The sequence below is a fragment of the Enterobacter sp. BNK-16 genome (assembly GCF_048684955.1).
Classification (GTDB): domain Bacteria; phylum Pseudomonadota; class Gammaproteobacteria; order Enterobacterales; family Enterobacteriaceae; genus Enterobacter; species Enterobacter bugandensis.
Window position 1 is genome coordinate 1,882,403 of the sequence record NZ_JBLQTQ010000001.1, and the last position, 57,671, is coordinate 1,940,073.

Consider the following 57,671-nt stretch of genomic DNA (forward strand, 5'->3'; position numbering starts at 1 on the left):
CCGGTTAATGGCGTTTTCAATTGCGGTTGCTGCGTCACCTGCATCGAGGCTGTAGCGCAGCAGCAGGGCCAGGGAGAGGATCTGCGCAATCGGGTTCGCAATGTTCTTGCCTGCGATATCCGGCGCGGAACCGCCCGCCGGTTCGTACAGGCCAAAGCCTTCTTCATTCAGGCTGGCCGATGGCAGCATGCCCATAGAGCCGGTGATCATCGCGCACTCGTCAGACAAAATATCGCCGAACAGGTTGGAGCAGAGCAGCACGTCAAACTGGGACGGATCCTTAATCAGCTGCATGGTCGCGTTGTCGATGTACATATGCGACAGCTCAACGTCCGGGTACTGCTTAGCGACTTCACTGACGATCTCGCGCCACAAAATGGACGACTGCAGCACGTTCGCTTTATCAATGGAGGTCACCTTATGGCGGCGCTTGCGTGCAGATTCAAAGGCGATATGGGCGATACGTTCAATTTCGAAACGGTGGTACACCTCGGTATCAAACGCTTTCTCATGCTGACCGCTGCCTTCGCGACCTTTTGGCTGACCGAAGTAGATCCCGCCCGTCAGCTCACGCACGCACAGGATGTCGAAACCGTTGGCCGCGATATCCGCGCGCAGCGGACAAAACTCTTCCAGCCCCTGATACAGCTTAGCCGGACGCAGGTTACTGAACAGTTTAAAATGTTTACGCAGCGGCAGCAGCGCGCCGCGCTCTGGCTGCTCTGCTGGCGGCAGGTGTTCCCATTTTGGGCCACCGACGGAGCCAAACAGCACGGCATCGGCATTTTCGCAGCCTTCAACGGTGGCTTTCGGCAATGGCGTTCCGTGGTTATCAATCGCAATACCGCCCACGTCGTAGTGGCTGGTGGTAATTTTCATCGCAAAACGCGAGCGAACGGCTTCCAGTACTTTCAGCGCCTGTGCCATCACTTCCGGACCAATACCGTCACCCGGCAACACAGCAATATGGTAGTTCTTCGACATTACACGGTTTCCTTGTTGTTCTCTTTATTCTGAGCTTTGCGTTGCAACTCTTTTTCGACTTCAGCGGCGCGCCAGATGTTGTTCAGGACGTGCACCATCGCTTTCGCGGAGGATTCGACAATATCCGTCGCCAGGCCCACACCGTGGAAACGGCGGCCATTATAGTTGACGACGATATCCACCTGACCCAGCGCGTCTTTACCGTGCCCTTTCGCCGTCAGGTCGTATTTCACCAGCTCTACGTCGTACTCGGTAACGCGGTTGATCGCCTGATAGATGGCATCCACAGGGCCGTTACCGTTGGCGGCTTCCGCTTTAATTTCATCACCGCAGGCCAGCTTGACCGAGGCGGTAGCGATGTCGCTGGAGCCGGACTGCACGTTGAAGTAGTCCAGACGGAAGTGCTCTGGCTCTTCCTGCTGCTTGTTGATGAAGGCCAGCGCTTCCAGGTCGTAATCGAATACCTGGCCTTTCTTGTCGGCCAGCTTCAGGAACGCGTCGTACAGTTGATCCATGTTGTAATCGCTGTCCTGATAGCCCATCTCTTCCATCCGGTGTTTCACTGCCGCACGACCGGAACGGGAGGTCAGGTTCAGCTGAACCTGGTTCAGGCCGATGGATTCCGGAGTCATGATTTCGTAGTTTTCACGGTTTTTCAGCACGCCGTCCTGGTGAATACCGGAGGAGTGGGCGAACGCGCCGGTTCCAACAATCGCCTTGTTAGCCGGGATCGGCATGTTGCAAATCTGGCTGACGGTCTGGCTGGTGCGCCAGATTTCATTGTGATTGATGCGGGTGTGCACGTTCATGATGTCTTTGCGCACCTTGATCGCCATGATCACTTCTTCCAGTGAACAGTTGCCCGCGCGTTCACCGATACCGTTCATTGCACCTTCTACCTGACGTGCACCGGCGTGCACCGCAGCGATGGCATTGCCTACGGCCAGGCCCAAATCATCATGGGTATGTACTGAGATGATTGCTTTATCAATGTTAGGTACGCGCTCATACAGGCCGGTAATGATGCTGGAGAACTCAAACGGCATGGTATAGCCGACGGTGTCCGGGATGTTGATGGTTTTAGCGCCCGCGTTGATGGCGGCTTCGACTACGCGCGCCAGGTCTTCAATCGGCGTACGGCCCGCATCTTCACAGGAGAATTCAACGTCATCGGTGTAGTTGCGTGCGCGCTTAACCATGTATACCGCGCGTTCAATGACCTCATCCAGCGTGCTGCGCAACTTGGTTGCGATGTGCATTGGTGAGGTTGCAATAAAGGTATGAATACGGAAGGCTTCGGCTGCCTTCAGCGACTCAGCCGCAACGTCGATGTCTTTCTCTACGCAGCGCGCCAGACCGCACACGCGGCTGTTTTTAATGGTGCGGGCGATAGTCTGTACGGATTCAAAATCACCCGGAGAGGAGACGGGGAAACCGACCTCCATCACGTCGACGCCCATACGCTCGAGAGCCAGCGCAATCTGCAGTTTCTCTTTTACACTCAGGCTTGCCTGTAATGCCTGTTCACCGTCACGTAAAGTAGTATCGAAAATAATGACTTGCTGGCTCATGGGTTAGGTCCTTGTCAGTCTTAGGGCGCCTTGCTACGAGCATAAAAAAACCCGCGCAGTGGCGCGGGTTTTTAGTCTTACTGGTGACGATTCAACGCTGAATTTCGCCCGCCAGTCTACCGCGCACAGTGGATGCGTTTAGTAGTAGTAGACCGATGAAACGAATGGTGCGTGTCATGAATCGTGCTCCGTTAAATTCAATATGCTTTTAGTGGTACTGGATACAGCTGTGCATGTCAACCCCTGATGGTAAAAACGGCCCCAGAAGGCTAAACAGAGAGGGTGTGTTGTTTAGCTTATTGTGCTGGGTTTTTGATTTTTAACTTAACTAATTGTCTATTTTTGGACTTAAAAAACATTTGCAGAAACGAATAAACATAACGGGTATTTTTCAGGTGACGCAGTCCTCACAAATGCTATCTCTTTAAACCGTTTTACTATCATCGAGTTATCTTTTTTTGAGAGAGCTTTTTCTCCCTTCAAATAGAATCATTGATAACAGATTGTTAACTTAATTCTGCTCAATGTCGATAACAGTTTAATTATACTTAAGTCATCCTTAACTGGATGGTTATTGTATATTGATTTGGTTTATGGTTTCATTCAAACACTAAAGTTAAGCATATCCTTTGTGCCGTTTTGTATTATAGCATTATTAGATAATCTTTATATATTCCGATTTTTAAACAATTTTCTTTCGCTGGTCGTATCTGCATGGTAAATCATATTTTTCGAAATTATTACAGTGCGTTGGCGAAGGGAGTGTAGCGTGACAGTGGAGTCAGAAGTGCCAGAAAATAATATTAAACAACCACAGATTACTGATGGAATTAAACCACAGTTACGCACGGTGGATCTTAATCTACTGACGGTGTTTGATGCTGTCATGCAGGAGCAGAATATCACGCGTGCGGCACAAGCCCTGGGGATGTCACAGCCTGCCGTAAGTAATGCCGTTGCCAGGCTTAAGGTTATGTTCAACGACGAATTGTTTGTTCGTTATGGAAGAGGGATCCAGCCTACAGCGCGGGCTTTCCAGCTTTTCGGCTCCATCCGCCAGGCGCTGCAGCTGGTGCAAAATGAGCTGCCGGGCTCGGGCTTTGAACCCTTAAGCAGTGAGCGAGTATTCCATCTCTGCGTCTGCAGTCCATTAGATAATTATCTGACATCAATTATTTATAATAAAGTTGAAGAGATCGCACCTAATATTAATCTCGTCTTTAAATCGTCCTTAAATCAAAACACCGAACACCAGTTACGTTACCAGGAAATCGAATTCGTCCTGGGTTATGAAGAATTCCGCCGTCCTGAATTTTCCTGTGTACCGCTGTTTAAAGATGAAATGGTGCTGGTTGCCAGCAAAAAACATCCACGACTGAATGCGCCGTTACGTGAAAGTGACGTTTATAGCGAACAGCATGCCGTTGTTGCGCTCGACAGATATGCCTCCTTTAGCCTGCCCTGGTACGACACTGCAGAGAAACAGGCGAGCGTGGCTTATCAGGGGATGGCCATGGTCAGCGTATTAAACGTCGTTTCCCAGACGCAGCTGGTGGCAATTGCCCCACGCTGGCTGGCAGAAGAGTTCTCTGGCGCGTTAAATCTGCAAATTTTGCCTCTGCCGCTCAAGCTAAATAGCCGCACCTGCTATCTCTCCTGGCATGAAGCTGCTGGACGGGATAAAGGACATCAGTGGATGGAAGAGCTACTTATTAGCATCTGCCGTCGGTAATCGAGTCAGGATAAATTGCATCTTTGCATGTGATTTATCCTGGTTTTGTTTCTTTTATTAATATTTTGTTCTGTTGCGTATTTTATCTGGCGCCTGCCAGGCCCGTAAAAATAGATGATTTTCTACATCGCCGCGCTTTTCAGTGATGATTTATCATCTCGTCCCCTAATTTCAGATGAATTAACCATATCCTCTGACAATGTCTGTTTTTTCTGCTTTCACGGCCTCTTCTCTCTCCTGGTTTGCGAATTGCCTGCCTCATAACGAGCGGTTAAGGTAAGTATCACTCTGCAAAATAGAAGACGGGTTCATCCCGATCGCAAGACGGTGCGGAAATGAATTCGGCGGTCCGTCTATAACAAAATGCCTGGAGGCAAAGCATGGAGATGTTGTCTGGCGCGGAAATGGTCGTCCGGTCGCTGATCGATCAGGGCGTAAAGCAAGTGTTCGGCTATCCTGGCGGCGCGGTCCTCGATATTTATGACGCACTGCATACGGTAGGGGGTATTGACCATGTGCTGGTACGCCATGAGCAGGCGGCGGTACATATGGCCGATGGCCTGGCGCGTGCGACGGGTGAAGTGGGCGTGGTCCTGGTCACGTCGGGGCCCGGTGCGACAAACGCCATTACCGGCATTGCGACCGCGTACATGGACTCTATTCCGCTGGTGATCCTTTCCGGACAGGTCGCGACATCACTGATTGGCTATGATGCGTTTCAGGAGTGCGACATGGTCGGGATTTCGCGTCCCGTCGTGAAGCACAGCTTCCTGGTCAAGCAAACCGAAGACATTCCTGGCATTCTGAAGAAGGCGTTCTGGCTGGCGGCAAGCGGGCGCCCGGGGCCGGTGGTGGTCGATCTCCCTAAAGATATCCTGAACCCGGCAAACAAGCTGCCTTATGTCTGGCCGGAATCGGTGAGCATGCGCTCTTACAACCCAACAACGCAGGGTCACAAAGGTCAGATCAAACGCGCGCTGCAAACGCTGCTGGCCGCTAAAAAACCGGTGGTCTATGTCGGTGGCGGGGCCGTCAATTCAGCGTGTGAGGCACAGCTGCGTGAACTGGTTGAAAAGCTCAATCTTCCTGTTGCGTCATCGCTGATGGGACTCGGAGCGTTTCCCGCCACCCACCGTCAGGCGCTCGGCATGTTGGGTATGCACGGTACCTATGAAGCCAACATGACGATGCATCATTCTGACGTCATCTTTGCCGTCGGCGTGCGTTTTGACGATCGTACGACCAACAACCTGGCGAAGTATTGCCCGAACGCCACCGTGCTGCACATTGATATCGATCCGACGTCAATTTCAAAAACGGTGTCGGCTGATGTACCTATCGTCGGCGACGCGCGACAGGTCCTTGAACAAATGCTGGATCTGCTGGCGCTGGAAAACACAGCGCAACCGCTGGATGAAATCCGTGACTGGTGGCAGCAAATTGAGCAATGGCGCGCGCGGCAGTGTCTGAAATATGACACCCAAAGCGAGCATATTAAGCCGCAGGCGGTCATCGAAACGGTATGGCGACTGACGAAAGGCGACGCGTATGTGACCTCTGACGTGGGCCAGCATCAAATGTTTGCCGCCCTCTATTATCCGTTTGATAAACCGCGTCACTGGATCAACTCGGGAGGTTTAGGCACGATGGGCTTTGGCCTGCCTGCCGCGCTGGGCGTGAAGCTGGCGCTGCCAAATGAAACCGTCGTCTGCGTGACCGGAGACGGCAGTATTCAGATGAACATTCAGGAACTTTCCACCGCGCTGCAATATGAGCTGCCGGTACTGGTGCTCAACCTTAATAACGGCTATCTCGGTATGGTGAAGCAGTGGCAGGATATGATCTACTCGGGCCGCCACTCTCAGTCATATATGAAATCGCTGCCGGATTTTGTTCGTCTTGCTGAAGCTTACGGTCATATAGGGATGCGGGTGACCGATCCGGCTGAGCTGGAAACGAAGCTCGCCGAAGCGCTTGAGCACGTTAAAAACAACCGCCTCGTCTTTATGGATGTCATCGTTGATGGAACCGAGCACGTTTATCCGATGCATATTCGCGGCGGCGGTATGGACGAGATGTGGTTAAGCAAAACGGAGAGAACCTGATATGCGCCGGATATTATCGGTATTACTGGAAAACGAGTCTGGCGCACTGTCGCGCGTCATTGGGCTTTTTGCGCAGCGTGGCTATAACATTGAAAGCCTGACCGTGGCGCCAACGGACGATCCGACGCTGTCGCGTATGACGATTCAGACCGTTGGCGATGCCAAGGTAATTGAGCAGATCGAGAAACAGCTGCATAAGCTGGTCGATGTGCTGCGCGTAAGCGAGCTGGGGCAGGGCGCTTACGTTGAGCGTGAGGTCATGCTGGTAAAAATACAGGCCAGCGGTTACGGGCGCGAAGAGGTCAAACGCAATGCGGATATCTTCCGCGGGCAGATCATCGACGTCACGCCTTCTCTTTATACGGTTCAACTGGTCGGAACCAGTGACAAGCTGGATGCTTTCCTGGCATCCGTGCGGGATGTAGCAAAAATTGTTGAGGTGGCGAGATCGGGGATCGTTGGTCTGTCACGCGGCGAGAAAATCATGCGGTAGTTGTTAAAAAGGTTCGCCTCTTTCAGCCCGGTCACCAAAGCCGGGCTTTTTTTTGCGTAATCAGCCGACAACGCAGATAAAAGCGGTTGCCGCGAAGGCTTTTCTGCGTTTAGATGTTAAAAGATTTAACCATAACCTTGACAGGGCCATGGACTCTTTTCTTTTTTTAAGGGGCAATTGTGAAACTGGATGAAATCGCCCGGCTAGCCGGCGTGTCACGAACAACGGCCAGCTATGTGATTAACGGCAAAGCAAAGCAGTACCGCGTCAGCGATAAGACCGTTGAAAAAGTTATGGCGGTGGTTCGTGAGCATAACTACCATCCGAATGCTGTCGCTGCCGGCCTGCGTGCCGGGCGCACCCGCTCTATTGGTCTGGTGATCCCGGATCTGGAAAACACCAGCTATACCCGTATCGCCAACTATCTTGAACGTCAGGCCCGCCAGCGCGGTTACCAGCTGCTGATAGCCTGTTCTGAAGACCAGCCCGATAACGAGATGCGCTGCATTGAACATCTGCTCCAGCGTCAGGTCGATGCCATCATCGTCTCGACCTCCTTACCGCCGGAGCATCCGTTTTACCAGCGCTGGGCGAACGATCCGTTCCCCATCGTGGCGCTGGACCGCGCGCTCGATCGTGAGCATTTCACAAGCGTAGTGGGTGCCGATCAGGATGACGCGGAAATGCTGGCCGCTGAGCTGAGAACCTTCCCCGCTAAAACGGTGCTGTATCTTGGCGCGCTGCCCGAGCTTTCCGTAAGCTTCCTGCGTGAGCAAGGGTTCAGAACCGCCTGGAAAGACGATCCGCGTGAAGTCCACTATCTCTATGCCAACAGCTATGAACGCGAAGCCGCTGCGCAGCTGTTCGAAAAATGGCTGGAGACGCACCCGATGCCCCAGGCGCTGTTCACCACGTCATTTGCCCTTCTGCAGGGGGTAATGGATGTCACCTTGCGTCGTGAAGGCAAGCTTCCCTCTGACCTGGCGATCGCCACGTTTGGGGATAACGAGCTTCTCGATTTCCTTCAGTGCCCGGTGCTGGCGGTGGCCCAGCGTCACCGAGATGTAGCGGAACGCGTCCTGGAGATTGTTCTGGCGAGCCTGGATGAGCCGCGCAAACCGAAGCCGGGTCTGACGCGTATCAAACGTAATCTCTATCATCGCGGAATTTTGAGCCGCCATAAATGAAATGACGGGGCGGCGAAAAACCGCCCCTTTTTACTGGAATAATTGGCCGAGTTAATTCCCGCAGTGAAATTAGGATAATTCTTGAGAGTTCCTAATCTACTATTTTTCTTAATTCATTTTGCCGTTTAAAATGGTCCTTAAAGAATCATGAAGCGATTTTTAAAAGCCTCTCTTTGTATTACTTTGTTACAAACCCTCTTCGGTCGATGAATATTCAGACGTTTTTCCTTCCCCCCGACCGGCCAGCAACGCAACCGCCGCTTCTACCGACCGATTGAGCGAATCTGGCGCTGTCATCCCCTGAGAATCTGTCATAAAATGCTGCCCGCGTCGCAAACTGACACTTTATATTGATCTGCGATGATATTGAGTGAGCCTTAACGCTAGTGTGTATATTCGGTTTTTTTCTTACAAATATTCATAACGTTAATTTTGCCTCGCCAGTTGTGCAGTTATTAGCCAAGACTGTTTACCTCTGTAAATAGTGGGCATACAGCCTCGTATAGGGAGAGTCCTGGCTTGACAAGCTTTTCCCTCGCTCCGTAAACTCCTTCAGGTGGGAATTTGTGGGTTAAAGTGGTGAGGAGGGGTGAGACTGGCATGTTCCGTGGAGCAACGTTAGTCAATCTCGACAGCAAGGGGCGTTTATCGGTACCAACCCGATACCGCGACCAGCTGATTGAGAACGCTGCGGGTCAAATGGTTTGCACCATTGACATTAACTCCCCCTGCCTGCTGCTTTACCCCTTGCCTGAATGGGAAATTATTGAGCAAAAGCTGTCGCGACTGTCGAGCATGAACCCGCAGGAACGCCGCGTGCAGCGGCTCTTATTGGGACATGCCAGTGAATGTCAGATGGATAACGCAGGGCGATTACTGATTGCTCCTGTGTTGCGGCAACATGCCGGTCTGACAAAAGAAGTGATGCTGGTCGGGCAGTTCAACAAGTTTGAACTGTGGGATGAAACGACCTGGTATCAACAGGTCAAGGAAGATATCGACGCTGAGCAGTCTGATTCCGCGACATTATCGGAAAGACTGCAGGACTTGTCTCTATAAATATGATGGAAAATTATAAACATACAACGGTGTTACTGGACGAGGCCGTTAACGGCCTGAATATTCGTCCGGATGGCATCTACATTGATGGCACGTTTGGTCGCGGCGGTCACTCGCGTTTGATCCTCTCTCAGCTTGGAGAGGAAGGACGCCTGCTGGCAATCGATCGCGATCCGCAGGCAATTGCCGTTGCACAGACCATCAATGACCCACGCTTTTCCATCGTGCATGGACCTTTCTCTGCGCTCGCGGACTATGTGGCCGAGCGCGGTCTGACGGGCAAGATCGACGGGATTCTTCTCGATCTTGGCGTCTCTTCACCCCAGCTTGATGACGCTGAACGCGGTTTTTCCTTTATGCGCGATGGTCCGCTGGATATGCGGATGGACCCGACGCGCGGACAATCCGCCGCCGAGTGGTTACAGACCGCTGACGAAGCCGATATTGCGTGGGTCATCAAAACGTTTGGCGAAGAGCGCTTTGGCAAACGTATTGCGCGCGCCATTGTTGAGCGCAACCGCATTGAGCCGATGACCCGCACGAAAGAGTTGGCCGAGGTGATCGCGGCGGCAACGCCGGTGAAGGATAAGCACAAACATCCCGCGACCCGTACCTTCCAGGCGGTTCGCATCTGGGTAAACAGTGAACTGGAGGAAATAGAGCTGGCGCTAAAAAGCTCGCTCGACGTGCTGGCCCCGGGTGGGCGGTTATCCATCATCAGCTTCCATTCGCTGGAAGACCGTATTGTGAAACGCTTCATGCGTGAACAAAGCCGCGGTCCTCAGGTGCCAGCGGGGCTGCCGATGACGGAAGAACAACTCAGGAAGCTGGGCGGCCGTCAGTTGCGAGCATTAGGCAAGTTGATGCCGGGCGAAGAAGAAGTGGCAGAGAATCCACGCGCCCGTAGTTCAGTGCTGCGTGTTGCAGAGAGGACGAACGCATGATCGGCAGAGTGACAGAGACCCTAAGCAAAGTTAAGGATTCGTTAGGAAGCAACGAGCGCCATGCCTTGCCTGGCGTGATCGGCGACGATCTTTTGCGGTTTGGGAAACTGCCACTCTGTCTGTTCATTTGCATCATTGTCACGGCAGTTACGGTGGTGACGACAGCCCACCATACACGTTTATTGACTGCGCAACGCGAGCAGATGGTACTGGAACGCGATGCGCTGGATATTGAATGGCGAAATCTGATCCTTGAAGAAAACGCGCTCGGCGATCACAGCCGGGTTGAACGGATCGCAACGGAAAAGCTGCAGCTGCAGCATGTTGATCCTTCACAGGAAAATATCGTAGTACAAAAATAAGGGAAAACGCGACGCATGAAAGCAGCGGCAAAAACGCTAAAACCAAAACGTCAGGAAGAACAGGCCAACTTTATCAGTTGGCGTTTTGCGTTGCTTTGCGGCTGCATTTTACTGGCGCTGGGTTTTCTGCTGGGACGCGTGGCCTGGCTGCAAATCATCGCCCCTGACATGCTGGTACGCCAGGGCGATATGCGCTCTCTGCGCGTTCAGGAAGTCTCTACCTCCCGCGGGATGATCACCGACCGTTCCGGTCGTCCGCTGGCGGTGAGCGTGCCGGTGAAGGCGATCTGGGCCGATCCGAAAGAGCTGCACGACGCCGGTGGTATTACCCTTGATAACCGCTGGAAAGCGCTGTCAGATGCGCTGAAAATGCCGCTGGATCAGCTGGCTTCCCGCGTTAATGCGAACCCGAAAGGGCGTTTTATCTATCTGGCGCGTCAGGTTAACCCTGACATGGCGGACTACATTCGAAAACTGAAGCTGCCGGGCATTCATCTGCGCGAAGAATCCCGTCGTTACTATCCGTCCGGCGAAGTAACCGCTCACCTCATTGGCTTCACCAACGTCGACAGCCAGGGGATTGAGGGCGTTGAAAAAAGCTTCGATAAGTGGCTCACCGGCCAGCCGGGCGAGCGAATTGTGCGTAAGGACCGCTACGGGCGCGTCATCGAAGATATCTCCTCCACGGACAGTCAGGCAGCGCATAACCTGGCCCTAAGTATCGACGAGCGCCTGCAGGCGCTGGTCTACCGCGAGCTGAACAACGCCGTGGCGTTTAACAAGGCAGAATCCGGCAGCGCCGTGCTGGTGGATGTCAGCACCGGAGAAGTGCTGGCCATGGCCAACAGTCCTTCCTACAACCCGAACAACTTTACCGGCACCGCAAAAGATGCGATGCGTAACCGGGCGATTACCGACGTGTTCGAACCCGGCTCCACGGTGAAACCGATGGTGGTGATGACGGCGCTTCAGCGCGGTATCGTCAATGAAAATACGGTCCTGAACACGATCCCTTACCGTATTAACGGCCACGAGATTAAAGACGTGGCGCGCTACAGCGAATTGACCCTGACCGGGGTGTTACAGAAGTCGAGTAACGTCGGTGTTTCAAAGCTGGCGTTAGCGATGCCGTCCTCAGCGTTAGTAGAGACTTACTCACGTTTTGGACTTGGAAAGGCGACCAATTTGGGGTTGGTCGGAGAACGCAGTGGCTTATATCCTCAAAAACAACGGTGGTCTGACATAGAGAGGGCCACCTTCTCTTTCGGCTACGGGCTAATGGTAACCCCGTTACAGTTAGCGCGAGTCTACGCAACGATTGGCAGCTACGGCGTCTATCGCCCGCTGTCCATCACCAAAGTTGATCCACCGGTTCCGGGCGAGCGTATCTTCCCGGAATCCATCGTTCGTACCGTTGTGCACATGATGGAAAGCGTGGCGCTGCCGGGCGGCGGCGGCGTGAAGGCGGCCATCAAAGGCTATCGCATCGCCATTAAAACCGGTACGGCGAAAAAGGTGGGGCCAGACGGCCGCTACATCAACAAATACATTGCCTATACCGCAGGCGTTGCGCCTGCAAGCAATCCGCGTTTTGCGCTGGTGGTCGTGATTAACGATCCACAGGCGGGTAAATACTACGGCGGCGCCGTTTCCGCGCCTGTGTTTGGCGCCATCATGGGCGGCGTGTTACGCACCATGAACGTTGAACCAGATGCGCTGGCGACGGGCGAAAAAAGTGAATTTGTAATTAATCAAGGCGAGGGTACAGGTGGCAGATCGTAATTTGCGCGACCTTCTCGCTCCGTGGGTGCCAAATGCACCGGAGCGAGCACTGCGAGAGATGGTACTGGACAGCCGCGTGGCTGCTTCTGGCGATCTTTTTGTGGCAGTGGTTGGTCATCAGGCGGACGGGCGTCGTTATATCCCGCAGGCGATTGCGCAAGGTGTGGCTGCCATTATTGCTGAGGCTAAAGACGAGGCAACCGACGGTGAGATCCGTGAAATGCACGGGGTGCCGGTTATCTATCTCAGCCAGTTGAATGAGCGTCTCTCTGCACTGGCAGGACGCTTTTATCACGAACCTTCCGACCAGCTGCGTCTGGTTGGCGTGACGGGCACGAACGGAAAAACCACCACCACGCAGTTGATGGCGCAGTGGGCTCAGTTGCTGGGTGAAACCGGTGCGGTGATGGGTACCGTGGGTAACGGCCTGCTGGGCAAAGTGAGCCCGACGGAAAACACCACCGGTTCGGCGGTTGACGTACAGCACGTGCTTGCCGGTCTGGCAGGGCAGGGGGCAACCTTTGCCGCGATGGAAGTTTCTTCGCACGGCCTGGTACAGCACCGCGTCGCAGCACTGAAGTTTGCTGCTTCAGTGTTCACCAACCTGAGCCGCGATCACCTTGATTATCATGGTGATATGGAACACTACGAAGCCGCGAAATGGCTGCTGTTCTCTACTCACCATTACGGCCAGGCCATTATCAACGCCGACGACGAAGTGGGCCGCCGCTGGCTTGCGAAGCTGCCAGACGCGGTAGCGGTGTCGATGGAAGACCATATCAATCCGAACTGCCACGGCCGCTGGCTGAAGGCCGTTGACGTTAACTATCACGACAGTGGCGCGACGATCCGCTTTGCCTCTTCCTGGGGTGAAGGTGAAATTGAAAGCCGCCTGATGGGGGCGTTCAACGTCAGCAACCTGCAGCTGGCGCTGGCAACGCTGCTGGCGCTGGGTTATCCGATGGCGGAACTGCTGAAAACGTCAGCGCGTCTCCAGCCGGTTTGCGGCCGTATGGAAGTGTTTAGCGCGCCGGGCAAACCGACCGTGGTTGTCGATTATGCCCACACGCCGGATGCGCTGGAAAAAGCGCTGGAAGCGGCACGCCTGCACTGCACCGGTAAACTCTGGTGCGTCTTCGGCTGCGGTGGCGATCGCGACAAAGGTAAACGTCCCCTGATGGGCGCCATTGCGGAGCAGTTCGCGGACATTCCTGTGGTCACCGATGACAATCCGCGTACCGAAGAGCCGCGCGCCATCATCAACGACATTCTGGCGGGTATGCTGGACGCCGGTCGCGCCCGTGTGGTGGAAGGCCGCGCGGAAGCCGTGACAAACACCATCATGCAGGCAAAAGAAAATGATGTCGTTCTGCTGGCCGGTAAAGGCCATGAAGACTATCAGATTGTTGGCAATCGTCGTCTGGACTACTCTGACCGCGTAACGGCAGCGCGTCTGCTGGGAGTCGTCGCATGATTAGCATCACCTTAAGCCAGGCCGCTGCGGTACTGCACGGCGAGCTGCTGGGCCAGGATCTGACCATTGACGCGGTCACCACCGACACCCGTAAAGTGACCGCGGGCTGTCTGTTTGTGGCGCTGAAAGGCGAACGTTTTGACGCGCATGATTTTGCCGGACAGGCCAAAGAAAACGGCGCTGGCGCGCTGCTGGTCAGCCGCAGGCTGGATATCGATTTACCGCAGATAGTGGTGAGCGATACGCGTCTCGCGTTCGGTGAACTGGCCGCCTGGGTTCGTCAGCAGGTGCCTGCTCGCGTTGTCGCGCTGACTGGGTCATCGGGCAAAACGTCAGTGAAAGAGATGACGGCGGCCATCCTCAGCCAGTGCGGTAATACGCTTTATACCGCAGGCAACCTCAATAATGACATCGGCGTGCCGATGACATTACTTCGCCTTACTAAAGAGCATGAGTTTGCGGTGATCGAGTTAGGGGCAAACCACCAGGGCGAAATCGCCTGGACCGTGAGCCTGACTCGCCCGGAAGCGGCGCTGGTGAATAACCTCGCGGCAGCGCATCTGGAAGGCTTTGGCTCGCTGGAAGGCGTGGCAAAAGCGAAAGGCGAAATCTACACCGGTCTGCCTGCTGACGGCATTGCCATTCTCAATGCCGACAACAACGACTGGCTGAACTGGCAGAGCATCATTGGCTCGCGTAAAACCTGGCGCTTCTCGCCGAACGCGGCCAACAGTGACTTTACCGCGACCAATATCCATGTGACGTCGCACGGTACGGAATTCACGCTTGCTACCCCAACGGGTGACGTAGACGTGCTGTTACCGCTGCCGGGACGCCATAACATCGCCAATGCGCTGGCAGCAGCGGCCTTGTCGACGGCGGTGGGAGCGTCACACGAGGCGATTAAAACCGGGCTGGCGAATTTGAAAGCCGTGCCGGGACGCCTGTACCCGATCCCGCTTGCAGAAAACAAATTGCTGCTTGATGACTCCTACAACGCGAACGTCGGCTCAATGACGGCGGCGGTGCAGGTGCTATCTGAAATGCCGGGCTACCGCGTCATGGTGGTTGGCGACATGGCGGAGCTGGGCGATGAAAGCGAAGCCTGTCATACCCAGGTGGGTGAAGCGGCGAAAGCGGCGGGACTGGACTGCGTGCTGAGCGCAGGAAAACTGAGCCAGGCGATTAGCCATGCCAGCGGCGTTGGCGAACATTTTGCCGACAAAGCCGCGTTGATTGAGCGCCTTAAGGCATTGATTACAGAAAAACAAATTGTGACAGTGTTAGTGAAAGGTTCACGTAGTGCCGCCATGGAAGAGGTTGTGCACGCATTACAGGAGAACGGGACATGTTAGTTTGGCTGGCCGAACATTTGGTCAAATATTATTCAGGCTTTAACGTCTTTTCGTATCTGACGTTTCGCGCCATCGTCAGCCTGCTGACTGCGCTGTTCATCTCGTTGTGGATGGGCCCGCGCATGATTGCCCGTCTGCAAAAACTCTCTTTCGGCCAGGTCGTACGTAACGACGGTCCGGAGTCGCACTTCAGCAAGCGCGGTACGCCGACGATGGGCGGGATCATGATCCTGACCGCGATCGTCGTTTCTGTACTGCTGTGGGCCTATCCGTCTAACCCGTACGTCTGGTGCGTGCTGACCGTACTGGTGGGCTACGGCATTATCGGGTTTGTGGATGATTACCGTAAAGTCGTCCGCAAAGACACGAAGGGCCTGATTGCCCGCTGGAAGTATTTCTGGATGTCAGTGATTGCGCTGGGCGTTGCCTTCGCGCTGTATCTGGCAGGAAAAGATACGCCCGCCACCGAACTGGTGGTGCCGTTCTTTAAAGACGTGATGCCGCAGCTGGGGCTGTTCTACATCCTGCTGGCCTACTTTGTAATTGTTGGTACCGGTAACGCCGTTAACCTGACCGATGGCCTGGATGGTCTGGCGATTATGCCAACCGTCTTCGTGGCGGCTGGTTTTGCGCTGGTGGCGTGGGCGACCGGTAACATGAACTTTGCGAACTACCTGCACATCCCTTATCTGCGTCACGCGGGTGAGCTGGTGATCGTCTGTACGGCGATAGTCGGCGCGGGGCTGGGCTTCCTCTGGTTCAACACTTATCCGGCGCAGGTCTTTATGGGTGACGTCGGTTCTCTGGCGCTGGGCGGCGCGCTGGGCATTATCGCCGTGCTGCTGCGTCAGGAGTTCCTGCTGGTGATCATGGGCGGCGTGTTTGTGGTTGAAACCCTGTCGGTGATTTTGCAGGTCGGCTCCTTCAAGCTGCGCGGTCAGCGCATCTTCCGTATGGCGCCGATCCACCACCACTATGAACTGAAAGGCTGGCCGGAGCCGCGCGTGATTGTGCGCTTCTGGATTATTTCGCTGATGCTGGTGCTGATTGGCCTGGCAACGCTGAAGGTACGTTAATCATGGCAGATTACCAGGGTAAAAAAGTCGTTATCATCGGGTTAGGCCTCACTGGCCTCTCCTGCGTGGACTTTTTCCTTGCGCGCGGCGTGACGCCGCGTGTGATGGATACGCGTGTCTCTCCGCCGGGTCTGGACAAACTGCCGGAACAGGTTGAACGCCACCTTGGTGGTCTGAATGATGACTGGCTGCTGGCAGCCGATCTGATTGTCGCCAGCCCGGGTATGGCGCTGGCGCACCCTTCACTGAGCGCTGCTGCGGATGCGGGCGTTGAGATTGTCGGCGATATCGAGCTGTTCTGCCGCGAAGCGCAGGCGCCGGTTATCGCGATCACCGGTTCTAACGGCAAAAGCACCGTCACTACCCTGGTGGGTGAAATGGCGAAAGCGGCAGGCATGAACGTAGGGGTAGGCGGCAATATCGGTCTGCCCGCGCTGATGCTGCTGGACAAAGGCTGCGAGCTGTACGTTCTGGAACTTTCCAGCTTCCAGCTTGAAACCACCTCCAGCCTGCATGCGGCGGCGGCAACGATCCTCAACGTGACGGAAGATCATATGGATCGGTATCCGTTTGGTCTGCAGCAGTATCGCGCGGCCAAGCTGCGTGTTTACGAAAATGCCAAAGTTTGCGTGGTTAACGCCGACGACGCGCTGACCATGCCGGTGCGCGGCGCGGACGAGCGCTGCATCAGCTTTGGTATCACCATGGGTGATTATCATCTGAACCGCCAGCTGGGCGAAACCTGGCTGCGCGTGAAAGGTGAAAAGGTGCTGAACGTGAAGGAGATGAAGCTTTCCGGCCAGCACAACTATACCAATGCCCTGGCGGCGCTGGCACTGGCAGATGCCGTAGGGCTGCCGCGCTCTTCCAGCCTGAAAGCGTTGACCACGTTTTCCGGCCTGGCACACCGTTTCCAGCTGGCGCTGGAGCATAACGGCGTGCGCTGGATTAACGACTCCAAAGCGACCAACGTGGGAAGCACGGAGGCCGCGCTGAACGGTCTGCACGTTGACGGCACCCTGCATCTTCTGTTGGGTGGCGACGGCAAATCCGCTGATTTCTCCTCCCTGAAACAGTACCTCACTGGCGATAACATCCGCCTGTACTGCTTTGGCCGTGACGGCAGCGAGCTGGCTGAACTACGCCCGGAAGTTGCTGAGCAAACTGAAACGATGGAACAGGCGATGCGCCTGATTGCCCCGCGCGTGCAGCCTGGCGACATGGTTCTGCTCTCCCCGGCGTGCGCCAGCCTCGATCAGTTTAAGAATTTCGAACAGCGTGGCGATGTCTTTACCCGCCTTGCGAAGGAGTTAGGCTGATGCGTTTATCTCTCCCTCGCCTGAAAATGCCGCGCCTGCCAGGATTTGGAATTCTGGTGTGGCTGTTTGCGGCGCTGAAAGGCTGGGTGATGGCTTCACGGGATAAAGATTCCGATAGCCTGATTATGTACGACCGCACCCTGTTCTGGCTGACGCTGGGGCTGGCGGCGATCGGATTTATCATGGTGACCTCAGCCTCTATGCCCGTTGGACAGCGTCTGGCGAACGATCCCTTCCTGTTCGCCAAGCGTGACGGGCTGTACATCATTCTGGCGTTCTGCCTGGCACTGGTAACGCTTCGTCTGCCGATGGCGTTCTGGCAGCGCCACAGTACCGCGATGCTGATCGCCTCCATTATCATGCTGCTGATCGTGCTGGTTGTCGGGAGCTCCGTTAACGGGGCATCACGCTGGATCGCCTTCGGCCCGCTGCGTATTCAGCCTGCGGAGTTCACCAAGCTTTCGTTATTCTGCTACCTGGCAAACTACCTGGTGCGAAAAGTCGATGAGGTGCGTAACAACCTTCGCGGCTTCTTAAAGCCGATGGGCGTCATTCTGGTGCTGGCGATCCTGCTGCTGGCGCAGCCTGACCTCGGGACCGTTGTCGTACTGTTTGTCACCACGCTGGCGATGCTGTTCCTGGCAGGGGCCAAGCTGTGGCAGTTCATCGCCATCATCGGGATGGGGATTTCAGCGGTGGTGCTGCTGATCCTCGCCGAGCCTTACCGTATCCGCCGCGTGACCTCGTTCTGGAACCCGTGGGAAGATCCGTTCGGTAGCGGTTACCAGCTGACGCAGTCGCTGATGGCGTTTGGCCGCGGTGAAGTCTGGGGGCAAGGTCTGGGCAACTCGGTACAGAAACTGGAGTATTTACCGGAGGCGCACACCGACTTCATCTTCTCCATTATTGGGGAAGAACTGGGTTATATCGGTGTGGTATTAGCGCTTTTAATGGTATTCTTCGTCGCTTTCCGCGCCATGTCGATTGGCCGAAAAGCGCTGGAGATCGATCACCGCTTCTCAGGCTTCTTAGCCTGCTCAATTGGTATCTGGTTTAGCTTCCAGGCGCTGGTTAACGTCGGGGCCGCAGCGGGTATGCTGCCGACCAAAGGTCTGACGTTGCCGCTGATCAGCTATGGTGGTTCGAGCCTGTTGATCATGTCGACGGCCATTATGTTTTTGTTACGCATAGATTATGAGACGCGTCTGGAGAAAGCCCAGGCGTTTACACGAGGTTCACGATGAATCAACCGAAGCGGTTAATGGTGATGGCAGGCGGTACCGGTGGACACGTGTTCCCGGGGCTGGCGGTTGCGCACCATTTAATGGAGCAGGGCTGGCAGGTACGCTGGCTGGGAACCGCAGACCGCATGGAAGCCGACCTGGTACCGAAGCATGGTATTGAGATCGACTTTATTCGTATTTCCGGCCTGCGAGGCAAAGGCCTCAAGGCCATGCTGCTGGCGCCGGTGCGTATTTTTAATGCCTGGCGTCAGGCGCGCACCATCATGAAGCGCTTTAAGCCCGATGTGGTGCTGGGTATGGGCGGCTATGTTTCTGGTCCCGGCGGGCTGGCCGCGTGGTCGTTAGGCATTCCCGTTGTTCTGCACGAGCAGAACGGTATTGCCGGTCTGACCAACAAGTGGCTGGCGAAAATCGCCACCAAAGTGATGCAGGCGTTTCCCGGCGCGTTTCCGAAAGCGGACGTGGTGGGTAACCCGGTGCGCGTCGACGTGCTGGCGCTGCCTCTACCGGATGCCCGCCTGGCGGGACGTGAAGGCCCGGTTCGTGTTTTGGTCGTTGGTGGTTCTCAGGGTGCGCGCATTCTGAATCAGACAATGCCGCAGGTGGCGGCAAAGCTGGGTGATGCCGTGACTATCTGGCACCAAAGCGGTAAAGGCGCTCAGCAGACCGTTGAGCAGGCGTACGCTGATGAAGGCCAGCCGCAGCATAAAGTGACGGAATTTATTGACGATATGGCCGCAGCCTATGCCTGGGCCGATGTCGTGGTCTGCCGCTCTGGCGCGCTGACGGTGAGCGAAATCGCCGCCGCCGGCTTGCCAGCGCTGTTCGTGCCGTTCCAGCACAAAGACCGACAGCAGTACTGGAACGCGCTGCCGCTTGAGAAAGCCGGCGCGGCGAAAGTTTTTGAGCAGCCACAATTTACCGCCGACGCGGTCGCCACCACCCTGGCGGGCTGGAACAGAGACGTATTGCTTGAGATGGCTGAACGCGCGCGCGCGGCGGCTATCCCTGATGCGACGGAACGGGTGGCAAAAGAAGTGAGTCTGGCAGCCCAGGCTTAACCCTCGCAGCGCGTGTTGCGCTGCACGAATTTTAAGTAGTCGATGGCGTTTAGAGAATGAATACACAACAACTGGCAAAACTGCGTTCAATCGTGCCCGAGATGCGTCGCGTCCGGCACATTCACTTTGTTGGCATCGGTGGTGCCGGCATGGGCGGTATTGCCGAAGTGTTAGCTAACGAAGGTTATCAGATCAGCGGGTCTGACCTGGCGCCAAACCCTGTTACGCAGCAGCTGGCGTCGCTTGGGGCGACTATCTATTTCAACCATCGCCCGGAAAACGTGCGCGATGCAAGCGTGGTGGTGGTATCGAGCGCCATCTCCTCTGACAATCCGGAAATCGTTGCCGCGCACGAAGCGCGCATTCCAGTGATCCGCCGCGCAGAAATGCTGGCGGAACTGATGCGGTTCCGTCACGGCATTGCGATTGCCGGTACCCACGGTAAAACCACGACCACGGCGATGGTTTCCAGCATTTATGCGGAAGCGGGTCTCGATCCGACCTTTGTCAACGGCGGTCTGGTGAAAGCCGCAGGTGTACATGCGCGTCTGGGCCACAGCCGTTATCTGATTGCGGAAGCGGATGAGAGCGACGCGTCGTTCCTGCACCTGCAGCCGATGGTGGCGATTGTCACCAACATCGAAGCCGACCATATGGATACTTACCAGGGCGACTTCGAAAACTTAAAGCAGACCTTCATCAACTTCCTGCACAACCTGCCGTTTTATGGCCGCGCGGTGATGTGCGTGGACGACCCGGTGATCCGCGAGCTGCTGCCGCGCGTCGGTCGTCAAATCACCACCTACGGCTTCAGCGAAGACGCTGACGTCCGCGTGGAAGAGTACAAACAGATTGGTGCGCAGGGGCATTTCACACTGGCGCGTCAGGACAAAGAGCTGCTGCACGTCACGCTGAATGCGCCAGGGCGCCATAACGCACTTAACGCCGCAGCGGCAGTGGCTGTTGCGACGGAAGAAGGCATTGATGATGAGGCGATCCTGCGTGCGCTGGAAAGCTTCCAGGGGACGGGGCGTCGCTTCGACTTCCTCGGCGAGTTCCCGCTGGATGCGGTGAATGGTAAGCCAGGTACCGCGATGCTGGTGGACGACTACGGTCACCATCCGACGGAAGTGGACGCGACCATCAAAGCCGCACGCGCGGGCTGGCCGGAGAAGAATCTGGTGATGATCTTTCAGCCGCACCGCTTCACGCGTACCCGCGATCTTTATGACGATTTCGCCAGCGTGCTGTCACAGGTGGATACCCTGCTGATGCTGGATGTTTACGCCGCTGGCGAAACGCCAATTCCAGGCGCAGACAGCCGTTCCCTGTGTCGTACCATCCGCGGGCGCGGTAAAGTTGACCCTATTCTGGTTTCTGACCCGGCACAGGTGGCGGAAATTCTGGCACCGGTCCTGACCGGTAACGATCTCATCCTGATTCAGGGGGCGGGAAATATCGGCAAGATCGCCCGTACCTTAGCTGAAATCAAACTGAAGCCGCAAACCCAGGAGGATGAGCATCATGGCTGATAAGATTGCAGTCCTCTCTGGCGGCAACTCCGCCGAGCGCGAGGTTTCTCTGAATTCCGGCGCTGCCGTGCTGGCGGGCCTGCGTGAAGGCGGCGTAAACGCACATATTGTCGATCCAAAAGAGGTCGACGTGACGCAATTAAAAGCGATGGGCTTCGATAAGGTTTTTATCGCGTTACATGGTCGTGGCGGTGAAGACGGAACCCTGCAAGGGCTTCTGGAGCTGATCGGCCTGCCTTACACCGGCAGCGGCGTGATGGCATCCGCCATCTCTATGGATAAACTGCGCAGTAAGTTACTCTGGCAGGGAGCGGGTTTACCCGTTGCGCCGTGGGTGGCGCTGACGCGCGGCGAATTTGAATTGGGCCTGTCGGACAGCGTTAATACACGCATTGCGGCACTGGGCTTACCGGTTATTGTAAAGCCGAGCCGGGAAGGGTCGAGCGTCGGGATGTCAAAGGTCGATAAAGCTGAAGATTTAACATCTGCTTTAACGCTGGCATTTCAACACGATGAAGAAGTTCTGATTGAAAAATGGCTCAGCGGGCCGGAATTTACCGTCGCGATGCTTGGCGAAGAAATTTTACCGTCAATTCGCATCCAACCCGCCGGAGTCTTCTATGATTATGAGGCGAAGTATCTCTCTGATGAGACGCAATATTTCTGCCCTTGTGGTCTTGAAGCAGAGCGCGAAGCCGAATTACAGTCCCTGGTGCTTAAAGCCTGGAATGTTTTGGGCTGCAGCGGCTGGGGACGCATTGATGTGATGCAGGACAATGACGGGCAGTTTTATCTGCTGGAAGCCAATACCTCACCGGGAATGACCAGCCACAGCCTTGTGCCGATGGCGGCGCGTCAGGCGGGAATGAGCTTCTCGCAGTTAGTCGTACGTATTCTGGACCAGGCGGGCTGATATGTCTCAGGCTGCATTGAACACGCGCAACCGCGATGACGAAGAAGAATACACTTCTTCACGCCGGAGTAATGGAACGCGTCTTGCAGGAATAATTTTCCTGCTCGGGGTGCTGTGCACCGTGTTTATCAGCGGCTGGATGGTGCTGGGCTGGATGGAAGACGCACAGCGGTTGCCGCTGTCAAAGCTGGTGGTGACCGGTGAGCGTCACTACACGCGTAACGATGATATTCGCCAGTCTATTCTGGCGCTGGGATCGCCCGGCACCTTTATGACGCAGGACGTCAATATTATCCAGAGCCAGATTGAACGTCTGCCCTGGATAAAACAGGCGAGTGTCAGAAAACAATGGCCTGATGAATTGAAGATTCATCTGGTTGAATATGTGCCCATTGCGCGTTGGAATGATCAGCACATGGTTGACGTAGATGGAAATTCCTTCAGCGTCCCGAGCGATCGTGTCAACAAGCAAAATTTACCGATGTTGTATGGCCCTGAAGGCAGCGAAAACGAAGTATTGCAGGGTTTTCGTGAAATGGGGCAGGTGCTGGCGAAGGACAGGTTTACGTTAAAAGATGCTGCGATGACGGCGCGCCGCTCCTGGCAGCTGACGTTGACGAACGGCATTAAGCTCAACCTGGGACGCGGCGACACAATGAAACGTCTTGCGCGTTTTGTAGAACTTTACCCGGTTTTACAACAGCAGGCGCAGGCGGACGGCAAACGGATAAGCTACGTTGATTTGCGCTATGACTCAGGCGCAGCAGTCGGTTGGGAGCCGGCTCCGGTCGAGGAACCTAATCAGCAACAGAATCAGGCACAGGTACAGGCAGAACAACAATGATCAAGGCGACGGACAGAAAACTGGTAGTTGGACTGGAGATTGGCACCGCGAAGGTTGCCGCTTTAGTAGGGGAAGTTCTGCCCGACGGTATGGTCAATATCATTGGCGTGGGCAGTTGCCCGTCCCGTGGTATGGATAAAGGTGGGGTAAACGACCTTGAGTCGGTGGTGAAATGCGTACAGCGCGCCATCGACCAGGCTGAATTAATGGCAGATTGCCAGATTTCTTCTGTCTATCTGGCCCTTTCTGGCAAGCACATTAGCTGCCAGAACGAAATCGGTATGGTGCCGATTTCTGAAGAAGAAGTGACGCAGGAAGATGTTGAAAACGTTGTGCATACGGCGAAGTCCGTGCGCGTTCGCGATGAGCATCGCGTGCTGCACGTGATCCCGCAGGAATATGCGATTGACTACCAGGAAGGGATCAAGAACCCGGTTGGTCTGTCTGGCGTTCGTATGCAGGCAAAAGTGCACCTGATCACATGTCACAACGATATGGCGAAGAACATCGTAAAAGCCGTTGAACGTTGTGGCCTGAAAGTTGACCAACTTATTTTCGCCGGTCTGGCGGCAAGTTATTCCGTGCTGACCGAAGACGAACGTGAACTGGGTGTCTGTGTGGTCGATATCGGTGGTGGTACAATGGACATGGCCGTGTATACCGGCGGTGCGCTGCGCCACACCAAAGTGATCCCTTACGCAGGGAACGTTGTGACCAGCGATATTGCTTACGCTTTTGGTACGCCACCGAGCGATGCAGAAGCGATTAAAGTACGCCACGGCTGTGCGCTGGGGTCTATCGTTGGTAAAGATGAGAGCGTTGAGGTGCCGAGCGTGGGTGGCCGTCCGCCGCGTAGCCTGCAGCGCCAGACGTTGGCAGAGGTAATTGAGCCGCGCTATACCGAGCTGCTCAACCTGGTCAACGAAGAGATTTTACAGCTTCAGGAACAGCTTCGTCAGCAGGGTGTTAAGCATCATCTTGCGGCGGGGATTGTATTAACCGGCGGTGCAGCGCAAATTGAAGGTCTTGCGGCCTGCGCTCAGCGCGTGTTCCATACGCAGGTGCGTATTGGTGCGCCGCTGAATATTACCGGTTTAACGGATTATGCTCAGGAGCCGTACTATTCAACGGCTGTGGGCCTGCTTCACTACGGGAAGGAATCTCATCTCAGTGGTGAAGCGGAAGTGGAAAAACGCGTCTCAGTGGGGTCGTGGGTCAAACGACTGAACAACTGGCTGCGAAAAGAGTTTTAATTTTTTAAAGAGACCGGAGAGAATTAGCGGTCTCGGGCGACAGGCACAACGGAGAGAGAAATTATGTTTGAACCTATGGAACTGACCAACGACGCGGTGATTAAAGTCATCGGCGTCGGTGGCGGCGGCGGTAACGCCGTAGAGCATATGGTGCGTGAACGCATTGAAGGTGTTGAATTCTTCGCAGTTAACACCGATGCGCAGGCACTGCGTAAAACGGCAGTAGGCCAGACTATCCAGATCGGCGGTGGCATCACCAAAGGGCTGGGCGCTGGGGCTAACCCGGAAGTCGGTCGCAACGCGGCTGAAGAAGATCGTGAAGCCCTGCGTGCTGCACTGGAAGGTGCGGACATGGTCTTCATCGCAGCAGGCATGGGCGGCGGTACCGGTACCGGTGCAGCACCTGTTGTCGCTGAAGTAGCTAAAGATTTAGGTATCCTGACCGTTGCTGTCGTGACCAAGCCTTTCAACTTCGAAGGCAAAAAGCGTATGGCCTTCGCGGAGCAGGGTATCACCGAGCTGTCCAAGCATGTGGACTCGCTGATCACCATCCCGAACGACAAGCTGCTGAAAGTTCTGGGTCGTGGTATCTCCCTGCTTGACGCCTTCGGCGCAGCAAACGACGTGCTTAAAGGCGCGGTCCAGGGTATCGCAGAACTGATTACCCGTCCTGGCCTGATGAACGTTGACTTTGCAGACGTTCGCACCGTCATGTCCGAAATGGGCTACGCGATGATGGGCTCTGGCGTGGCGAGCGGCGAAGACCGTGCGGAAGAAGCGGCTGAAATGGCGATCTCTTCTCCACTGCTGGAAGATATCGATCTGTCCGGTGCGCGCGGCGTGCTGGTCAACATTACCGCTGGCTTTGACCTGCGTCTGGATGAGTTCGAAACCGTGGGTAATACCATCCGCGCGTTCGCTTCTGACAACGCGACCGTGGTAATCGGTACTTCCCTTGACCCGGAAATGAACGACGAGCTGCGTGTTACCGTTGTTGCGACCGGTATCGGTATGGACAAGCGTCCTGAGATCACCCTCGTGACCAACAAGCAGACTCAGCAACCGGTAATGGATCGTTACCAGCAGCACGGTATGTCTCCTCTGACTCAGGAGCAAAAACCGGCCGCGAAAGTGGTGAACGACCCAACGCCGCAAACGGCAAAAGAGCCAGATTATCTGGACATCCCGGCGTTCCTGCGTAAGCAAGCTGACTAAGAATTGGCTGGAATTTGGGGATTTGCGCTCTTTGTGCTAAACTGGCCCACCGTTAGTGATATACACTCTCGGTTGGATAGTTAATTTGGCGAGATTATACGATGATCAAACAAAGGACACTTAAACGTATCGTTCAGGCGACGGGTGTCGGTTTACATACCGGCAAGAAAGTCACACTGACGTTACGCCCTGCGCCGGCCAATACCGGGGTCATCTATCGTCGCACCGACTTGAATCCACCGGTAGATTTTCCGGCCGATGCCAAATCTGTGCGTGATACAATGCTCTGTACTTGTCTGGTGAACGAGCATGACGTGCGGATTTCTACCGTAGAGCACCTGAACGCCGCCCTGGCGGGTCTGGGTATCGACAACATTATTGTTGAAGTCGATGCGCCAGAAATCCCGATTATGGATGGTAGTGCTGCGCCGTTCGTTTATCTGTTGCTGGATGCCGGCATCGAAGAACTGAACTGTGCTAAGAAATTTGTTCGCATCAAAGAGACCGTTCGCGTCGAAGATGGCGACAAGTGGGCTGAATTCAAACCGTACAATGGTTTCTCGTTGGACTTTACCATCGACTTTAACCATCCGGCGATTGACTCCAGCACTCAGCGCTACGCGATGAACTTCTCTGCTGATGCGTTTATGCGCCAGATCAGCCGCGCTCGTACGTTTGGCTTCATGCGTGATATCGAATATCTGCAGTCCCGCGGCCTGTGCCTGGGCGGCAGCTTCGATTGTGCCATCGTTGTTGACGATTATCGCGTACTGAACGAAGACGGCCTGCGTTTTGAAGATGAATTCGTTCGTCACAAAATGCTGGATGCGATCGGCGACCTGTTCATGTGTGGTCACAACATCATTGGTGCATTTACCGCGTTCAAATCCGGTCATGCACTGAACAACAAATTGTTGCAGGCCGTCCTGGCAAAACAGGAAGCCTGGGAATATGTGACCTTTGAAGACGAAGCGGAACTGCCGCTGGCGTTCAAAGCACCGACTATGGTCCTGGCGTAACGGTTAACGCCGTTTCGTAAGAAAAGCGACTGGTTCACCTGGTACTCTCTCCGACCAGGGAAGCCAGTCGTTTTTATTTCTGCCCTTCTTTGATTTGCCCCTCTACTCCCTGGCCATTGTCGGGTGCCGAATAACGGTGTGTTCGCTGCATTATTGACCGTTTTTACCTGCTGCAAGGTGTCATTCCTGCTGCTGCGTATTGGCTTTAGTGGTAATATCTGGGCGCTAAAAAAGAATAATTGAACTCAGCCTGCACTGGCGGGCGATTGTGGTGGAGCAAGTGAGCGGAATACTGACGCGCTGGCGACAATTTGGCAGACGTTACTTCTGGCCGCATCTCTTATTAGGGATGGTCGCGGCGAGTTTCGGCTTGCCTGCGCTCAGCAACAGTGCGGAAGCGGCGACGCCAGCACGTTCCACGACAACTAAACACGATCTCTCGACGCGGGTTAACTTTACTAATCTCGCGTGGCTTGAAGCCAGCCGTCGTCCTAATTTCTCCGTTGATTACTGGCAGCAGCACGCCATCCGCACGGTTATTCGTCATCTGTCGTTCGCGATGGCGCCGCAGACAATGCCTGTTGCTGAAGAGTCGCTGCCGGTTCAGGCTCAGCATCTTGCCCTGCTCGATACGCTTAATGCGCTTCTGACGCAGGATAACCAGCCGCCCGTGACCGTGAGTCAGACGGCGCAAACCTGGTCAGTTCCTCCTGTATCATTCTCCGTTTCGACATGGATTAGCCAGGTTCACGGCATCCGTGCCGGGCCTCAACGCCTCAGCTAAATTAACCTTTTTCAATACCTTAATTTATCTGCCCGTCTGGGGCGTTTGAGAATTTATTATGCTAATCAAATTATTAACCAAAGTTTTTGGTAGTCGTAACGATCGTACCCTGCGCCGTATGCGCAAAGCTGTTGCCGTCATCAACGGTATGGAACCGGCAATGGAAAAGCTCTCCGATGATGAGCTGAAAGCGAAAACCGCGGAGTTCCGCGCGCGCCTGGAAAAAGGCGAAACCTTAGAAAGCCTGATCCCGGAAGCCTTCGCCGTTGTACGTGAAGCCAGTAAACGCGTGTTTGGCATGCGTCACTTCGACGTTCAGCTGCTGGGCGGGATGGTGCTTAACGAGCGCTGCATCGCGGAAATGCGTACCGGTGAAGGTAAAACCCTGACCGCAACGCTGCCGGCTTACCTGAACGCGCTGACCGGTAAAGGCGTTCACGTCGTTACCGTCAACGACTATCTGGCGCAGCGTGACGCCGAAAACAACCGTCCACTGTTCGAATTCCTCGGCATGACCGTCGGCATCAACATGTCCGGCCTGCCTGCGCCAGCCAAGCGTGAAGCGTATAACGCGGACATTACCTACGGTACCAACAACGAATACGGCTTCGACTACCTGCGCGACAACATGGCGTTCAGCCCAGAAGAGCGCGTGCAGCGTAAACTGCACTATGCGCTGGTGGATGAGGTGGACTCCATCCTGATCGATGAAGCGCGTACTCCGCTGATCATCTCCGGCCCGGCCGAAGACAGCTCTGACATGTACCGTAAAGTCGACAAAATCATTCCACACCTGCTGCGTCAGGAGAAAGAAGACTCCGATACCTTCCAGGGTGAAGGTCACTTCTCCGTGGATGAAAAAGCGCGCCAGGTGAACCTGACCGAACGCGGTCTGGTGAAAATCGAAGAGCTGCTGGTGGCTGAAGGCATTATGGAAGAGGGCGAGTCCCTGTATTCCCCGAGCAACATCATGCTGATGCACCACGTGACCGCCGCGCTGCGCGCCCACGCGCTGTTCACCCGCGACGTTGACTACATCGTGAAAGACGGTGAAGTCATCATTGTCGATGAACACACCGGCCGTACCATGCAGGGTCGTCGCTGGTCCGATGGCCTGCATCAGGCCGTTGAAGCGAAAGAAGGCGTGGATATCCAGAACGAAAACCAGACGCTGGCATCCATCACCTTCCAGAACTACTTCCGTCTGTATGAGAAGCTGGCGGGGATGACCGGTACCGCAGATACCGAAGCGTTTGAATTCAGCTCCATCTACAAGCTGGATACCGTGGTTGTGCCAACCAACCGTCCGATGATCCGTAAGGATATGCCGGACCTGGTGTACATGACCGAAGCGGAAAAAATTCAGGCGATCATCGAAGATATTCGCGACCGTACTGCCAATGGTCAGCCGGTTCTGGTGGGGACCATCTCCATCGAGAAATCCGAGGTGGTTTCCAATGAGCTGACCAAAGCAGGCATCAAGCACAACGTTCTGAACGCCAAGTTCCACGCTAAAGAAGCGGACATTGTTGCTCAGGCGGGCTATCCGGCAGCCGTGACCATCGCCACCAACATGGCGGGTCGTGGTACCGATATTATGCTCGGCGGTAGCTGGCAGGCTGAAGTCGCTGAGCTGGAAAACCCAACGCCAGAGCAGATCGAGCAGATCAAAGCCGACTGGCAGGTGCGTCACGACGCGGTGCTGGCATCCGGTGGTCTGCACATCATTGGTACCGAACGTCACGAGTCTCGTCGTATTGATAACCAGCTGCGTGGCCGTGCGGGCCGTCAGGGTGATGCCGGTTCTTCCCGCTTCTACCTGTCTATGGAAGATGCGCTGATGCGTATTTTTGCCTCCGACCGCGTGTCCGGCATGATGCGTAAGCTGGGCATGAAGCCTGGTGAAGCCATTGAGCACCCATGGGTGACTAAAGCGATCGCTAACGCCCAGCGTAAAGTGGAAAGCCGCAACTTCGATATTCGTAAGCAGCTGCTGGAATATGATGACGTGGCCAACGATCAGCGTCGCGCGATCTACACCCAGCGTAACGAACTGCTGGACGTGTCCGACGTGAGCGAAACCATCAACAGCATCCGCGAAGATGTGTTCAAAGCCACCATCGACGCGCATATTCCGCCGCAGTCTCTGGAAGAGATGTGGGACGTTGAAGGCCTGCAGGAACGTCTGAAAAACGACTTCGATCTCGATCTGCCAATCAAAGAGTGGCTGGACAAAGAGCCTGAGCTGCATGAAGAGACCCTGCGCGAACGTATCTTTGAAACCGCGCTGGAGGTTTATAAGCGTAAGGAAGAAGTGGTTGGCGCTGAGATGATGCGTCACTTCGAAAAAGGCGTGATGCTGCAGACGCTGGACTCCCTGTGGAAAGAGCACCTGGCGGCGATGGACTACCTGCGTCAGGGGATCCACCTGCGCGGCTATGCGCAGAAAGATCCGAAGCAGGAGTACAAGCGTGAATCCTTCTCCATGTTTGCCTCTATGCTGGAGTCACTGAAGTACGAAGTGATCAGCACCCTGAGCAAGGTTCAGGTGCGCATGCCGGAAGAAGTGGAAGCAATGGAGCAGCAGCGTCGTGAAGAAGCTGAGCGTCTGGCGCAGATGCAGCAACTGAGCCACCAGACTGACGAGAGCGAAGCCGCAGCAGCGATCGCCGCGCAGACCGGCGATCGTAAAGTTGGTCGTAACGATCCGTGCCCGTGTGGTTCCGGTAAAAAATACAAGGCGTGCCACGGCCGCCTGAGCTAAGAACATAACTAACTGAAAAGGCGCAGATATCTGCGCCTTTTTTATGGAAGTGACGCTATGAAAATACTGCAAATTGCCGTCGGGATCATTCGCAACCCGCAAAACCAAATCTTCATCACCCAGCGCGCTGCTGAAGCCCATATGGCGAACAAGTGGGAGTTTCCTGGCGGGAAAATCGAATCAGGAGAAACGCCGGAAGAGGCGCTGGTGCGTGAGCTGCAGGAAGAGGTGGGGATTACCCCGCTTGGCGCCACGCTGTTCGATAAGCTGGAGTATCAGTTTCCCGACAGGCACATCACGCTGTGGTTCTGGCTGGTGGAAAGCTGGGAAGGTGAACCCTGGGGAAAAGAGGGACAGCCGGGTAACTGGGTGGAACTTCAGGTCAGTGATGCCGACAAATTCCCGCCAGCCAATGAGCCTGTGATCCGCCGCTTAGCGACAAACATGTAGGCCTGCCGAATGAATCGCCAGCAGGCTTTGAACGTTACTGCTGGCTTTCGCTCCAGTCATCGCTATCCGAGAGGTCGCCTTCGCTCGGAATTCGTTTCTCTTCCGCCGCCCATTCGCCCAGATCAATGAGCTGACAGCGCTTGCAGCAGAACGGGCGAAACGGACTTACTTCTCCCCAGACGACAGTTTTCCCACAGGTTGGGCAGTTTACGGTGGTGACGTCAGACATTGGCACTCCTTAACAACAGGCCAGTTCAAAATCGAGGCGTTCCGGCACGGTGCCATTTTCACTGTCCAGCGGCATAAAGCGGATCGCGAAACGGCTTTTATGCCCGGAAATTTGCGGATAAAGCTGCTCGCCAAGAGACAAATTTAGACGCAGAAGATCGGCGTCGTCGCCGTTGTCCTGATAAAAACCGTTGAGACTGGTTTGCTTGCGGAACGGGGCAGAGTTACGCACAAGATCGAGGATCAGCGATAGCGTCTGATTCATCGGCTCCAGGCTACCCAGCCAGCTGTTTATCTGGCGATCGCGCTGTTCCTGCGGCATATGCAGCCACATATGCAGCGTTGGCAGATCAAAGCTACAGCAACCGCCCGGTATACTCAGGCGCTGGCGCACCAGCGCTATCAAACGGTCTTCTCGTAAATATTGCCCAACGCGCGGCGCGGCCATCAGCGTCGTGCTGCTGTTTTTCAACTGCTGGCGTAAGGCGTCAATTCGACTTTGATCCACGCCCGGTACTTCGGCCCAGGCCTGTAATTTACGCTGCTGGCGCTCCAGCTCTTTCAACAGCTCCGTGCGGACATCGCCACGTTCAATCACATCCAGCAGATCGCCTACGTTGCGAAAGAAGTGCAACGCCGTGGCATGATCGTTAACAGGCAGATGTTGTGAAAGCTGTTGGATGAGAAATTCAATGCGCAGCCAGGTACGCATTTTTTCATTAAGCGGGTGCTCAAAAAGGATGTGAGTCGACATTATGGTTTTTCCTGTGCAACGGCCTGCGCGGCGAAGGTTAGATACTGCTCGTGCAGGCGGGCAACATCCGATGCAATGGCATCTGGTGCGCCGTTATTATCAATAACATCATCCGCAACGGCAAGGCGCTGAGCGCGAGTGGCCTGAGCGGCAAGAATTTGTTCAGCATGTTCACGCGAGACGTGGTCGCGCGTCACGGTTCGCTGGATTTGCGTCTCGGGTGTGACATCAATCACCAATACCCGATTGGCTTTCTTATGCAGCTGATTTTCTACCAGGAGCGGAACCACCCACAGGACATAGGGCGAGCGGGCTGCGGCTATCTGACGCTGAGTTTCCTGGTGGATAATGGGGTGGAGCAGGGCATTAAGCCAGGCTTTTTCCGCAGAATCGGAAAAAATATATTCGCGAAGCTGACGGCGGTTCAGTGTGCCATCGGCATTGATGATTGCCTGGCCGAAATGGTCGGCGATGGCCTTTAGCGCGGGTGTATTGGGCTCTACCACCTGACGGGCAATAATATCAGCATCAATAATCGCGATGCCGAGACGAGAAAACGCGTCCGCAACGGTACTTTTGCCACTACCGATGCCGCCGGTTACTGCGACGATATACCCCATTAAATCAAATCCTGGGAATTATTCATTATGGAAATCAGTTGCTTAAAAAACAAACGTGCGACAGTAATTGTTTGATTCTCTTTACCGGCTTTTTACCAGGTAAATTTATAGGATTGTAGCGTAAAAAAAGAGAATTTCGCAGTCTTGCGGAGCAGGTATTAGTGCGTATGATAGCGTCACTGGAGTTGTGCTTTTAACATATTTGCCTCTAACCCCAGGAATCCGCACATGCGTATCGAAGAAGATCTGAAGTTAGGTTTCAAAGACGTTCTTATCCGCCCTAAACGCTCTACACTGAAAAGTCGCTCAGACGTTGAACTCGAACGTCAATTCACCTTTAAACACTCCGGTCAGACCTGGTCTGGCGTGCCAATCATTGCTGCCAACATGGATACAGTCGGTACCTTTGAGATGGCAACGGCGCTGGCTCAGTTCGATATTCTTACTGCAGTCCACAAGCACTACACTCCTGAAGAGTGGAATGCGTTTGTTGCGTCTGCCTCTGCTGACGTGGTGAAGCACGTGATGGTTTCCACCGGTACTTCCGACGCCGATTTCGAGAAAACCAAACAGATCCTGAATGCTAACCCGGCGCTTAGCTTCGTTTGTATTGATGTGGCGAACGGTTACTCCGAGCACTTCGTGCAGTTCGTCAGCAAGGCGCGCGAAGCCTGGCCGACCAAAACCATCATCGCGGGTAACGTGGTGACCGGTGAAATGTGTGAAGAGCTGATCCTTTCCGGTGCCGACATCGTGAAAGTGGGCATTGGCCCGGGCTCCGTATGCACCACGCGCGTGAAGACCGGAGTTGGTTATCCGCAGCTTTCCGCGGTCATTGAATGTGCCGACGCGGCGCACGGCCTGGGCGGCCAGATCATCAGCGACGGCGGTTGCACCATGCCGGGCGATGTCGCAAAGGCCTTTGGCGGCGGCGCGGACTTCGTCATGCTCGGCGGTATGCTGGCAGGCCACGAAGAGAGCGGCGGCACCGTGGTGGAAGAGAACGGCGAGAAATTCATGCTGTTCTACGGTATGAGCTCTGAATCCGCTATGACCCGCCACGTCGGTGGCGTGGCAAAATACCGTGCGGCAGAAGGCAAAACCGTGAAGCTGCCTCTGCGCGGCCCGGTTGAAAACACCGCGCGCGACATCCTGGGCGGCCTGCGCTCAGCCTGTACCTACGTGGGTGCATCCCGCCTGAAAGAGCTGACGAAACGCACAACGTTTATTCGCGTTCAGGAGCAGGAAAACCGCGTTTTCAATAGCCTGTAATGGCTTTCGCTGGCGCATGCTCGTGCGCCAGCGCTGCTGCACTACCCCGCGCTCATCGCATCTCCCAGATGGAAAATCGGCAGATACATTGCCACCACCAGCGTGCCGATGATAACCCCCGTAACAACCAAGAGCAGTGGCTCCAGAAGCGCCGCCAGGTTGTCTGCCCGTTGAAAGGTCTGTTCCGTGTGATGGCGAGCAAGGTTTGCCAGCATGACGTCCAGCGAACCTGACATCTCGCCGGTTCGTAAAAGCTGAATACAGAGCGGGGTAAACATTGCCGCCTTCTGAAAGGACGACCAGACGGGGAGACCTTTTTCAATGTTCTCGCGTATGCTGCGGAGTATTCCCTGCCAGTACCGGCTTTCAACAGTCTCTTCTGCACTTTCAAGCCCCTGTAAGAATGCTATGCCCGCCTGCTGCGTGAGCGACAGCACGGTGAAGATCTGCCCCAGTTTTTGCCCTTTCGCCAGCGCGCCCATTACGGGAAAACTCAGCAGAATACGCTGCCAGCGAGGATGGTGTCGCAGAGGCCAGGCTGCGGTTACGGGAACAAGCAGCATCGCGAACAGCGCAAGGACATATGACTGCATAAACGCGGCTATCCCCATAACAATTCGCGTCAGCGCCGGAAGCGGGGTATTAAAGGTTTTGTAGATCGCGGCAAATTCGGGCAAAACCAGGGTGACCATTGCCAGCACGACGAGCACGGCCAGCGTCAGGACGATCGCCGGGTAGCGCAGCGCTTTTTTCACCTTCGCGCTGAGCTGCTGCTGCGCTTTTTGCTGCTCTGCAAGCTCTCGGCAGCACGCTTCAAGCTTCCCCGTTAGCTCTCCGGTTTTCACCATTGAGATATGCAGTGGGCTAAAGACCGCTGGCCACCGTTTGAGCGCCTCAGAAAAAGGACAACCTTCGCTGAGTTCATCGGCAACATTTTGCAGTAGCCCCCGCCACGGTTCTACTGGATGTTGGTCTGCCAGCATTTGCAGACTATGCGCGAGCGTCAGCCCAGCCTGCAGGAGCGTTGCGAGCTGACGAAACATCTCGTAGCAGTGATGTGGACGCCAGCGGTGCCTTTGAGCGCATCGGGTCAGGGCCAGAGGATGGAGGTCGTTACGCATCAGTCTGGTGAAGGCTGCGTTGCGGTCGGTGGCCCAGAGTACCCCGTGTCGGGGGGCTCCTTCAGCGGAGATTGCTCGCCAGCGCCAGAGTTGATTAGCAGCCATCGGGCATACCCAGAACACGCACTAACTCTTCAAGCGTGGTCATCCCTTGTTCAACGGCCATGCAGCCGTGTTCAAACAGCGAGATGAGTCCAGCCTGTCGGGCGCTGGCTTCAATCACCTCGGTGCCTGCCCCGCTGGCAATAGCCTGGCGCAGGGGATTATCGATCGCAAGTACTTCAAAAATGGCCACGCGCCCGTAAAAACCGTGATAACAACGATCGCAGCCTGCAGGCTGCCAGCGAGGAAGTTGCCGCGGCCAAACCGAGCGCGGCAGGTCCGTATGCTCCCCTGTTTTCTGTCGGCAGTGCGGGCAAAGGCGCCGAACCAGCCGCTGGGCAATCACCATCGAAAGCGCGGAAGAGATCATCCAGCGCGCCACGCCCATCTGCTCCAGACGAATGAGGGTTTCCGTCGTCGAGTTGGTGTGCAGCGTCGACAATACAAGATGCCCGGTCTGCGCGGCTTTGATGGCAATTTCTGCTGTTTCACCATCGCGGATTTCCCCGACCATAATGATGTCCGGATCCTGACGGAGCAGCGCTCTCAGTACGCTCTGGAATGTTAAGCCCGCGCGGGGGTTAACCTGCGTCTGATTTAACCCCGCAAGCGGGATCTCAATGGGATCCTCCACGCTGCAGATGTTGACGTCAGGGGTGTTACGCGCCTGCAGCGCGCTGTAGAGCGTTACGGTTTTGCCGCTGCCCGTCGGGCCGGTGACCAGAATTAGCCCCTGAGGCTGGTGGAGTACCTCATTAAAACAGGCCAGCTGTTTAGCGTTCATGCCAAGCGCGTTCGGCTCCAGCGCCTGCTGAACCTGATGTAGCAAACGCAGCACAATTTTCTCACCGCCGTTGCAGGGAAGCGTGGCGATACGAAACGAGACCGGCTCGTTTGTCAGCTCAATCGTAAACTGACCGTCCTGCGGCAAGCGTCGTTCCGCAATATCCAGATTACCCAGCACTTTTAACCGGGCGCTGAGCATCGTCGCCAGCGCGGCGGAAAGGGGAGGCTGCGGATAAAGTACCCCGTCGATACGTAAGCGGATCTGGCACGCGTGCTCCATTGGTTCGATATGGATGTCAGACGCGCGCTGGTTTACTGCCTGCTGCAGCGTGTGGTTGAGGATATCCACTGCGGAGTGGGGTTGCGAAACGACGGGCAGATGCGATTGCGCGGTTAACTGCCGGTGCTTTTCCATGCGTTCAGCGCTCCAGCATTCGATATCAATCCGCTTCTGGGTCGCGAAGCGCAGGGCCTCCATCAGTTCAGGCGCGGGGGTTCCCACGACGGCGATGCTAATCATGTCGCTGTCGCTGGTGAGCAGCAGGGCATGGTGGCGAAGACAAAGCGCCACGAGTTGATCGGTGTTCATTATCCGCTCCTTAGTTAGTGTCGAAGCGGAAGACGTCTTCGCAGGCCTGCTTAAGCGCGCTGTCAGCACTGATATTGCAGTCACGCGTCCAGCCCGTCATACCGTTGCCGTTGCTCCACTGCGGCGTCATGGTTACCGTCAGCCCGTTCAGGCTCTCCTGGCCTGTTAAGGTCACGATCCCTTTCGCCACGCTCATTTCTGAAACGTAACGCGTCGTGGCAGGAGAGGGAATACCGTTACTGCCGGCATCGCAGCTCTCCACGCCGCCGCGATCGAGCGCGCAAAGCTCAATGGCAGTGCGATAGGGAACGAAAGTTTGCAGCATATCGGTGAGGGCTGCTTTACGCAGGTAGTTCTGATAGGCGGGAACGCCGATGGCGCTCAGAATCGCAATGATGCCAATGACCACCATCAGCTCAATGAGTGTGAATCCTTGTTGTCTGTCCATATCTGCTCCTTATGCAAAGTGGCGCTACTTTGTCAGCGGGACAGGGCAGAAACGAGGGGCAAAAAAGAGAACGAGAAAGGAGCTTCAGAGAATTCATTCCGTGTTGCAGAGAAGGACAATGGATTTGCGAGCGAGGCTGAAATTCCCCTCTCCGGACAGAGAGGGGAGCGTGCGTTATTTGAAGCGCATTGAGAGATCGAGGGCGCGCACGTGCTTGGTCAGCGCGCCAACGGAGATGTAATCCACCCCGGTTTCGGCGAACTGACGGATTGTCTCGAAAGTGACGTTTCCGGACACTTCAAGCTGGGCCCGGCCGTTGGTCAGTTTCACCGCCTCGCGCATCTGCTCCGTTTCGAAGTTATCGAGCATGATGATATCGGCCCCGGCCTTGATCGCCTGCTCCAGCTCTTCCAGGCTTTCAACTTCCACCTCAACCGGCACATCCGGATGCAGCCAGAAGGCCTTTTCCACCGCCTGACGCACGGAGCCAGAAGCAATAATGTGGTTCTCTTTAATCAGGAAAGCATCGGATAAGCCCAGACGATGGTTTGCGCCGCCGCCGCAGAGCACCGCGTACTTCAGCGCAGTGCGCAGGCCCGGCAGCGTTTTGCGGGTATCAAGCAGCTGGGTACGGGTGCCGGCCAGCAGGTCAACGTAGCGGCGCACTTCACTGGCGACGCCAGAGAGCGTTTGGACAAAATTGAGCGCGGTACGCTCGCCGGTCAGTAATACGCGGGAAGGACCGTCCAGCTCGAACAGCGGCTGATTGGCGGTCACTGCATCACCATCATCAACGTGCCATGTCACCTGTACATCGTCACCCGCCAGCTGAGTAAAGACCTCTTCAACCCAACGCTTGCCGCAAAAAACGCCCTCCTCACGGGTGATAATGACCGCGTGCGAGTGTGTCTCTTTTGGCAACAATTGTGCGGTAATATCTTTATCGGCGTTAACGTCACCCCCCAGGTCTTCTTTCAACGCATGGGCGACGCTTGCCGGAATATCCATATTAATACGTTCCAGAAGCGCTTCACGTCGGTGGTCGGGGTTGTAGCGGCGAGGCGGCATGATAAAACTCCAAATTGGTAACGAATCATAATATTGAAACATGCTACTCTGAACCGAGTCATTGCACCATACAGAAGGAGTTCCAGCATGTTGTTAGAAAACGGATGGCTGGTGGATGCGCGGCATGTGCCCTCGCCGCACCACGACTGCCGCCCGGAGGATGAAAAGCCCACACTGCTGGTGGTTCATAATATTAGCCTCCCGCCGGGTGAGTTTGGCGGCCCGTGGATCGATGCGTTATTCACGGGAAAGATAGATCCCAATGCTCATCCCTTCTTCGCTGAGATTGCGCATCTGCGCGTGTCGGCTCACTGCCTGATTCGCCGTGATGGTGAGGTGGTTCAGTATGTTCCTTTTGATAAGCGCGCCTGGCATGCCGGGGTATCGATGTATCACGGGCGCGAACGGTGCAACGATTTCTCGATTGGGATTGAGCTGGAAGGCACGGATACTACCCCCTACACCGATGCCCAGTATCAGCAGCTGGTTGCTATTACCCACACGCTTATCGGACTCTACCCGGCAATCGCCGACAATATTACCGGGCACAGCGATATCGCTCCGGCGAGAAAAACCGATCCCGGCCCGGCATTTGACTGGTCGCGGTTTCGCGCCATGCTTGCCGCGTCGTCAGAATAAGGAGATACCATGACGTTGTTTACCATGCTGCTGGTTATCATCGCTGAACGCCTGTTCAAGCTCGGCGAGCACTGGCAACTGGATCACCGGCTGGAGGTGTTATTCCGCCGCATCAAGCACTTTTCCATGCTGCGCACGCTGCTGATGATGGCGGGCGTCATGCTGATTACCTTCCTGCTGCTGCGCTCGCTGTACGGACTCTTTTTTAACGTGCCGCTGCTGGTGGTGTGGATCCTGCTCGGCGTGCTGTGCATCGGTGCGGGCAAGGTGCGTTTGCACTATCACGCCTACCTGAAAGCCGCCTCCCGTGACGATGCCCACGCGCGCGGCGCGATGGCGAGCGAGCTGACGATGATCCACGGCGTGCCGCCGGACTGCGACGAGCGCGAGTTCCTGCGCGAGCTGCAAAACGCGCTGCTGTGGATTAACTTCCGCTACTACCTGGCACCGCTGTTCTGGTTTGTGGTGGGCGGCCCGTGGGGGCCGGTACTGCTGATGGGCTATGCGTTTCTGCGCGCCTGGCAGACCTGGCTTGCCCGTTATCTGACGCCGCATGAGCGTTTGCTGTCCGGCATTGATGCCATCCTGCACGTGCTCGACTGGCTCCCGGTGCGTCTGGTGGGCGTGGTGTACGCCTTAATTGGCCACGGTGAAAAAGCGCTGCCCGCATGGTTCGCTTCTCTTGGGGACCGCCATACGTCCCAGTACCAGGTGTTGACGCGCCTGGCGCAGTTCTCGCTGGCACGCGAACCGCATACCGACAAGATCGAAACGCCAAAAGCCGCCGTCTCCATGGCGAAGAAAACCTCGTTTGTGGTGGTGGTGATTGTGGCGCTGCTGACGATTTACGGCACGCTGGTGTAACCCAGCGCGCCGCAGACGCTATAACGTATCCGCAGGCGGGATGCCGAAATCAGGCATCCCGTTTTCGTCCCAGCGGACAAGCTTCAGGCGAGTATGACGGTTCGGATCGTAAAGCGGATCGCCTTCAATTTCGGTGTAATTTCTTGCGTGGTACACCAATACATCTTCCCCTTCCGGCGTTTGCGTAAAGCTGTTGTGGCCTGGCCCGTACTGGCGGTTCTCGTAGCTGGTGACGAAAACCGGGCGAGGGGATTTGTGCCAGTTTGCCGGGTTTTGCGGATCGGCGTTCAGGTCTATCCACAGTAACCCCATGCAGTAGTTCTCATCGGTAGCGCTGGCGGAGTAGCTGATAAACAGCTTATCGCCGTGAACCAGCACCGCCGGACCTTCGTTGACCCAGAAACCACGGCATTCCCAGTCGTATTCTGGCTTGCTGAGCATCACCGGCTCGCCTTTCAGCGTCCACGGGTTCTCCATTTCACACAGATAGAGGTTAGAGTTACCGGAAATATCCGGGGCTTTTTGCGCCCACAGGTACCAGCGTTTGCCCTGATGAACAAAGGTGGTGGCGTCCAGGGCGAAGGTGTCGAACGGGGTGTTGATTTTCCCTTTCTCGATCCAGGTACCGCTGAGCGGATCGCGGTCCGCACACTCAATCGCAAACATGCGGTGCTGGAACATCCCGAGCGCGTCGAGCGCCTGGGTGTGCGTGGCGGCAAAATAGATGTACCACTTTCCGTCAATGTGGTGCAGTTCCGGTGCCCAGATTAGCTGGCTCATCGGGCCGGTCTCGGGTTTGCGCCAGACCACTACCTCTTCAGCGCCGCGTAGTCCTTCCAGCGAGTCCGCGCGGCGGATCGCCAGCCTGTCGTACTGCGGCACGGAGGCAATAAAATAGTACTGTCCCTCATGGCGTAAAATGTACGGGTCGGCGCGTTGTTCGATAAACGGGTTTGGCCAGTTATGCATGCGGCTTTCCTTATTTAGTCTCAGCGGCTTTGAGTTCCTGATAGTCATTCAGCTCGCGGTAATTGTTGCGGCGTTTTTCCAGATCGGACTGGATCTGCTTCATGGTTTCGCGGTCCACCTTCAGCAGACGTACCACCCCAGCGGTAATTAAGTATCCAATGCCCGGAATGACGGTAAAGAGCAGCACGATCCCGTTAATGGCGTCCGCGCTTTGCGCTTTTGCGCCCGCGTCATAACCGTACCAGGAGAGCAGGAAGCCGACCATCGCACCGGCAATCGCCAGGCCCAGTTTCAGGAAGAAGATGTTACCCGAGAAGCTGATCCCGGTGATGCGCTTCCCGGTTTTCCACTCGCCGTAGTCGTCCACGTCAGCCATCAGCGACCAGTGCAGCGGAGACGGGATCTGGTGCAGGATGTTAAGCAGGAAATAGAGCACCACGATGGTAACGGTGGCTTTCGGGTCGAAGAAATAGAAGGCGCAGGAGAATGCCGCCAGCACGATATTGGTCCAGAAGAAGACCTTCAGCTTACACCAGCGGTCGGTCAGCACTTTCGCCAGCACGCTGCCAAGCATCATGCCGACAACGCCCAGGCTGATAAACAGCGTGGCGAAGTGGGTGCTCTGGCCCATCACCCAGGTGACGTAATACATGGTCGCCGCCATGCGGATAAAGCCCGGGCAGACGTTGCACAGCGTGAGCAGCAAAATGCGCACCCACTGGTCGTTTTTCCACACGTCTTTCAGGTCGTTTTTCAGTTCGTCGTTGGTTTGCACTGCCGGACGCACGCGCTCGCGCACGGTGGCGAAGCAGAACAGGAACATACAGGTACCAATCAGCGCCAGGACGGTCATCGCCATCTGGTAGCCTTTGGCTTTGTTATCCCCGCCAAACCAATCGGCCATCGGCAGCAGCGTTAAGGAGAGCAGCAGCGTGGCGATGCCGACCAGCACGAAGCGATACGACTGGCAGGCCACGCGCTCTTTTGGATCGTTGGTGATCACTCCACCTAACGAGCAGTAAGGGATGTTGATGGCCGTATAGGTTAACGAGAGCAGGAAGTAGGTGACAAACGCATAGATAACTTTGCTGTTATAGCTCCACTCCGGGGTGGTGAACATCAGAATGCTGAACAGCGCGTAGGGGAACGCAATCCACAGCAGCCATGGACGAAACCGGCCATATTTACTGCGGGTACGGTCGGCAATCGCCCCCATGATCGGGTCCGTTACGGCGTCAATTACGCGGACGGACAGCAGCAGCACGCCGACCAGCGCAGGCGCCAGGCCAAAAATATCCGTATAGAAATAGTTAACAAACAGCATGATGGCGCCGAAGATGATGTTGCATCCCGCGTCGCCCATCCCATAGCCGATCTTTTCTTTTACTGACAGTTTGTTGTTATCCATCGACAGCTCTCCGGTTTACGGTATGGGGAGAATTATTCGCTGGCAAAGGAATATATGCGTTGCAGTATCAGGGCGGTGATATGGATAAATGTGCTGTTGGCGTGAAAGTGTGAAGGAGGTAACAACGCGCGGCACCCGCAAAAGCAGGTGCCGCGGCGAGAGGTTTAGTGCGCCTTCATGGCATTACGGCTTTTCTGGCTGAAGAGATAGCCAACGCCAAGGAGCGCAATCCAGACCGGGATCAGGTAGACGGAAATCGCCATGCCCGGCGTGATCAGCATGATCACCAGCACGGCCGCCATAAACAGCAGGCAAATCCAGTTACCCAGCGGATAGAGCAGGGCAGGGAAGCGCGTGGTGACGCCCTGCTGCTGTTTCGCGCGGCGGAACTTCATGTGCGCCAGGCTGATCATCGCCCAGTTGATAACCAGAGCAGAGACTACCAGCGCCATCAGCAGGCCAAACGCCGATTCCGGTGCCATGTAGTTAATCAGCACGCACAGCGCGGTCACGATGGCTGAAACAATGATGGTATTCACAGGCACGCCGCGTTTATCCACGTTGAGCAGCATCTTCGGCGCGTTGCCCTGCTGGGCCAGGCCGAACAGCATACGGCTGTTGCAGTATACGCAGCTGTTGTAAACGGAGAGCGCTGCGGTCAGCACCACGATGTTCAGGGCGTTGGCGACAAAGGTATCGCCCAACTCGTGGAAGATGAGAACAAACGGGCTGGTGTCAGCGGTCACGCGCGTCCACGGCAGCAGGGAGAGCAGCACGGCCAGTGAGCCTACATAGAAGATCAGAATACGGTAGATAACCTGATTTGTGGCTTTCGGAATGCTTTGCTCTGGGTTATCGGCTTCGGCAGCGGTAATACCCACCAGCTCCAGGCCGCCGAAGGAGAACATAATGATTGCCATCATCATCACCAGACCGGTCATGCCGTGAGGCAGGAAGCCGCCCTGTTCCCAGAGGTTACGCACGGTAGCCTGCGGGCCGCCGTTGCCGCTGAACAGCAGCCAGCCACCGAAGATGATCATCGCCACAACGGCAATGACTTTGATAATGGCAAACCAGAACTCCATCTCGCCGAACACTTTTACGTTGGTCAGGTTAATGGCGTTGATAATCACGAAGAAGGCTGCAGCAGACGCCCATGTGGGGATCTCCGGATACCAGAACTGAATGTACTTCCCGACGGCGGTCAGCTCGGCCATAGCAACCAGAACGTACAGCACCCAGTAGTTCCAGCCGGAGGCGAAGCCCGCAAAGCTGCCCCAGTATTTATAGGCAAAGTGGCTGAACGAGCCTGCGACCGGCTCTTCAACGACCATTTCGCCAAGCTGGCGCATGATCAGAAAAGCGATGAAACCCGCAATCGCGTAACCCAAAATAATACCCGGACCGGCTGACTGGATAACGGATGCGCTGCCCAGAAACAGGCCGGTACCAATCGCACCGCCCAGTGCGATGAGCTGTATATGGCGGTTTTTAAGTCCGCGCTTTAGCTGATCGCCGTGCTGTTGAGCTTCCATTTGAAACCTCGTGTGTGGTTGTTATGTTCACGCTGTGCGTGTGTAATTATGAAAGTCCATATTCTGTATTTATTTCTTTACGGTTAAACAAACCGAAAAAAGCGGAGATGACTTCCGTAAGCGCCAGAATAGTGGTAAGCGCCTACGAATGCACCTGCTTTATGAAGGGATGCTGACGACTTGAATAAAAAGAAAGCATTTGTAAATCGGCCCGCTTATTCTTCCTAACCCAACCTATAGAATAGAAATGCTTCTTAAGTGGGCGAATTTTCATTATTTGCCATGTTGAATCGCTTCAGATTGCAAAAACCCTCGTTTCATTATGGTTAAAACTCCCTCTTTGGGAGTAATCAACTCATTTGTGCAAAGTTACATTTCTGAAACGTTATTTCTGTAAGGTTGTTAAAATGTGCAGGGTTTACTGATTTCAATCAAAACCAATATGGACAGAAGGTGAATACTTTGTTACTTTAGCGATACGAACTAGAAATTGGTAAGACCAATTGACTCCGGGCAAAAAGGCGTAAGACAGGGAATATGGCCTACAGCAAAATTCGCCAACCAAAACTATCTGATGTGATTGAGCAGCAGCTGGAGTTTTTAATCCTCGAAGGGACTCTGCGCCCGGGTGAGAAACTTCCGCCAGAACGCGAGCTGGCAAAACAGTTCGACGTTTCTCGTCCCTCTCTGCGTGAGGCGATTCAACGTCTCGAAGCAAAGGGCTTGCTGCTTCGTCGCCAGGGCGGCGGAACCTTTGTGCAAAACAGCCTGTGGCAGAGCTTCAGCGATCCGCTGGTAGAACTTCTCTCTGACCACCCAGAATCCCAGTTTGACCTGCTTGAGACCCGTCACGCGCTGGAAGGTATTGCGGCCTATTACGCTGCCCTTCGCAGCACTGATGAAGATCGCGTGCGTATCCGCGAACTGCATCAGGCCATTGAACGGGCACAGCAGTCCGGCGATTTAGACGCCGAGTCCAGCGCCGTTGTCCAGTATCAAATCGCCGTCACCGAAGCGGCACACAACGTGGTGCTCCTCCATCTGCTACGCTGCATGGAGCCGATGCTGGCCCAGAACGTTCGTCAGAATTTTGAATTGTTGTATGCCCGTCGGGAGATGCTCCCGCTGGTAAGCAACCATCGCACCCGAATATTCGAGGCGATAATGGCCGGGGAACCGGAGCAGGCGCGCGAAGCGTCGCACCGTCATCTGGCCTTCATTGAGGAAATCTTGCTGGACCGCAGCCGTGAACAATCGCGTCGCGAACGTTCATTACGCCGCATACAGCAACGAAAGGATTAAGCGCCAGGTACTTTTAGAGCGCGGCAACTAAACGCAGAACCTGTCTTATTGTGTTCTTGCCCAAGAGCACAATGGGACAGGTTCCAGACAAATCAACGTATTAGATAGATAAGGAATACCCCCATGTCAGAACGTCTCCAAAATGACGTGGATCCGATCGAAACTCGCGACTGGCTACAGGCGATCGAATCGGTCATCCGTGAAGAAGGTGTTGAGCGCGCTCAGTATCTGATTGATCAGCTGCTTTCTGAAGCCCGCAAAGGCGGCGTGAAGGTTGCTTCAGGTGCAGGGGCTAGCAACTACGTAAACACGATTGCCGTTGAAGACGAACCGGAATACCCGGGCAATCTGGATCTGGAACGTCGTATCCGTTCTGCAATCCGCTGGAACGCCATCATGACCGTTCTGCGCGCGTCCAAGAAAGACCTCGAGCTGGGTGGCCACATGGCGTCCTTCCAGTCTTCTGCGACCGTTTACGAAGTGTGCTTCAACCACTTCTTCCGTGCAGCTAACGAGAAAGACGGCGGCGATCTGGTGTACTTCCAGGGCCACATCTCTCCGGGCATCTATGCACGTGCATTCCTGGAAGGTCGTCTGACTGAAGAGCAGATGAACAACTTCCGTCAGGAAGTTCACGGTAAAGGTCTGTCTTCTTATCCGCACCCTAAACTGATGCCTGAATTCTGGCAGTTCCCGACCGTATCTATGGGTCTGGGCCCAATCGGTGCGATCTACCAGGCTAAATTCCTGAAGTATCTGGAACACCGTGGTTTGAAAGACACCTCTGAGCAGACCGTTTACGCCTTCCTGGGCGACGGCGAAATGGATGAGCCAGAATCTAAAGGTGCGATCACCATCGCAACCCGTGAGAAGCTGGACAACCTGTGCTTCATCATCAACTGTAACCTGCAGCGTCTGGATGGTCCGGTAACCGGTAACGGCAAGATCATCAACGAACTGGAAGGCATCTTCGCAGGTGCTGGCTGGAACGTGATCAAAGTCATGTGGGGTTCCCGTTGGGACGAACTGCTGCGTAAAGACACCAGCGGTAAACTGATCCAGCTGATGAACGAAACCGTTGACGGCGACTACCAGACCTTCAAATCCAAAGACGGTGCCTACGTGCGTGAGCACTTCTTCGGCAAATATCCAGAAACCGCAGCGCTGGTTGCCGACTGGACTGATGAGCAGATCTGGGCCCTGAACCGCGGTGGTCACGATCCGAAGAAAATCTACGCTGCACTGAAAAAAGCGCGTGAAACCAAAGGTAAAGCGACTGTAATCCTGGCCCACACCATCAAAGGTTACGGCATGGGTGATACCGCAGAAGGTAAAAACATCGCTCACCAGGTTAAGAAAATGAACATGGACGGCGTGCGCTATATCCGCGACCGTTTCAACGTTCCAGTGACCGATGAGCAGGTAGAAAACCTGTCTTACATCACCTTCCCGGAAGGCTCTGAAGAGCACAAGTACCTGCACGAACGTCGTCAGGCGCTGAAAGGCTACCTGCCAGCTCGTCAGCCTAACTTCACCGAGAAGCTGGAACTGCCAGCGCTGGAAGACTTCTCTCAGCTGCTGGAAGAGCAGAACAAAGAGATCTCTACCACTATCGCTTTCGTTCGTGCCCTGAACGTGATGCTGAAGAACAAGTCGATCAAAGATCGCCTGGTGCCAATCATCGCCGACGAAGCGCGTACTTTCGGTATGGAAGGTCTGTTCCGTCAGATCGGTATTTACAGCCCGAACGGCCAGCAGTACACCCCGCAGGACCGTGAGCAGGTTGCATACTACAAAGAAGACGAGAAAGGTCAGATTCTGCAGGAAGGTATCAACGAGCTGGGCGCAGGCGCATCCTGGCTGGCTGCTGCGACTTCATACAGCACCAACAACCTGCCGATGATCCCGTTCTACATCTACTACTCCATGTTCGGGTTCCAGCGTATCGGTGACCTGTGCTGGCAGGCAGGCGACCAGCAGGCTCGCGGCTTCCTGATCGGTGGTACTTCTGGTCGTACGACTCTGAACGGTGAAGGTCTGCAGCACGAAGATGGCCACAGCCACATTCAGTCTCTGACTATTCCTAACTGTATCTCTTACGACCCGTCCTACGCGTACGAAGTTGCTGTCATCATGCATGACGGTCTGCAGCGCATGTACGGTGAAGCGCAGGAGAACATTTACTACTACATCACCACCCTGAACGAAAACTACCACATGCCGGCAATGCCAGCAGGTGCCGAGGAAGGTATCCGTAAAGGTATCTACAAACTCGAAACCATTGAAGGTAGCAAAGGTAAAGTTCAGCTGCTGGGCTCCGGTTCTATCCTGCGTCACGTTCGTGAAGCAGCGCAGATCCTGGCGAAAGACTACGGCGTGGGTTCCGACGTGTACTCTGTGACTTCCTTCACCGAACTGGCGCGTGATGGCCAGGATTGTGAGCGCTGGAACATGCTGCACCCAATGGAAACCCCACGCGTTCCGTACATCGCTCAGGTGATGAACGACGCGCCAGCGGTGGCGTCCACTGACTATATGAAACTGTTCGCTGAGCAGGTTCGTACATACGTTCCAGCTGATGATTATCGCGTACTGGGTACTGACGGCTTCGGTCGTTCTGACAGCCGCGAAAACCTGCGTCACCACTTCGAAGTTGATGCTTCTTACGTGGTTGTAGCAGCACTGGGCGAACTGGCTAAACGTGGCGAAATCGATAAGAAAGTGGTTGCGGACGCAATTACCAAATTCAACATCGATGCAGAAAAAGTTAACCCGCGTCTGGCGTAAGAGGTAAAAGAATAATGGCTATCGAAATCAATGTACCGGACATCGGGGCTGATGAAGTTGAAATCACCGAGATCCTGGTCAAAGTGGGCGACAAAGTTGAAGCTGAACAGTCGCTGATCACCGTAGAAGGCGACAAAGCCTCTATGGAAGTCCCGTCTCCTCAGGCTGGCATCGTTAAGGAGATCAAAGTCTCCGTTGGCGATAAAACCGAGACTGGCAAACTGATCATGATTTTCGATTCCGCCGACGGTGCAGCAGCTGCTGCACCTGCGCAGGAAGAGAAGAAAGAAGCCGCTCCGGCCGCCGCTGCTCCAGCAGCTGCCGCGAGCGCGAAAGAAGTGAACGTGCCTGACATCGGCGGTGACGAAGTTGAAATCACTGAAATCCTGGTGAAAGTGGGCGATACCGTTGCGGCCGAGCAGTCACTGATCACCGTAGAAGGCGACAAAGCCTCTATGGAAGTACCAGCGCCATTCGCCGGTACCGTAAAAGAGATCAAGATCAACACCGGCGATAAAGTGTCTACCGGGTCGCTTATCATGGTCTTCGAAGTGGCGGGTGCTGCACCTGCTGCCGCGCCTGCACAGGCCGCTGCTCCGGCTCCGGCCGCAGCAGCGGCCGCTGCTGGCGGCGCGAAAGACGTTAACGTACCGGACATCGGCGGTGACGAAGTTGAAGTCACCGAAGTGATGGTAAAAGTGGGCGACAAAGTTGCCGCTGAACAGTCACTGATCACCGTTGAAGGCGACAAGGCTTCCATGGAAGTGCCTGCGCCGTTCGCCGGTACCGTTAAAGAGATCAAAATCAGCACCGGCGACAAAGTGTCTACCGGCTCCCTGATCATGGTCTTCGAAGTGGAAGGCGCTGCGCCTGCCGCAGCTCCGGCTGCCGCGGCTGCTCCAGCACCGGCTGCTGCACCGGCTCAGGCTGCTAAACCAGCCGCTGCCCCTGCTGCAAAAGCAGAAAAATCAGAGTTCGCTGAAAACGACGCTTACGTCCACGCCACCCCGCTGATTCGTCGCCTGGCGCGCGAATTCGGTGTGAACCTGGCGAAAGTGAAAGGTACCGGCCGTAAGGGTCGTATCCTGCGCGAAGACGTTCAGGCTTACGTGAAAGACGCGGTGAAACGCGCCGAAGCTGCACCTGCGGCAGCCGCTGGCGGCGGTATCCCGGGCATGCTGCCATGGCCGAAAGTGGACTTCAGCAAGTTCGGCGAAATCGAAGAAGTGGAGCTGGGCCGTATCCAGAAAATCTCTGGTGCGAACCTGAGCCGTAACTGGGTGATGATCCCGCACGTTACCCACTTCGACAAAACCGATATCACCGATCTGGAAGCGTTCCGTAAACAGCAGAACGCCGAAGCCGAGAAGCGTAAACTGGACGTGAAATTCACCCCAGTGGTCTTCATCATGAAGGCGGTTGCTGCGGCTCTGGAACAGATGCCACGCTTCAACAGCTCCCTGTCCGAAGACGGCCAGAAGCTGACGCTGAAGAAATACATCAACATCGGTGTTGCGGTAGATACGCCAAATGGTCTGGTTGTTCCGGTATTCAAAGACGTGAACAAGAAGAGCATCACTGAGCTGTCCCGTGAACTGACCACCATCTCCAAGAAAGCGCGTGATGGTAAGCTGACTGCCGGCGAAATGCAGGGCGGCTGCTTCACTATCTCCAGCATCGGCGGGCTGGGTACCACCCACTTCGCGCCGATTGTGAACGCGCCGGAAGTGGCTATCCTCGGTGTGTCCAAGTCCGCGATGGAGCCGGTGTGGAATGGCAAAGAGTTCGTGCCGCGTCTGATGATGCCAATCTCTCTGTCCTTCGACCACCGCGTGATCGACGGGGCTGATGGTGCGCGTTTCATCACCATCATCAACAACATGCTGAGCGACATTCGCCGCCTGGTGATGTAATCGAAAAGCCGGCCAGTCGGCCGGCTTTTTTCTGATAATCTCATGGTGTTTATGAGGTTATTGGTGAAAGCGACAATTCGTGAGCCGTTTGTTGTTTCAAAATTGTTAACAATTTTGTAAACTGCGGGCGGATAGAACGACCCGGTGGACGACGGGTATAAACTAAGAGGTCATGATGAGCACAGAAATCAAAACTCAGGTCGTAGTACTTGGGGCAGGCCCGGCAGGTTACTCCGCAGCATTTCGTGCAGCGGATTTAGGTCTGGAAACCGTCATCGTAGAGCGTTACAGCACCCTCGGCGGTGTTTGTCTGAACGTCGGCTGTATCCCTTCTAAAGCGCTGCTGCACGTAGCGAAAGTTATCGAAGAAGCCAAAGCGCTGGCTGAACACGGTATCGTCTTCGGCGAGCCAAAAACCGATATCGACAAAATCCGTACCTGGAAAGAGAAAGTTATCACTCAGCTGACCGGCGGTCTGGCGGGTATGGCGAAAGGCCGTAAGGTCAAAGTGGTTAACGGTCTGGGTAAATTCACCGGTGCGAACACCCTGGAAGTGGAAGGCGAAAACGGCAAAACCGTTATCAACTTCGACAACGCGATCATCGCGGCAGGCTCTCGCCCAATCGAACTGCCATTCATTCCACATGAAGATCCACGCGTGTGGGATTCCACTGATGCCCTGGAGCTGAAAACCGTTCCTAAGCGTCTGCTGGTTATGGGCGGCGGTATCATCGGTCTGGAAATGGGTACCGTGTACCATGCGCTGGGTTCAGACATTGACGTGGTTGAAATGTTCGACCAGGTTATCCCGGCTGCTGACAAAGACATCGTTAAAGTCTTCACCAAGCGCATCAGCAAGAAGTTTAACCTGATGCTGGAAACCAAAGTGACTGCCGTTGAAGCGAAAGAAGACGGTATTTACGTTTCCATGGAAGGCAAAAAAGCCCCATCCGAACCACAGCGTTACGACGCCGTGCTGGTGGCTATCGGTCGTGTACCGAACGGTAAAAATCTCGACGCGGGCAAAGCTGGCGTGGAAGTGGACGACCGTGGCTTCATCCGCGTTGACAAACAGCTGCGCACCAACGTGCCGCACATCTTTGCTATCGGCGATATCGTCGGTCAGCCAATGCTGGCGCACAAAGGTGTTCACGAAGGTCACGTTGCCGCTGAAGTTATCGCCGGCATGAAGCACTACTTCGATCCGAAAGTGATCCCATCTATCGCGTACACCGAGCCAGAAGTTGCATGGGTCGGTCTGACCGAGAAAGAAGCGAAAGAGAAAGGCATCAGCTACGAAACCGCCACCTTCCCGTGGGCTGCTTCTGGCCGTGCTATCGCTTCCGACTGCGCAGACGGTATGACCAAACTGATCTTCGACAAAGAGACTCACCGCGTAATCGGTGGTGCGATTGTCGGTACCAACGGCGGTGAGCTGCTGGGTGAAATCGGTCTGGCTATCGAAATGGGCTGTGACGCGGAAGACATCGCGCTGACCATCCACGCGCACCCGACTCTGCACGAGTCCGTGGGCCTGGCGGCTGAAGTGTTTGAAGGTAGCATTACTGACCTGCCAAACGCGAAAGCGAAGAAGAAATAAGTTTCTTCAGATGAAAAAAGCGGCCTGAGGCCGCTTTTTTTATGCGCGGCGTTCAGGGTGCTACAGGCTGCCAGGTGTTATCAGGTGCGTATGAGGCCAGCGCCCGGGCCTTCTGCCCCGAATCGCTGCCGAGATCGGACTGGTACACCTTGTCGTCCTGGTTTATCACAAAGCTCATGACGCCTGTCTGACCATAGCTGACAGGCCACGCCACCATCGCGAAACCGTGATTATCCGGCAGGATGCGGAAGCGATAGCCATGGTAACCCGCGCCTGGCTCTTTAGGGCTAAATGCCGGGCCAAGCGGGCTTGGCGCTTCACCGGGCGAGACGGGCCAGTACAGACCGTCCTTTTTACCCTCAGAACTGACAATCTTCTGCGCGTATTTCTGATTCATCGCAAAATAGCTCTGCTGAGCGGCCACGTAAGCATGCAGGGCTTCGATGGCGGCAAGTTCGTTGCGCCCAATTTCGCGGGTCAGGATCTCCTCGGCGCCTTCTTTGATGTCAAACTGCCAGCCGGAGGCGGTTTTGATCACCGGAATGGGAAGTTGCCAGCCGCTGTCTCCGACAACCAGATGCGCTTTATCGCCTTCGACAATGGTGTTATGACGGACTTTCCAGTCGCGCAGAAAGCGATCGACTGCGTCAGGATCAACGCCTTCAGGGGGCAGGAAGTCGCGCCAGTTTTCACCGAGCAGGTTGCTCATCGCGCTTTCGTTTTGCTCGCGGATGGCGCTTTCCAGCGCATTGGTAGCCTGTTCTGGTGAGCTGAAGGATTGCTGCGCCATGACGGTCGCCGAGACCATGAACAACACCATTCCACTGAGTAATTTACGTTTCATGTCGGCTCCCTTAGCGATGACGGAATTCACGGTGTTCAGCACGTCCAGCCGCTGCCGGGCGTAGCTGCTGCTGACGAGCGGCGAGGTGTCTGCTTTGCGCCCCACGCTGCTGCTGCGCCTGCCAGTTGGCGGAACGGCTGTCGTTGCCGCTCAGTGCATTGGCCCGGAGCTGACTGTTTCGCTGCTGGAAGGGACGTTGCTGAGAAGGCTGAACCCGTTTCTCTTGTCTCTGCGCGGTGGTCTGGCGGTTTTCTCGCTGCTGCGTGGTGGCCCGCTTCGCCGTCTGCGGTTTGGTGTCATAGCCACGGTAGTTATTGCGCTGAGAAATCTGTTTCAGCTGTTCACTTGAGGCCTGTCGCTGCGCCGCTTTCGTGCCCGGGCGAGCAGTCTGTGGGAAGGTTTTACCTGTCGATTTCTCCATCTGGCTCAGCGCCGCCTGACGCTGGCTATCGCGATTAACCGGTTGCTGCGTTGCACTAAGACCCGTGGCCGTGTTGGTGGAGTGGAAACGCGTGTTGAGCTGGTTTGTCGGGTAGGGGACACCTTCCCGATAGGCCGGGTTGTGCTGCCAGGTACGGTTGGCGTCCGTCAGACGTTGTCCGCTGATTTTATTGAAGTTCTCAACGTTAATATTGATGTTGTTATCACCGTTGCGGTTGTAGCCGCCGTGATTATCCCAGTCACCGTCATGATGATGGTCCCAGTCATCGTCATCATCCCAGTCGATATTGCTGAAGATGGCATAAGTTGTGGCGACACCCAGGCTGAAACCTAAGCCGTTGACGAAGCTGTTGCCAAACTGCTCCCCGGGTGACGGCGGGAGATAGGTTGGCGGATAGGCGGTATTAGGCCAGGTCCCGTAAACCGTATTGGGATTATAGGTGGGGACGTAAACCACCTGCGGGTCGGCAGATTCAATTTTGATCACCGTCGGGGCCGGTGCGGACGTGGTGGTTGACGTTGACTCGGTGGTGCTGGTTTTTGCCGGTGCGGGTTTCGTTACCGTGGTGACCGTCTGCTGAGGAGTAGATTGCAAGGCGCCGGTCTTCTGCGCCAGCGCGCGCAGGCGTTGAACGGAATCCATCACATCTTTCGGCTGGGCGAGAAACGCATCGCCCAGATTTTGTACCCACGGCGGATTCTCTCCCATCAGCGACATAAGCTGAGGAAACGCAACCAGGGATTTTACACTGGGATCCCAGGGCTGGCTGGCAACGGCCTGAATCGCGGCGTCCCCTTCCATTTTGGGGTTGTCTTTGGACCACTGCGCCGCTTGAATCACGTTGGCCGGGTAGGTCGAGGCCATCAAGATTTGTGACAGCAGAGCATCCGGGTAGAGCGCGATGGGGGCAACCCACTGATCGATTTGCGCGGCAGTGTAGGTTGGCGCGACGACAGGGGCCGGCTGGGCTGCGGTAGGCGCTGACGGTGGTTGCGCGACGGGGGCTGGCGCAACGGGTTCCGTTGCACGACTTTTGACAAACATGACGCCTGAGGCGGCAAACAGCCCGGCACTGCACAGAAGGACAAGCAGATGTGGCTTAAAGGGCAACTTCATAAAATGACTCCAACGAGACAGGCGCTGTGCCGTGAGGCGTTACGGTTGGCGTGAGTATTATTCACCCGTCTTTTACTGTTTTGACTTTTATTGGGAAGCGTCCGGTACGTCCGGATAAAGAGTGTGAGTATTTATTACACAATTATATGCGATGCGGGAAAAGGCGCCGGGAATTCAGAAGGCCGCTCTTACGAGCGGCCAGCAGCTAGTTGCCGAGGTTGACGACAAACAGCACCGTGATGTCGGATATGTTCCAGCCACCGTGCAGTGCGATAAGCAGTAAACCGATCGCAACGATCAGCGCAGTGATTCGCATCTCCATTGCGTGCGTTCCTGTACAGGCTACGCGGGTTCCTTCTTCACCGGAAAAGGCAGAACCAGGCAAATGAGTACATTGCCGCGTAGGTTACGGAACTGCTTCCGGGCCCGGTGACTGGTTGCTACACCAGCGAAGCAGGCCGGGGGCAACAGTATTACAGCCGAAATGGACTGAAAAGAGGTGAAATGCAGTTTCATCCTTTTACATTCGAAACTGGATGGCGGCTCGTAAACACAAAACATGTGCTTGCGGATCTGCATACTCAGGAGCATTATTCATGCCGAGTGCATTGCCGCAAATCTGCCAACCCGGTGTGCTACCACCGCAAGGCAACAAAATAACCGCTATCAGGCGGTTTTTTTGTCCCCAAAATTCACCTCGCCTCCCCGCTACACCATGCTTAACGATTCAGCAAACTTTTTAATGTTGCTTTTTTGTAAACGGATTAACACTGTGCAGAAATCCTGCTATGCTGCCCGACGCGGTATCGGGCATTTACCCTACAAACTGCTGTCTCACAGGAGCGTGAAGAGAACGCCCGCCGCATATGACAATGAGAGCGAGGAGAACCGTCGTGCTAGAAGAATACCGTAAGCACGTAGCAGAACGTGCCGCCGAGGGAATTGTACCCAAACCTTTAGATGCAACCCAAATGGCCGCGCTCGTCGAGCTGCTGAAGAACCCGCCTAAGGGCGAAGAAGAATTCCTGTTAGATCTGTTGATCAACCGCGTACCGCCTGGCGTAGATGAAGCTGCCTACGTAAAAGCCGGATTCCTTGCTGCTATCGCCAAAGGCGAAGCCACCTCCCCACTGGTTACTCCTGAAAAAGCCATTGAACTGCTCGGCACCATGCAGGGTGGTTACAACATTCATCCGCTGATTGACGCGCTGGATAACGACAAGCTGGCACCGATTGCCGCTAAAGCGCTCTCTTCCACGCTGCTGATGTTCGATAACTTCTACGACGTAGAAGAAAAAGCCAAAGCGGGCAACGTCTATGCGAAGCAGGTGATGCAGTCCTGGGCCGATGCCGAATGGTTCCTGAACCGCCCTGCGCTGGCGGAAAAAATTACCGTGACCGTCTTTAAGGTGACCGGTGAAACCAACACCGATGACCTGTCTCCGGCACCGGACGCGTGGTCTCGTCCTGATATCCCGCTGCACGCCCTGGCGATGCTGAAAAACGCCCGTGAAGGCATTGAGCCAGATCAGCCGGGCGTGGTGGGCCCGATCAAACAGATCGAAGCGCTGCAGAAGAAAGGTTTCCCGCTGGCCTACGTCGGTGACGTTGTGGGTACCGGCTCTTCCCGTAAGTCCGCCACCAACTCCGTACTGTGGTTCATGGGCGACGACATTCCGCACGTACCGAACAAGCGCGGCGGCGGCCTGTGCCTCGGTGGCAAAATTGCGCCAATCTTCTTCAACACCATGGAAGATGCGGGCGCGCTGCCGATCGAAGTGGATGTTTCTAACCTGAACATGGGCGACGTGATTGACGTCTATCCGTATAAAGGCGAAGTGCGCAACCATGAAACCAACGAGCTGCTGGCAAGCTTCGAACTGAAAACCGACGTGCTGATTGACGAAGTGCGTGCCGGTGGCCGTATTCCGCTGATCATCGGGCGTGGCCTGACCACCAAAGCGCGTGAAGCGCTGGGTCTGCCGCACTCCGACGTTTTCCGTCACGCGAAAGACGTGGCAGAAAGCAACCGCGGCTTCTCGCTGGCACAGAAAATGGTGGGTCGCGCGTGCGGCGTAGCCGGTATCCGTCCTGGCGCATACTGCGAGCCGAAGATGACCTCCGTGGGCTCTCAGGACACCACTGGCCCAATGACCCGTGACGAACTGAAAGACCTGGCGTGCCTGGGCTTCTCTTCTGACCTGGTGATGCAGTCCTTCTGCCACACGGCGGCCTATCCGAAGCCGGTTGACGTGACCACGCACCACACGCTGCCAGACTTCATCATGAACCGCGGCGGCGTGTCACTGCGTCCGGGTGACGGTGTCATCCACTCCTGGCTGAACCGCATGCTGCTGCCAGATACCGTGGGTACCGGCGGTGATTCCCATACCCGTTTCCCAATTGGTATCTCCTTCCCGGCGGGCTCCGGCCTGGTGGCGTTTGCTGCAGCGACCGGCGTAATGCCGCTGGACATGCCTGAATCCGTGCTGGTGCGCTTCAAGGGCAAAATGCAGCCGGGCATCACTCTGCGCGACCTGGTTCACGCGATCCCGCTGTATGCCATCAAACAGGGCCTGCTGACCGTTGAGAAGAAAGGCAAGAAAAACATCTTCTCTGGCCGTATCCTGGAAATTGAAGGTCTGCCGGATCTGAAAGTGGAGCAGGCGTTCGAGCTGACCGACGCCTCCGCCGAGCGTTCTGCGGCAGGCTGTACCATCAAGCTGAACAAAGAGCCGATCATTGAGTATCTGACTTCCAACATCGTGCTGCTGAAGTGGATGATTGCAGAAGGCTACGGCGATCGTCGTACGCTGGAGCGTCGTATTCAGGGCATGGAGAAATGGCTGGCGGATCCGCAGCTGCTGGAAGCTGACGCAGACGCAGAGTACGCGGCGGTGATCGACATCGATCTGGCGGATATTAAAGAGCCAATCCTGTGTGCGCCGAACGATCCGGACGACGCGCGTCTGCTCTCTGACGTGCAGGGCGATAAGATCGACGAAGTGTTCATCGGCTCCTGTATGACCAACATCGGCCACTTCCGCGCCGCCGGTAAGCTGCTGGATACCCACAAAGGCCAGCTGCCGACCCGCCTGTGGGTGGCACCGCCAACCCGTATGGACGCGGCTCAATTGACCGAAGAGGGTTACTACAGCGTGTTCGGTAAGAGCGGGGCGCGTATCGAAATCCCTGGCTGCTCCCTGTGTATGGGTAACCAGGCACGCGTGGCCGACGGTGCGACGGTGGTTTCCACCTCTACCCGTAACTTCCCAAACCGTTTAGGTACTGGTGCGAACGTCTACCTGGCCTCTGCGGAGCTGGCGGCGGTTGCGGCGCTGATTGGCAAACTGCCAACACCGGAAGAGTACCAGACCTTCGTGGCGCAGGTGGATAAGACGGCGGTGGATACCTATCGCTATCTGAACTTCGACCAGCTCTCTCAGTACACCGAGAAGGCTGACGGGGTTATCTTCCAGACGGCGGTATAAAGCGTTTTAACGCTCATAAAAGCCTGGCGGTGCGAATTCGCCAGGCTTATTTAACTACCATGAGGATAAATAAATAATATTCAGGTCTTGTTCTGGTTTAAAGTTTTTCTGTTTAAACTCCAGTGTCAGTGGGTCGATCGACTTTAATGAATGATTGAAGCAAACAACGGCTACTTCATCCGCTGTGCGCTTATGAACACGCAGTGTAAAATCGCCAATGACGCCTTCCTTCCAGTTAGCTCCCGTGGTCAGAATATAGTCCAACTGAGCCCAGTTAAATCCAGGAAAGTCCTCCTCCTGATGGTTACGCTTAACGTTACTGCGCAACCGGGAGAGTTGTTGCTGATTTTCATCAGTCAGGCAATAATTATCCGTAATATCTGCCACCTCACGCGGCACGCCGCTGGTCAGACTGGGGGTGTAGGTATGATTGATCATTACCTCTTTACCTGCAGGGAAGGTCTGTTGCCAGATAAAAAATTGCTGAACGGCGAGGAAAGATTCATTATTTTTCACCCATGCCTCGGGTAGGGCTGGCAGATTGTCGGGCTGCCGAAAAATTTCATTGTTTTTTAATACATTCCGTAATTGTTCGACCGTCCAGCCTGCTTTCAGGAGTTTATCGGTAATATCTTCCCTGGTATTCCCTTTCTCGTTGATAAGCAGGGCTATCCACTGCTCTTGAGGGGTGACTGGCTTACCGTTAACGCTTAATTTGAAATTCATTAATCCGGGGTTACGGTCTGTTTCATCGTACTGCTCCGGCGGCATAGGAAAAGCAACCGGAAGCGTCACATCCAGTGGTGCGTGGTTAACAAACAGATAATCAACGTTGATACGTTCCGGGCTAATCAGCAGCCGTTCTTTCTCCATGCTGATATCATTTTGTTTAAGTAATTCAATGGTACTATTAACCTCACCTATAGAAGTGTCATTGGCATAAACGGCCATGCTGGTGATGAGTAACAATGCTCCGGTTATATCTCTCATGTAAAATAATTCCAAATCTCGGAAAATACTCTTATCATAACGAGAAAGATGCCACATTTCGAGGGGCAAGATAATGCGCTATTTTTCATTGTTGTTTATTATTTTTTGCTGTCATTCATTTGCTGAGGATATGGTTTTCCTTAAAAAGGGAGATTTTGTTCGTCAAAATATTGCTGAGAATTTACGAGGTGAAGAGAATCTAAAAAATGCGGTTTTTCATATTAAACGTGTAAATGCTGGCGGAAATATCGCCTATTTTTG

The 57,671-nt window shown here is 55.1% G+C and carries 48 protein-coding genes (2 of these 48 running past the window's edge); 32 read left to right on the top strand and 16 right to left on the bottom strand.

Going from position 1 to position 57,671, the window contains the following annotated elements; genetic code table 11:
• From leuB to leuL, 3 genes are all read right to left on the bottom strand, one after another.
• On the bottom strand, positions 1-984 hold the 5' portion of the coding sequence (leuB, locus tag ACMGGH_RS09075; protein ID WP_232948621.1) for a 3-isopropylmalate dehydrogenase. 108 nt of this gene lie to the left of the window's left edge; only the first 984 of its 1,092 coding nucleotides appear in the window; the start codon lies at positions 982-984; the stop codon falls past the left edge of the window.
• The gene (gene leuA / locus ACMGGH_RS09080; protein ID WP_232948620.1) at positions 984-2,555 is read right to left on the bottom strand and encodes a 2-isopropylmalate synthase; all 1,572 of its coding nucleotides are present in this window, start codon (positions 2,553-2,555) and stop codon (positions 984-986) included. The genes leuB and leuA overlap by 1 nt, the downstream gene beginning before the upstream one ends.
• Before the next feature lie 91 nt (positions 2,556-2,646).
• On the bottom strand, positions 2,647-2,733 hold the full coding sequence (gene leuL, locus ACMGGH_RS09085; RefSeq protein WP_071993742.1) for a leu operon leader peptide: 87 nt from the start codon (positions 2,731-2,733) through the stop codon (positions 2,647-2,649).
• 609 nt (positions 2,734-3,342) lie between these two features.
• Here leuL and leuO point away from each other — a divergent pair.
• The 23 genes from leuO to mutT all read left to right on the top strand — a co-directional run bounded on the left by leuO (position 3,343) and on the right by mutT (position 30,522).
• Positions 3,343-4,287 (top strand): transcriptional regulator LeuO, encoded by a 945-nt coding sequence (leuO, locus tag ACMGGH_RS09090; RefSeq protein ID WP_041911249.1) that lies wholly within the window; start codon positions 3,343-3,345, stop codon positions 4,285-4,287.
• 380 nt (positions 4,288-4,667) lie between these two features.
• On the top strand, positions 4,668-6,392 hold the full coding sequence (gene ilvI, locus ACMGGH_RS09095) for an acetolactate synthase 3 large subunit (RefSeq protein ID WP_028015500.1): 1,725 nt from the start codon (positions 4,668-4,670) through the stop codon (positions 6,390-6,392).
• Position 6,393: 1 nt separating this feature from the next.
• Positions 6,394-6,885, top strand: a complete 492-nt coding sequence (ilvN, locus tag ACMGGH_RS09100) for an acetolactate synthase small subunit (RefSeq protein ID WP_045259452.1) — start codon at positions 6,394-6,396, stop codon at positions 6,883-6,885.
• A 179-nt stretch (positions 6,886-7,064) separates the two neighbouring features.
• Entirely contained in the window at positions 7,065-8,072 is a 1,008-nt protein-coding gene (cra, locus tag ACMGGH_RS09105; RefSeq protein WP_050862972.1) for a catabolite repressor/activator, read from the top strand.
• A gap of 600 nt (positions 8,073-8,672) precedes the next feature.
• Positions 8,673-9,131: a division/cell wall cluster transcriptional repressor MraZ gene (gene mraZ, locus ACMGGH_RS09110; protein WP_021240528.1), complete on the top strand. Its 459-nt coding sequence runs from the start codon at positions 8,673-8,675 to the stop codon at positions 9,129-9,131.
• 2 nt (positions 9,132-9,133) lie between these two features.
• The gene (gene rsmH / locus ACMGGH_RS09115; RefSeq protein ID WP_232948619.1) at positions 9,134-10,075 is read left to right on the top strand and encodes a 16S rRNA (cytosine(1402)-N(4))-methyltransferase RsmH; all 942 of its coding nucleotides are present in this window, start codon (positions 9,134-9,136) and stop codon (positions 10,073-10,075) included.
• Positions 10,072-10,437 (top strand): cell division protein FtsL, encoded by a 366-nt coding sequence (ftsL, locus tag ACMGGH_RS09120; protein ID WP_008501989.1) that lies wholly within the window; start codon positions 10,072-10,074, stop codon positions 10,435-10,437. The genes rsmH and ftsL overlap by 4 nt, the downstream gene beginning before the upstream one ends.
• 15 nt (positions 10,438-10,452) lie before the next feature.
• Complete coding sequence (locus tag ACMGGH_RS09125) at positions 10,453-12,219, top strand: peptidoglycan glycosyltransferase FtsI (protein WP_028015504.1); 1,767 nt, start codon at positions 10,453-10,455, stop codon at positions 12,217-12,219.
• Positions 12,206-13,693 (top strand): UDP-N-acetylmuramoyl-L-alanyl-D-glutamate--2,6-diaminopimelate ligase, encoded by a 1,488-nt coding sequence (gene murE, locus ACMGGH_RS09130; protein ID WP_232948618.1) that lies wholly within the window; start codon positions 12,206-12,208, stop codon positions 13,691-13,693. The genes ACMGGH_RS09125 and murE overlap by 14 nt, the downstream gene beginning before the upstream one ends.
• Positions 13,690-15,048 carry a UDP-N-acetylmuramoyl-tripeptide--D-alanyl-D-alanine ligase gene (murF, locus tag ACMGGH_RS09135; RefSeq protein WP_048960680.1) on the top strand — a complete coding sequence of 453 codons (1,359 nt, stop codon included), beginning with the start codon at positions 13,690-13,692 and terminating at the stop codon, positions 15,046-15,048. The genes murE and murF overlap by 4 nt, the downstream gene beginning before the upstream one ends.
• The gene (mraY, locus tag ACMGGH_RS09140; RefSeq protein WP_008501985.1) at positions 15,042-16,124 is read left to right on the top strand and encodes a phospho-N-acetylmuramoyl-pentapeptide-transferase; all 1,083 of its coding nucleotides are present in this window, start codon (positions 15,042-15,044) and stop codon (positions 16,122-16,124) included. The genes murF and mraY overlap by 7 nt, the downstream gene beginning before the upstream one ends.
• A 2-nt stretch (positions 16,125-16,126) precedes the next feature.
• Complete coding sequence (murD, locus tag ACMGGH_RS09145) at positions 16,127-17,443, top strand: UDP-N-acetylmuramoyl-L-alanine--D-glutamate ligase (RefSeq protein ID WP_028015507.1); 1,317 nt, start codon at positions 16,127-16,129, stop codon at positions 17,441-17,443.
• The gene (gene ftsW / locus ACMGGH_RS09150) at positions 17,443-18,687 is read left to right on the top strand and encodes a cell division protein FtsW (protein WP_028015508.1); all 1,245 of its coding nucleotides are present in this window, start codon (positions 17,443-17,445) and stop codon (positions 18,685-18,687) included. The genes murD and ftsW overlap by 1 nt, the downstream gene beginning before the upstream one ends.
• Complete coding sequence (gene murG / locus ACMGGH_RS09155) at positions 18,684-19,748, top strand: undecaprenyldiphospho-muramoylpentapeptide beta-N-acetylglucosaminyltransferase (RefSeq protein WP_232948617.1); 1,065 nt, start codon at positions 18,684-18,686, stop codon at positions 19,746-19,748. The genes ftsW and murG overlap by 4 nt, the downstream gene beginning before the upstream one ends.
• 56 nt (positions 19,749-19,804) lie before the next feature.
• Positions 19,805-21,280, top strand: coding sequence for a UDP-N-acetylmuramate--L-alanine ligase (gene murC / locus ACMGGH_RS09160; RefSeq protein WP_028015510.1), 1,476 nt, complete (start codon positions 19,805-19,807; stop codon positions 21,278-21,280).
• The gene (locus ACMGGH_RS09165; RefSeq protein WP_126326308.1) at positions 21,273-22,193 is read left to right on the top strand and encodes a D-alanine--D-alanine ligase; all 921 of its coding nucleotides are present in this window, start codon (positions 21,273-21,275) and stop codon (positions 22,191-22,193) included. Before murC ends, ACMGGH_RS09165 begins: the two co-directional genes overlap by 8 nt.
• A gap of 1 nt (position 22,194) precedes the next feature.
• Positions 22,195-23,037, top strand: a complete 843-nt coding sequence (gene ftsQ, locus ACMGGH_RS09170; protein WP_045259458.1) for a cell division protein FtsQ — start codon at positions 22,195-22,197, stop codon at positions 23,035-23,037.
• A complete protein-coding gene (gene ftsA / locus ACMGGH_RS09175; RefSeq protein WP_006173845.1) occupies positions 23,034-24,290 on the top strand; it encodes a cell division protein FtsA in 1,257 nt (418 codons plus the stop codon). The genes ftsQ and ftsA overlap by 4 nt, the downstream gene beginning before the upstream one ends.
• Before the next feature lie 63 nt (positions 24,291-24,353).
• Positions 24,354-25,505, top strand: a complete 1,152-nt coding sequence (gene ftsZ, locus ACMGGH_RS09180; protein WP_008501978.1) for a cell division protein FtsZ — start codon at positions 24,354-24,356, stop codon at positions 25,503-25,505.
• A gap of 101 nt (positions 25,506-25,606) precedes the next feature.
• Entirely contained in the window at positions 25,607-26,524 is a 918-nt protein-coding gene (lpxC, locus tag ACMGGH_RS09185) for a UDP-3-O-acyl-N-acetylglucosamine deacetylase (RefSeq protein ID WP_006810110.1), read from the top strand.
• 280 nt (positions 26,525-26,804) lie between these two features.
• Positions 26,805-27,308, top strand: a complete 504-nt coding sequence (secM, locus tag ACMGGH_RS09190) for a secA translation cis-regulator SecM (RefSeq protein ID WP_227442077.1) — start codon at positions 26,805-26,807, stop codon at positions 27,306-27,308.
• A 58-nt stretch (positions 27,309-27,366) separates the two neighbouring features.
• Positions 27,367-30,072, top strand: a complete 2,706-nt coding sequence (gene secA / locus ACMGGH_RS09195; protein WP_028015514.1) for a preprotein translocase subunit SecA — start codon at positions 27,367-27,369, stop codon at positions 30,070-30,072.
• A gap of 57 nt (positions 30,073-30,129) precedes the next feature.
• Positions 30,130-30,522 (top strand): 8-oxo-dGTP diphosphatase MutT, encoded by a 393-nt coding sequence (gene mutT / locus ACMGGH_RS09200; protein ID WP_232948616.1) that lies wholly within the window; start codon positions 30,130-30,132, stop codon positions 30,520-30,522.
• A gap of 34 nt (positions 30,523-30,556) precedes the next feature.
• On the opposite strand, the gene yacG is transcribed toward mutT, so the two are convergent.
• Genes yacG through coaE form a run of 3 tightly spaced genes read right to left on the bottom strand, consistent with a single transcriptional unit; the run spans position 30,557 to position 32,124 of the window.
• Positions 30,557-30,751, bottom strand: coding sequence for a DNA gyrase inhibitor YacG (gene yacG, locus ACMGGH_RS09205; protein WP_028015516.1), 195 nt, complete (start codon positions 30,749-30,751; stop codon positions 30,557-30,559).
• A gap of 9 nt (positions 30,752-30,760) precedes the next feature.
• On the bottom strand, positions 30,761-31,504 hold the full coding sequence (gene zapD / locus ACMGGH_RS09210) for a cell division protein ZapD (RefSeq protein ID WP_232948615.1): 744 nt from the start codon (positions 31,502-31,504) through the stop codon (positions 30,761-30,763).
• On the bottom strand, positions 31,504-32,124 hold the full coding sequence (gene coaE, locus ACMGGH_RS09215; protein WP_232948614.1) for a dephospho-CoA kinase: 621 nt from the start codon (positions 32,122-32,124) through the stop codon (positions 31,504-31,506). The genes zapD and coaE overlap by 1 nt, the downstream gene beginning before the upstream one ends.
• A gap of 228 nt (positions 32,125-32,352) precedes the next feature.
• Between coaE and ACMGGH_RS09220 the strand changes: the two genes are divergently transcribed.
• Positions 32,353-33,396, top strand: a complete 1,044-nt coding sequence (locus tag ACMGGH_RS09220) for a GMP reductase (RefSeq protein ID WP_028015519.1) — start codon at positions 32,353-32,355, stop codon at positions 33,394-33,396.
• A gap of 41 nt (positions 33,397-33,437) precedes the next feature.
• Here ACMGGH_RS09220 and hofC read toward each other — a convergent pair whose 3' ends face one another.
• From hofC to nadC, 4 genes are all read right to left on the bottom strand, one after another.
• Entirely contained in the window at positions 33,438-34,622 is a 1,185-nt protein-coding gene (gene hofC, locus ACMGGH_RS09225; RefSeq protein ID WP_232948613.1) for a protein transport protein HofC, read from the bottom strand.
• A complete protein-coding gene (gene gspE, locus ACMGGH_RS09230) occupies positions 34,612-35,994 on the bottom strand; it encodes a type II secretion system protein GspE (RefSeq protein ID WP_232948612.1) in 1,383 nt (460 codons plus the stop codon). The genes hofC and gspE overlap by 11 nt, the downstream gene beginning before the upstream one ends.
• 10 nt (positions 35,995-36,004) lie before the next feature.
• Entirely contained in the window at positions 36,005-36,442 is a 438-nt protein-coding gene (gene ppdD / locus ACMGGH_RS09235) for a prepilin peptidase-dependent pilin (protein ID WP_048960892.1), read from the bottom strand.
• 174 nt (positions 36,443-36,616) lie between these two features.
• Positions 36,617-37,510 (bottom strand): carboxylating nicotinate-nucleotide diphosphorylase, encoded by an 894-nt coding sequence (gene nadC, locus ACMGGH_RS09240; protein ID WP_232948611.1) that lies wholly within the window; start codon positions 37,508-37,510, stop codon positions 36,617-36,619.
• Positions 37,511-37,597: 87 nt separating this feature from the next.
• Between nadC and ampD the strand changes: the two genes are divergently transcribed.
• Together ampD and ampE are read left to right on the top strand one after the other, a co-directional pair.
• Entirely contained in the window at positions 37,598-38,149 is a 552-nt protein-coding gene (gene ampD / locus ACMGGH_RS09245; RefSeq protein WP_232948610.1) for a 1,6-anhydro-N-acetylmuramyl-L-alanine amidase AmpD, read from the top strand.
• Between the two features lie 9 nt (positions 38,150-38,158).
• Positions 38,159-39,013 (top strand): beta-lactamase regulator AmpE, encoded by an 855-nt coding sequence (gene ampE, locus ACMGGH_RS09250; RefSeq protein WP_028015525.1) that lies wholly within the window; start codon positions 38,159-38,161, stop codon positions 39,011-39,013.
• An 18-nt stretch (positions 39,014-39,031) separates the two neighbouring features.
• Here ampE and ACMGGH_RS09255 read toward each other — a convergent pair whose 3' ends face one another.
• The 3 genes from ACMGGH_RS09255 to aroP form a co-directional block, all read right to left on the bottom strand.
• The gene (locus ACMGGH_RS09255; protein ID WP_232948609.1) at positions 39,032-39,982 is read right to left on the bottom strand and encodes a family 43 glycosylhydrolase; all 951 of its coding nucleotides are present in this window, start codon (positions 39,980-39,982) and stop codon (positions 39,032-39,034) included.
• A gap of 10 nt (positions 39,983-39,992) precedes the next feature.
• Positions 39,993-41,390 (bottom strand): glycoside-pentoside-hexuronide (GPH):cation symporter, encoded by a 1,398-nt coding sequence (locus ACMGGH_RS09260; protein ID WP_049000515.1) that lies wholly within the window; start codon positions 41,388-41,390, stop codon positions 39,993-39,995.
• A 164-nt stretch (positions 41,391-41,554) separates the two neighbouring features.
• Positions 41,555-42,925 carry an aromatic amino acid transporter AroP gene (aroP, locus tag ACMGGH_RS09265; RefSeq protein ID WP_227880122.1) on the bottom strand — a complete coding sequence of 457 codons (1,371 nt, stop codon included), beginning with the start codon at positions 42,923-42,925 and terminating at the stop codon, positions 41,555-41,557.
• A 537-nt stretch (positions 42,926-43,462) separates the two neighbouring features.
• On the opposite strand from aroP, the gene pdhR reads away from it, so the two are divergent.
• The 4 genes from pdhR to lpdA all read left to right on the top strand — a co-directional run bounded on the left by pdhR (position 43,463) and on the right by lpdA (position 50,527).
• A complete protein-coding gene (gene pdhR, locus ACMGGH_RS09270; protein ID WP_014882565.1) occupies positions 43,463-44,227 on the top strand; it encodes a pyruvate dehydrogenase complex transcriptional repressor PdhR in 765 nt (254 codons plus the stop codon).
• Positions 44,228-44,350: 123 nt separating this feature from the next.
• Positions 44,351-47,014: a pyruvate dehydrogenase (acetyl-transferring), homodimeric type gene (gene aceE / locus ACMGGH_RS09275; protein ID WP_028015529.1), complete on the top strand. Its 2,664-nt coding sequence runs from the start codon at positions 44,351-44,353 to the stop codon at positions 47,012-47,014.
• A 14-nt stretch (positions 47,015-47,028) separates the two neighbouring features.
• On the top strand, positions 47,029-48,927 hold the full coding sequence (aceF, locus tag ACMGGH_RS09280; protein WP_232948608.1) for a pyruvate dehydrogenase complex dihydrolipoyllysine-residue acetyltransferase: 1,899 nt from the start codon (positions 47,029-47,031) through the stop codon (positions 48,925-48,927).
• Between the two features lie 175 nt (positions 48,928-49,102).
• A complete protein-coding gene (gene lpdA, locus ACMGGH_RS09285) occupies positions 49,103-50,527 on the top strand; it encodes a dihydrolipoyl dehydrogenase (RefSeq protein WP_023332094.1) in 1,425 nt (474 codons plus the stop codon).
• A 52-nt stretch (positions 50,528-50,579) separates the two neighbouring features.
• Here the strand turns inward: lpdA and ACMGGH_RS09290 are convergent, their stop codons facing one another.
• The gene (locus ACMGGH_RS09290) at positions 50,580-51,371 is read right to left on the bottom strand and encodes a DUF2950 family protein (RefSeq protein WP_232948607.1); all 792 of its coding nucleotides are present in this window, start codon (positions 51,369-51,371) and stop codon (positions 50,580-50,582) included.
• Between the two features lie 10 nt (positions 51,372-51,381).
• Positions 51,382-52,929 (bottom strand): DUF3300 domain-containing protein, encoded by a 1,548-nt coding sequence (locus ACMGGH_RS09295; RefSeq protein WP_063438131.1) that lies wholly within the window; start codon positions 52,927-52,929, stop codon positions 51,382-51,384.
• Positions 52,930-53,822: 893 nt separating this feature from the next.
• Between ACMGGH_RS09295 and acnB the strand changes: the two genes are divergently transcribed.
• A complete protein-coding gene (gene acnB, locus ACMGGH_RS09300) occupies positions 53,823-56,420 on the top strand; it encodes a bifunctional aconitate hydratase 2/2-methylisocitrate dehydratase (protein WP_045631164.1) in 2,598 nt (865 codons plus the stop codon).
• Between the two features lie 54 nt (positions 56,421-56,474).
• Here acnB and ACMGGH_RS09305 read toward each other — a convergent pair whose 3' ends face one another.
• Positions 56,475-57,410: a DUF4424 family protein gene (locus tag ACMGGH_RS09305; RefSeq protein ID WP_232948606.1), complete on the bottom strand. Its 936-nt coding sequence runs from the start codon at positions 57,408-57,410 to the stop codon at positions 56,475-56,477.
• Between the two features lie 73 nt (positions 57,411-57,483).
• On the opposite strand from ACMGGH_RS09305, the gene ACMGGH_RS09310 reads away from it, so the two are divergent.
• Positions 57,484-57,671 carry the start of a DUF4431 domain-containing protein gene (locus ACMGGH_RS09310; protein WP_232948605.1) on the top strand. It continues 901 nt past the right edge of the window, so only the first 188 of its 1,089 coding nucleotides appear in the window; it begins with the start codon at positions 57,484-57,486; its stop codon lies off the right edge, out of view.

What these genes read in the sequence shown, in the direction of transcription:
- secA (WP_028015514.1), top strand. Translation starts at nt 27,367, where the DNA reads ATGCTAATCAAATTATTAACCAAAGTTTTTGGTAGTCGTAACGATCGT.
- ACMGGH_RS09295 (WP_063438131.1), bottom strand. Translation starts at nt 52,929, where the DNA reads ATGAAGTTGCCCTTTAAGCCACATCTGCTTGTCCTTCTGTGCAGTGCC.
- ftsL (WP_008501989.1), top strand. Translation starts at nt 10,072, where the DNA reads ATGATCGGCAGAGTGACAGAGACCCTAAGCAAAGTTAAGGATTCGTTA.
- ftsZ (WP_008501978.1), top strand. Translation starts at nt 24,354, where the DNA reads ATGTTTGAACCTATGGAACTGACCAACGACGCGGTGATTAAAGTCATC.
- ilvN (WP_045259452.1), top strand. Translation starts at nt 6,394, where the DNA reads ATGCGCCGGATATTATCGGTATTACTGGAAAACGAGTCTGGCGCACTG.
- pdhR (WP_014882565.1), top strand. Translation starts at nt 43,463, where the DNA reads ATGGCCTACAGCAAAATTCGCCAACCAAAACTATCTGATGTGATTGAG.
- hofC (WP_232948613.1), bottom strand. Translation starts at nt 34,622, where the DNA reads ATGGCTGCTAATCAACTCTGGCGCTGGCGAGCAATCTCCGCTGAAGGA.
- ampD (WP_232948610.1), top strand. Translation starts at nt 37,598, where the DNA reads ATGTTGTTAGAAAACGGATGGCTGGTGGATGCGCGGCATGTGCCCTCG.
- zapD (WP_232948615.1), bottom strand. Translation starts at nt 31,504, where the DNA reads ATGTCGACTCACATCCTTTTTGAGCACCCGCTTAATGAAAAAATGCGT.
- ACMGGH_RS09165 (WP_126326308.1), top strand. Translation starts at nt 21,273, where the DNA reads ATGGCTGATAAGATTGCAGTCCTCTCTGGCGGCAACTCCGCCGAGCGC.
- lpxC (WP_006810110.1), top strand. Translation starts at nt 25,607, where the DNA reads ATGATCAAACAAAGGACACTTAAACGTATCGTTCAGGCGACGGGTGTC.
- nadC (WP_232948611.1), bottom strand. Translation starts at nt 37,510, where the DNA reads ATGCCGCCTCGCCGCTACAACCCCGACCACCGACGTGAAGCGCTTCTG.
- leuA (WP_232948620.1), bottom strand. Translation starts at nt 2,555, where the DNA reads ATGAGCCAGCAAGTCATTATTTTCGATACTACTTTACGTGACGGTGAA.
- murF (WP_048960680.1), top strand. Translation starts at nt 13,690, where the DNA reads ATGATTAGCATCACCTTAAGCCAGGCCGCTGCGGTACTGCACGGCGAG.
- mraZ (WP_021240528.1), top strand. Translation starts at nt 8,673, where the DNA reads ATGTTCCGTGGAGCAACGTTAGTCAATCTCGACAGCAAGGGGCGTTTA.
- aceF (WP_232948608.1), top strand. Translation starts at nt 47,029, where the DNA reads ATGGCTATCGAAATCAATGTACCGGACATCGGGGCTGATGAAGTTGAA.
- murC (WP_028015510.1), top strand. Translation starts at nt 19,805, where the DNA reads ATGAATACACAACAACTGGCAAAACTGCGTTCAATCGTGCCCGAGATG.
- leuL (WP_071993742.1), bottom strand. Translation starts at nt 2,733, where the DNA reads ATGACACGCACCATTCGTTTCATCGGTCTACTACTACTAAACGCATCC.
- yacG (WP_028015516.1), bottom strand. Translation starts at nt 30,751, where the DNA reads ATGTCTGACGTCACCACCGTAAACTGCCCAACCTGTGGGAAAACTGTC.
- ampE (WP_028015525.1), top strand. Translation starts at nt 38,159, where the DNA reads ATGACGTTGTTTACCATGCTGCTGGTTATCATCGCTGAACGCCTGTTC.
- ACMGGH_RS09260 (WP_049000515.1), bottom strand. Translation starts at nt 41,390, where the DNA reads ATGGATAACAACAAACTGTCAGTAAAAGAAAAGATCGGCTATGGGATG.
- aroP (WP_227880122.1), bottom strand. Translation starts at nt 42,925, where the DNA reads ATGGAAGCTCAACAGCACGGCGATCAGCTAAAGCGCGGACTTAAAAAC.
- ftsW (WP_028015508.1), top strand. Translation starts at nt 17,443, where the DNA reads ATGCGTTTATCTCTCCCTCGCCTGAAAATGCCGCGCCTGCCAGGATTT.
- mutT (WP_232948616.1), top strand. Translation starts at nt 30,130, where the DNA reads ATGAAAATACTGCAAATTGCCGTCGGGATCATTCGCAACCCGCAAAAC.
- murD (WP_028015507.1), top strand. Translation starts at nt 16,127, where the DNA reads ATGGCAGATTACCAGGGTAAAAAAGTCGTTATCATCGGGTTAGGCCTC.
- lpdA (WP_023332094.1), top strand. Translation starts at nt 49,103, where the DNA reads ATGAGCACAGAAATCAAAACTCAGGTCGTAGTACTTGGGGCAGGCCCG.
- ftsQ (WP_045259458.1), top strand. Translation starts at nt 22,195, where the DNA reads ATGTCTCAGGCTGCATTGAACACGCGCAACCGCGATGACGAAGAAGAA.
- ACMGGH_RS09290 (WP_232948607.1), bottom strand. Translation starts at nt 51,371, where the DNA reads ATGAAACGTAAATTACTCAGTGGAATGGTGTTGTTCATGGTCTCGGCG.
- ftsA (WP_006173845.1), top strand. Translation starts at nt 23,034, where the DNA reads ATGATCAAGGCGACGGACAGAAAACTGGTAGTTGGACTGGAGATTGGC.
- ppdD (WP_048960892.1), bottom strand. Translation starts at nt 36,442, where the DNA reads ATGGACAGACAACAAGGATTCACACTCATTGAGCTGATGGTGGTCATT.
- mraY (WP_008501985.1), top strand. Translation starts at nt 15,042, where the DNA reads ATGTTAGTTTGGCTGGCCGAACATTTGGTCAAATATTATTCAGGCTTT.
- aceE (WP_028015529.1), top strand. Translation starts at nt 44,351, where the DNA reads ATGTCAGAACGTCTCCAAAATGACGTGGATCCGATCGAAACTCGCGAC.
- murG (WP_232948617.1), top strand. Translation starts at nt 18,684, where the DNA reads ATGAATCAACCGAAGCGGTTAATGGTGATGGCAGGCGGTACCGGTGGA.
- ACMGGH_RS09125 (WP_028015504.1), top strand. Translation starts at nt 10,453, where the DNA reads ATGAAAGCAGCGGCAAAAACGCTAAAACCAAAACGTCAGGAAGAACAG.
- rsmH (WP_232948619.1), top strand. Translation starts at nt 9,134, where the DNA reads ATGATGGAAAATTATAAACATACAACGGTGTTACTGGACGAGGCCGTT.
- coaE (WP_232948614.1), bottom strand. Translation starts at nt 32,124, where the DNA reads ATGGGGTATATCGTCGCAGTAACCGGCGGCATCGGTAGTGGCAAAAGT.
- ACMGGH_RS09305 (WP_232948606.1), bottom strand. Translation starts at nt 57,410, where the DNA reads ATGAGAGATATAACCGGAGCATTGTTACTCATCACCAGCATGGCCGTT.
- gspE (WP_232948612.1), bottom strand. Translation starts at nt 35,994, where the DNA reads ATGAACACCGATCAACTCGTGGCGCTTTGTCTTCGCCACCATGCCCTG.
- ACMGGH_RS09255 (WP_232948609.1), bottom strand. Translation starts at nt 39,982, where the DNA reads ATGCATAACTGGCCAAACCCGTTTATCGAACAACGCGCCGACCCGTAC.
- ACMGGH_RS09220 (WP_028015519.1), top strand. Translation starts at nt 32,353, where the DNA reads ATGCGTATCGAAGAAGATCTGAAGTTAGGTTTCAAAGACGTTCTTATC.
- ilvI (WP_028015500.1), top strand. Translation starts at nt 4,668, where the DNA reads ATGGAGATGTTGTCTGGCGCGGAAATGGTCGTCCGGTCGCTGATCGAT.